This is a genomic window from Methylocystis sp. L43, from assembly GCF_015709525.1.
Taxonomy (GTDB): Bacteria; Pseudomonadota; Alphaproteobacteria; order Rhizobiales; family Beijerinckiaceae; genus Methylocystis.
This window is the reverse complement of sequence record NZ_JADNRA010000027.1, coordinates 75126-132796: the sequence shown is the minus strand read 5'-3', so window position 1 is coordinate 132796 and position 57671 is coordinate 75126. Positions and strand designations below refer to the sequence as shown.

Annotated in this window: 43 protein-coding genes; 9 read left to right on the top strand and 34 right to left on the bottom strand. The window is 61.4% G+C overall.

Features of this window, described 5'->3' with window-relative positions:
* Positions 1–837: 837 nt before the first annotated feature.
* Positions 838–1149: a hypothetical protein gene (locus tag IYX23_RS09190; protein ID WP_196393170.1), complete on the top strand. Its 312-nt coding sequence runs from the start codon at positions 838–840 to the stop codon at positions 1147–1149.
* Positions 1150–1669: 520 nt separating this feature from the next.
* Here IYX23_RS09190 and IYX23_RS09185 read toward each other — a convergent pair.
* The 13 genes from IYX23_RS09185 to IYX23_RS09125 all read right to left on the bottom strand — a co-directional run bounded on the left by IYX23_RS09185 (position 1670) and on the right by IYX23_RS09125 (position 15910).
* Complete coding sequence (locus tag IYX23_RS09185) at positions 1670–2029, bottom strand: HypC/HybG/HupF family hydrogenase formation chaperone (RefSeq protein WP_196393169.1); 360 nt, start codon at positions 2027–2029, stop codon at positions 1670–1672.
* A gap of 217 nt (positions 2030–2246) precedes the next feature.
* Positions 2247–2609 (bottom strand): response regulator, encoded by a 363-nt coding sequence (locus tag IYX23_RS09180; protein ID WP_196393168.1) that lies wholly within the window; start codon positions 2607–2609, stop codon positions 2247–2249.
* A gap of 10 nt (positions 2610–2619) precedes the next feature.
* A complete protein-coding gene (locus IYX23_RS09175; RefSeq protein ID WP_196393167.1) occupies positions 2620–3990 on the bottom strand; it encodes an HWE histidine kinase domain-containing protein in 1371 nt (456 codons plus the stop codon).
* Positions 3987–6107 carry an ATP-binding protein gene (locus IYX23_RS09170; protein ID WP_196393166.1) on the bottom strand — a complete coding sequence of 707 codons (2121 nt, stop codon included), beginning with the start codon at positions 6105–6107 and terminating at the stop codon, positions 3987–3989. Before IYX23_RS09170 ends, IYX23_RS09175 begins: the two co-directional genes overlap by 4 nt.
* Before the next feature lie 6 nt (positions 6108–6113).
* The gene (locus tag IYX23_RS09165; protein WP_196393165.1) at positions 6114–7100 is read right to left on the bottom strand and encodes an ATP-binding SpoIIE family protein phosphatase; all 987 of its coding nucleotides are present in this window, start codon (positions 7098–7100) and stop codon (positions 6114–6116) included.
* Between the two features lies 1 nt (position 7101).
* Positions 7102–7410 (bottom strand): ATP-binding protein, encoded by a 309-nt coding sequence (locus IYX23_RS09160; protein ID WP_246716597.1) that lies wholly within the window; start codon positions 7408–7410, stop codon positions 7102–7104.
* 76 nt (positions 7411–7486) lie between these two features.
* Positions 7487–7876 carry an STAS domain-containing protein gene (locus tag IYX23_RS09155; protein WP_196393163.1) on the bottom strand — a complete coding sequence of 130 codons (390 nt, stop codon included), beginning with the start codon at positions 7874–7876 and terminating at the stop codon, positions 7487–7489.
* A gap of 4 nt (positions 7877–7880) precedes the next feature.
* Positions 7881–8741, bottom strand: a complete 861-nt coding sequence (locus IYX23_RS09150) for an STAS domain-containing protein (RefSeq protein ID WP_196393162.1) — start codon at positions 8739–8741, stop codon at positions 7881–7883.
* Positions 8742–9076: 335 nt separating this feature from the next.
* Complete coding sequence (locus IYX23_RS09145; protein ID WP_196393161.1) at positions 9077–10477, bottom strand: ABC transporter ATP-binding protein; 1401 nt, start codon at positions 10475–10477, stop codon at positions 9077–9079.
* Entirely contained in the window at positions 10474–11781 is a 1308-nt protein-coding gene (locus IYX23_RS09140; RefSeq protein ID WP_196393160.1) for an ABC transporter permease, read from the bottom strand. The genes IYX23_RS09145 and IYX23_RS09140 overlap by 4 nt, the downstream gene beginning before the upstream one ends.
* 133 nt (positions 11782–11914) lie before the next feature.
* Positions 11915–13567, bottom strand: coding sequence for a hypothetical protein (locus IYX23_RS09135; protein ID WP_210330612.1), 1653 nt, complete (start codon positions 13565–13567; stop codon positions 11915–11917).
* 151 nt (positions 13568–13718) lie between these two features.
* A complete protein-coding gene (gene nagA, locus IYX23_RS09130) occupies positions 13719–14882 on the bottom strand; it encodes an N-acetylglucosamine-6-phosphate deacetylase (RefSeq protein WP_196393159.1) in 1164 nt (387 codons plus the stop codon).
* Positions 14879–15910: an SIS domain-containing protein gene (locus IYX23_RS09125; protein ID WP_196393158.1), complete on the bottom strand. Its 1032-nt coding sequence runs from the start codon at positions 15908–15910 to the stop codon at positions 14879–14881. Before IYX23_RS09125 ends, nagA begins: the two co-directional genes overlap by 4 nt.
* A 174-nt stretch (positions 15911–16084) precedes the next feature.
* On the opposite strand from IYX23_RS09125, the gene IYX23_RS09120 reads away from it, so the two are divergent.
* Complete coding sequence (locus tag IYX23_RS09120; protein WP_196393157.1) at positions 16085–17041, top strand: N-acetylmuramic acid 6-phosphate etherase; 957 nt, start codon at positions 16085–16087, stop codon at positions 17039–17041.
* A gap of 42 nt (positions 17042–17083) precedes the next feature.
* Here the strand turns inward: IYX23_RS09120 and IYX23_RS09115 are convergent, their stop codons facing one another.
* The 16 genes from IYX23_RS09115 to IYX23_RS09040 all read right to left on the bottom strand — a co-directional run bounded on the left by IYX23_RS09115 (position 17084) and on the right by IYX23_RS09040 (position 42615).
* Positions 17084–18079 (bottom strand): glycoside hydrolase family 3 protein, encoded by a 996-nt coding sequence (locus IYX23_RS09115; protein ID WP_196393156.1) that lies wholly within the window; start codon positions 18077–18079, stop codon positions 17084–17086.
* 272 nt (positions 18080–18351) lie between these two features.
* Positions 18352–18810, bottom strand: coding sequence for a MucR family transcriptional regulator (locus IYX23_RS09110; RefSeq protein WP_196393155.1), 459 nt, complete (start codon positions 18808–18810; stop codon positions 18352–18354).
* 602 nt (positions 18811–19412) lie between these two features.
* A complete protein-coding gene (locus tag IYX23_RS09105; RefSeq protein WP_196393154.1) occupies positions 19413–20525 on the bottom strand; it encodes a transporter substrate-binding domain-containing protein in 1113 nt (370 codons plus the stop codon).
* Between the two features lie 191 nt (positions 20526–20716).
* The gene (gene dhbA / locus IYX23_RS09100; protein WP_196393153.1) at positions 20717–21463 is read right to left on the bottom strand and encodes a 2,3-dihydro-2,3-dihydroxybenzoate dehydrogenase; all 747 of its coding nucleotides are present in this window, start codon (positions 21461–21463) and stop codon (positions 20717–20719) included.
* A 17-nt stretch (positions 21464–21480) separates the two neighbouring features.
* Positions 21481–22368 (bottom strand): isochorismatase family protein, encoded by an 888-nt coding sequence (locus IYX23_RS09095; RefSeq protein WP_196393152.1) that lies wholly within the window; start codon positions 22366–22368, stop codon positions 21481–21483.
* A 19-nt stretch (positions 22369–22387) separates the two neighbouring features.
* Entirely contained in the window at positions 22388–24010 is a 1623-nt protein-coding gene (locus IYX23_RS09090) for a (2,3-dihydroxybenzoyl)adenylate synthase (protein WP_196393151.1), read from the bottom strand.
* Entirely contained in the window at positions 24001–25191 is a 1191-nt protein-coding gene (locus IYX23_RS09085) for an isochorismate synthase MenF (protein WP_196393150.1), read from the bottom strand. The genes IYX23_RS09090 and IYX23_RS09085 overlap by 10 nt, the downstream gene beginning before the upstream one ends.
* A 68-nt stretch (positions 25192–25259) precedes the next feature.
* A complete protein-coding gene (entS, locus tag IYX23_RS09080; protein ID WP_196393149.1) occupies positions 25260–26663 on the bottom strand; it encodes an enterobactin transporter EntS in 1404 nt (467 codons plus the stop codon).
* 2 nt (positions 26664–26665) lie between these two features.
* Complete coding sequence (locus IYX23_RS09075; protein ID WP_196393148.1) at positions 26666–33865, bottom strand: non-ribosomal peptide synthetase; 7200 nt, start codon at positions 33863–33865, stop codon at positions 26666–26668.
* A 42-nt stretch (positions 33866–33907) separates the two neighbouring features.
* On the bottom strand, positions 33908–34132 hold the full coding sequence (locus IYX23_RS09070; RefSeq protein ID WP_196393147.1) for an MbtH family protein: 225 nt from the start codon (positions 34130–34132) through the stop codon (positions 33908–33910).
* Positions 34129–35502, bottom strand: coding sequence for an enterochelin esterase (gene fes, locus IYX23_RS09065; protein ID WP_196393146.1), 1374 nt, complete (start codon positions 35500–35502; stop codon positions 34129–34131). Before fes ends, IYX23_RS09070 begins: the two co-directional genes overlap by 4 nt.
* On the bottom strand, positions 35499–37100 hold the full coding sequence (locus IYX23_RS09060) for a PepSY-associated TM helix domain-containing protein (RefSeq protein ID WP_196393145.1): 1602 nt from the start codon (positions 37098–37100) through the stop codon (positions 35499–35501). Before IYX23_RS09060 ends, fes begins: the two co-directional genes overlap by 4 nt.
* 15 nt (positions 37101–37115) lie before the next feature.
* Positions 37116–37400, bottom strand: a complete 285-nt coding sequence (locus tag IYX23_RS09055) for a hypothetical protein (RefSeq protein WP_196393144.1) — start codon at positions 37398–37400, stop codon at positions 37116–37118.
* The gene (locus tag IYX23_RS09050) at positions 37397–37684 is read right to left on the bottom strand and encodes a hypothetical protein (protein WP_196393143.1); all 288 of its coding nucleotides are present in this window, start codon (positions 37682–37684) and stop codon (positions 37397–37399) included. Before IYX23_RS09050 ends, IYX23_RS09055 begins: the two co-directional genes overlap by 4 nt.
* Before the next feature lie 15 nt (positions 37685–37699).
* On the bottom strand, positions 37700–40132 hold the full coding sequence (locus tag IYX23_RS09045; protein ID WP_196393142.1) for a TonB-dependent siderophore receptor: 2433 nt from the start codon (positions 40130–40132) through the stop codon (positions 37700–37702).
* Between the two features lie 404 nt (positions 40133–40536).
* On the bottom strand, positions 40537–42615 hold the full coding sequence (locus IYX23_RS09040) for a heavy metal translocating P-type ATPase (RefSeq protein ID WP_246716594.1): 2079 nt from the start codon (positions 42613–42615) through the stop codon (positions 40537–40539).
* A 277-nt stretch (positions 42616–42892) separates the two neighbouring features.
* On the opposite strand from IYX23_RS09040, the gene IYX23_RS09035 reads away from it, so the two are divergent.
* Complete coding sequence (locus IYX23_RS09035; protein WP_196393141.1) at positions 42893–43234, top strand: antibiotic biosynthesis monooxygenase; 342 nt, start codon at positions 42893–42895, stop codon at positions 43232–43234.
* Between the two features lie 55 nt (positions 43235–43289).
* Here the strand turns inward: IYX23_RS09035 and IYX23_RS09030 are convergent, their stop codons facing one another.
* The 5 genes from IYX23_RS09030 to IYX23_RS09010 form a co-directional block, all read right to left on the bottom strand.
* Complete coding sequence (locus tag IYX23_RS09030; RefSeq protein WP_196393140.1) at positions 43290–46658, bottom strand: PAS domain S-box protein; 3369 nt, start codon at positions 46656–46658, stop codon at positions 43290–43292.
* A 369-nt stretch (positions 46659–47027) separates the two neighbouring features.
* Positions 47028–47471: a response regulator gene (locus tag IYX23_RS09025; RefSeq protein ID WP_196393139.1), complete on the bottom strand. Its 444-nt coding sequence runs from the start codon at positions 47469–47471 to the stop codon at positions 47028–47030.
* Between the two features lie 101 nt (positions 47472–47572).
* Positions 47573–48193 carry a response regulator FixJ gene (fixJ, locus tag IYX23_RS09020; RefSeq protein WP_196393138.1) on the bottom strand — a complete coding sequence of 207 codons (621 nt, stop codon included), beginning with the start codon at positions 48191–48193 and terminating at the stop codon, positions 47573–47575.
* Positions 48190–48933 (bottom strand): ATP-binding protein, encoded by a 744-nt coding sequence (locus tag IYX23_RS09015; protein ID WP_348643642.1) that lies wholly within the window; start codon positions 48931–48933, stop codon positions 48190–48192. Before IYX23_RS09015 ends, fixJ begins: the two co-directional genes overlap by 4 nt.
* A gap of 147 nt (positions 48934–49080) precedes the next feature.
* On the bottom strand, positions 49081–49473 hold the full coding sequence (locus tag IYX23_RS09010; protein WP_246716593.1) for a hypothetical protein: 393 nt from the start codon (positions 49471–49473) through the stop codon (positions 49081–49083).
* 542 nt (positions 49474–50015) lie between these two features.
* Here IYX23_RS09010 and IYX23_RS09005 point away from each other — a divergent pair.
* The 6 genes from IYX23_RS09005 to IYX23_RS08980 form a co-directional block, all read left to right on the top strand.
* A complete protein-coding gene (locus IYX23_RS09005) occupies positions 50016–50309 on the top strand; it encodes a general stress protein (protein ID WP_196393136.1) in 294 nt (97 codons plus the stop codon).
* A 758-nt stretch (positions 50310–51067) separates the two neighbouring features.
* Complete coding sequence (locus tag IYX23_RS09000; protein ID WP_196393270.1) at positions 51068–52249, top strand: MFS transporter; 1182 nt, start codon at positions 51068–51070, stop codon at positions 52247–52249.
* A 349-nt stretch (positions 52250–52598) separates the two neighbouring features.
* The gene (locus tag IYX23_RS08995) at positions 52599–53126 is read left to right on the top strand and encodes a cytochrome c3 family protein (protein ID WP_246716592.1); all 528 of its coding nucleotides are present in this window, start codon (positions 52599–52601) and stop codon (positions 53124–53126) included.
* Complete coding sequence (locus IYX23_RS08990) at positions 53114–55996, top strand: TAT-variant-translocated molybdopterin oxidoreductase (protein ID WP_210330608.1); 2883 nt, start codon at positions 53114–53116, stop codon at positions 55994–55996. The genes IYX23_RS08995 and IYX23_RS08990 overlap by 13 nt, the downstream gene beginning before the upstream one ends.
* Positions 55993–57396 carry an NrfD/PsrC family molybdoenzyme membrane anchor subunit gene (gene nrfD / locus IYX23_RS08985; RefSeq protein WP_196393134.1) on the top strand — a complete coding sequence of 468 codons (1404 nt, stop codon included), beginning with the start codon at positions 55993–55995 and terminating at the stop codon, positions 57394–57396. The genes IYX23_RS08990 and nrfD overlap by 4 nt, the downstream gene beginning before the upstream one ends.
* Positions 57393–57671: quinol:electron acceptor oxidoreductase subunit ActD (locus IYX23_RS08980; RefSeq protein WP_196393133.1), on the top strand; the 279-nt coding region annotated here is incomplete at its 3' end. The genes nrfD and IYX23_RS08980, both read left to right, overlap by 4 nt.

Sequence of the window (57671 nt, the reverse complement as noted above, 5' to 3'; positions counted from 1 at the left end):
CAGATGCGACATGAGAATACAACAGATCACGAATTCAATTAGATATCGCGAGAAATCACGGAATCATAATCCTTGTGTCGGGGGTTCGAGTCCCTCCTCCGCTACCACAGAAGTTTTTGTTATCACGGCACATTCTCGAACGCCTTTCGTCCGCATCGTCAAGGTTTGAGACTTTTTTCAGTCAGGTTTGACAGCTTTCGTTCGTCGCCTGTTCAACTCAGCATCAAATGACGCCGCGCATCTTCACGCGAAGATCCGCGCCCTTCACGTAGTGACGCGCCATCTCGATGTGCGTGGTCCGAGCGCGTCTGCGATCCTTCGCTCGTCATGTCCCGCCTCGCGCAAGATCGAACACGTGCCCTCCCACGTCGGGCCGATCCAAGTTCCTAGCGTGAGCAGGCCGACACCGGCGACGAGGGATAAGAATGGTGCCTCAGTGCGGCTCGGGCGCTCGGTCATAAGTCCTCTCCATCGCTGCAAATTGCCGAGATGTCGATTGGCGGCCTCCCCGATGTCGCTGTCGCAAATCCGCGCGGCGCTCCATTCTTGAAAAAGTCCGCGACCCTGCCGCGAGTCGCGAGCAGGTCAAGACTCCCACCGCGCAAATGAAAAGAAAGCGGAGGACGCAAGCTCACCTAGGACCTCATCCGAACGGAGCAAGCGTCGAAAAGGCGCGGCATGCTACTGAGACGATAGACAATCACAGTTCAAACCGCCTCGGCCGGGACGAACAGCGGCGCTCGCAAGAGCGACGAGCCGGCGGCGCATTGCTAACGCAGGTGCGAAGTTCGAAACGTCAACCTCAGTTTATTTCTTACAAAAAGGGAGTGATCAAAAATGGCTACTAGAACCATTCGCGTGTGGTGGAAGTCCGTCGCCACCGGCTGGCTGAATTTCAACTGGGATCCGATCACGTCGCAGTCCGTCGTTCACATCTCGGCCTGCGAGTGGAAGCCGAGCACCACTATTGGCGGCAAAAGCAAACATCGGGGCGCTGCGCCGATTTTCGTAAAGAACATTCGCCCTCATGGCAGCAACGTTGAAGCGAACGGCGTCGAATTTTTCGCACAAGTCGAATGGGGAACGCCGCTCGACGTTGTGTTCGACATCACCGTCCTCGACAAGCCCGAACAGGAGCACACCGTTTAGCCGTTTCCGATCTGCGGCGCCGTCGAATAAGTACACACAGGCGGCGCCGGTTCGCCATTAGCAACCGTCGTCAACCCGCAACCCGCAACCATCGTCAACCCTGACGAAAATTCCGATTACGACCCCACCCCCGCCCCCCGCCTTCTCCGTGTACACGTCGCGTAGGAAGGACCCGATCGACTGACGTTCCGACTCGCCTCGATTGATCCGAGTTGCCGGCCGCGCCTGTGCATCTGGTGGCCATTCGGTCGGCGGCGTTCCTTATCGATCGGCAGATCGCATATGCCGTGGAAGCTCCAAAAGCGCCTCAGACACATGAGCGCGCTCAAGCATGTGCGTCTCGGCCAGGTTTTCGATCGATGCACGCCAGTCCGGCGCGCGCGAGAGCAGTTCAAAAAGGATCGCGCGCTTTACACGACAAGCGTCTGCCGTTCCGCAAGAGGTCGTTATCGATCGCCGTGAAGCCATTGCGTTGGGGATCGGGGGAGGCCGACTGGGTCATCGCGCGCCCCCTGCAAACTTAGCTCGCCTGCGTCGACGATGATTCTGATAGGGGTTGTTTCGGTGCTGGGTCATCGGGTTCGTCGGGCAGCGCCAGATGGGCGGGCAATTGCGGCTCGCGGTCGATAAGATCGGCGAAATGCGCTTCAAAGGACCGTCCGGCGAGCGCCGCGTCAAGGCCCGCGAGCGCGGCCGCGATCAGAGCGGCTTCCTCTTCCTCGAGTACACGCATCGCCGTGCCGAGATGAACGAGCACATACGCGCCGGGAGGCTGCGCGCCGATAAGCAGCATGGAAATGCGCTCGGTGCAGCCGGCGCCTTCGCAGAGCGCCGACATGTCGTCGCCGTCGATCACGCGCATCGGAACGCCAAGGCACATGGGAATCCGTCCGTCCGACGCTTCAGTCGTGCGCGCGCAAAACCTTGCGGCTCGCATAGGCGACGCCAAGCGCGCCCATCGCGACGATGGAAATCCAGCCGAAAGCGAAACGGCAAGCGCAAGAAGGTGATCAGACTGGGTGACGATATGCGTGAGACTCTCGGCGAGCCCATACGGATGCGCGCCGGCGGTCGCTCACGTGCGACCTCTTTGAACTTCAAACAGAGCCGAGGGCGTTGCAGCTCAACGCGGCCCTAATCGCGCAGCCTAACGCGGCTTTATTAAATGGTTTTTGCACGCTGGGCGCGCCTTGGAATGGCTGTTGAAAATTTGACTGTTGGTATCCGGTTGCGAAAATAAGTGGAATCCTACGGTCTCGTACGATCTCGGCAGCCGGAAAGCTCGCCACGCCATTGAGATTAACGTCCAAAATCGCGAGTCCATAGTCGGCTTCCGCCGCCAGTTGCAGCGCTTCTTCAATGCACTGCGCATGCGCTGCGATTTCATATCCGAGTTCGCTCAGCATTTCTTCAAGAAGAAGCGCGACCAGCCCCTCGTCCTCAACCAACAATACGCGCATGTTTGGTCTCTCACTCGCAGACGGCGATAGGGGCGCTCATTGCGCAGGTAACGCCATCGGGAGAAAAGTCGAGGGATATCGTTCCTTTTAAGTCGCTGGCGAGCGACTTCTCGAGCAGCTTCGAACCAAATCCGCGATCAACCGGCGCTTCGACGCGCGGTCCTCCTGTTTCTTTCCATATCAAGCGCAACCGGGGCGGGCCGGTTTCGCCTTCGATGCTCCAGCAAACGTTTACCCGCCCCTCGCTGCTCAATAGAGCGCCGTATTTGAGCGCATTTGTACAAAGTTCATGCAATCCCATCGCGAGCGCTAAGGCCGCTTTGGGCTTGAGTTTCAGATCGGGACCTTCAACGCTGAATCGATCGGACGCTCCATGAAGCTCTGCGGCCTTGACCACGAGCTCTCTGAGGTCCGCAGCCCTCCAACTGCCGCGCGTCAAAACGTCATGCGCCGCCGAAAGCGCACAGAGCCTGTTCTCGAAAGCCTCGACTTTCGCGTCGACGCTGGCGCCTCTAAACGTCTGCGACGCGAGCGACTGCACGACCGTAAGGGTGTTTTTCACCCTGTGATCGAGTTCATGGATCAGCAGCTCTTTGTGTTCTTCCGCTCTCTTCCGGTCGGAAATATCGACCGCCCAACAGCCCGCCGCCGTGATGTCGCCCGAAGCGTCTCGTACGGGGAAAAACCCGGTCAACCAGTGCCGGCTGGCGGCGCTGGAGCCCTCCGAAAGCTCTATATTCCGCGAAGCGGTTCCCGTTGAGAAAACCTCGCCCAGAAGCATTTCGAGAGAACTGGCGCTGTTTGGAAATATTTCTTTGAATGTGCGGCCGATCTGGCCCTTCGCCGTGAGCGCGCTGACGCTAGCGATTTCATCGTTGATGCGCGTGCAGCGGCCCGCCTTGTCGAAAAACGCCAGCCCAATAGGCGCGCTACAGAGCAGCGCTTCCAACTCGAGAGTTCGAGCGAGGAGGCTTTCATTCGCGACGCGTAGCCGATCCTCAGCGCTTTTCGCGCGTAACAAGGCCCTGACCGTGGCGACGAGCACTGGCGCTTCGGCAGGCTCCACCAAATACGCATCGGCGCCCGCGTCGAGCGCCGTTACCTTGGCGTCAGGCCCAATAAAGGTGGCCGAAGTCTGCAGCACCATGATGTCGGGCCGCTTACGCTTGATCTCTCGACATACTTCGGTGCCCAGAATGTCGGGCAGCATCGTATCGAGAACGACGAGGTCCGTCGGGCGCGAGGCGACGAAGGCGAGCGTCTCCTCACCGCCGCTCGTTTCACTGACTGACCAGCCCGCTTTTTGCAGCGCCCGCACCTTGGCGTAGCGCGCCTCGGCAATGTCGTCGACGACCAATAGACGGGCGCTTTCGATGTTCATGGCTGGGCTCCCGCGCCGAGCGCCTCAGCCACTACAGGAGCGAGCGCCTCTTTCGAAAGCCCGCTTTTTGCGACGACTTGCTTGGCGCCGCCGAGACGCTCCAGGTCGTGCTCGTTCAGAGCTGTCGCCGTGACAACGACAATCGGAACCTGCGCTGTTTTTGGATTGTCCGTCAGCCGATCGAGCACATCGAAGCCGCTGATGCCGGGAAGTTTGAGGTCGAGCAACACCAGATCCGGGAGGTGTTCGGCGGCGCTCGCCAGACCCGCTTCGCCGGTCGCGGCTTCGCTGAGAACGTAGGGCTCGTCCGCGAGACATCGACGGATGATGTAGCGCGAGGCCTCGTCATCGTCGATCAAAAGGACGCGCTTCGCTTCTGTCTCGTCGATCAATTCATGCAGCTTGGCGAGGAGCCAGGCGCGTTCAATGGGCTTTACTCCATAGCCGTCAGCGCCGAGCCGCGCCGCTTTCGCGCGGTCCTCAATGGTCGAGACGACAATAACCGGGATTCCCTGCGATTCCGGCGCGCTCTTGAGATCAGCCAGCAGCGCCCAAGTGTCTGCGCCTTCCAGTAGGAGATCGAGAATAATCGCGCGGGGCTTGACCTCATGAACTTTCCGGCGCGCCTCCTTCAAGTTTCGCGCGCCGATCAGCCTGTAAGGAGAGTGACGCAGGGTGGCCTCATAGACCATCATGTCCGCAGGGTCGTCTTCGATCGCAAGAACCGGAATGCGCTCATCTTCCGGCGGCGGCTCGATCAAGGGCTCGGCAAGGTCCACCATGGCGCCCGCGTAGGCGGCTGGCAGCGTAAAGGAGAAGGTCGATCCCTTGCCGACCGCGCTGTCGACTTGGATATCGCCGCCCAAAAGCTTGCACAGCCGTTTCGACAAGGGAAGGCCCAGTCCCGTGCCCCTCACTCGGCGCTGGATGGGACTGTCGAGCTGTGAGAACTCCTGAAAAATGAGCTCATGATGCTCTGGGGCGATGCCGATGCCGTCGTCCTTCACCGTGAAAGTGAAGCACCCGTCCGACATCGACGCCTTGATATGAATTTCCCCGGCCTCAGTGAATTTTAGCGCATTCGAAATCAGGTTGCGCAGCACCTGTGAAATCTTGGCCTCATCGCTAAACATCGCCGGCAGCGACGAAGCGTCCTCGAACACGAGATTGACCTTGTCTCCAACCAGCAGCGGCCGCAGCATGCCGCGCAAGGCGCCGAAGAGATCGCCGATCCGAAATTCGACGGGCCTGATCTCGATTCTGCCGGCTTCGACTTTCGCGAGATCGAGAAGGTCGTTGACGAGTTCGGTCAGGCTCTCCGCCGACTTCCGGATGAACGAAATCTGTCGCTCCTGCTCAGGCATGAGTTCGCCGTCACACCGATCGAGCAGCAGGTGGGTCAGCGCCAATATCGAGTTGAGCGGCGTCCTGAACTCGTGAGTCATGTTGGAAAGAAAGCGAGATTTGAGGCTGTCCGCGCGCCGCAGATGCTCCGCCTTTTCGTCGAGATCGGAATAAAGAGCGACCACCCCGCGGTTCGTGTCGTGCAGTTCTTCGTTCAGTGAAGCCAGTTCCTTGCGCTGCCGTTCGACCTCCTCCAGACTGAAAATAAGCTCCTGATTCTGCCGGCGCAGCTCGATCATTGGGTCGTTGGCGTCTTCCCTCAGCAGGCGATCGGAAATTTCCGCAAGATCAGAATGGGAAAACACCTTGACCGTTCCAGGCAGCAGCTTTTTGAGAGCCACAACGGTGCCTGAACTGGTCGACTGGATGGAAAACTGATCCACAAGCCGACGCGCGCCGATCAGCCCGACGCCCATGCCCGTGGTGGAGCGATGGCGGCCGGCAAGGACGTCTTCAAGGTTGGCGATCCCGGCGCCTTCGTCCGAGATGGTCGCCTGGAACAGTTGCGGGGACGTAGAACCTGCCAGCGAAAACTTGACGCATCCGCCGCCGCCATATTCAACGGCGTTGCGTGCGATCTCGGACACCGCCGTCGCGATGCGGGTCTGATCCTGCCGGTCGAATCCAAGCAGTCCGGCAAGCTGGCGCGCGCGCTGGCGCGCAAAGACGATGTCCGGCTCGGCCTTCAAAGACACTGACAAAATGCGAAGCATCACGACTCACCCCAAGGCGCGCAACGCCACGATGGTGGCGTCGTCTCGGCCCCGACGATAATCCCGCGTCAGCACTCCTGCGATAAGCGCCGGATGCATCCCGCAAAGACCGGGATACTGCGCGATATCCCAGCGAGCGGACAAGCCGTCGCTGTGCAGAACGACCACACTACCTCTCGCGAGGCCATACTGAAAGGTCCGAATCTGCGGCGTCCCATGGCCAGCCATGCCATTGTAAGAGACCAGGCTCCGAGCTTCACCAGGGCTGACGACCGCGCCGGAGATGTTGCCCACGCCGCAGAATTCCACCTGGCCGCTCGCGACGGCCAAACGCGCAAGGCCTACCGCCGCGCCTCTGGTCGGCCGAAGGGCCTGATGGATCCGCTCGACATGCTGCGCGACCGGCAGGTCCTTGCTTGAGGAAAACGTCGAGATGGCGCGCTGCGCAGCTTCAGACGCAAACGGTCCATGCCCCGTTCCGTCCACCACGAGAAGGTCGATCGCGCCGCCTCTCTCGGCAGCCAGCCATGCGTCGCCGCAGATGGATTCCCCCGGACATGTCACCGCGACCGCGCCCGCCACGAACCGGGTGTTCGACGCCGCGCCGTTCCTGCGAAAACGCGCCAGCACCGCTGCGCCCTTCGAAGGCTTCGAGTAGATGCCGAAGGTGCTGGAGAGCCGCTGCGCCGCGCCCAGTCCGCCGCCACGACTGCCGAAGGTCGAATACCCATCGCCGAGACATTTTGCGACGTCGGCGAGCCCCGGCCCGCGATCGAGCGCCAGCAGTTCGACGCCCCGCCCGTCGGCGTCATCGAAGAGATCGATGGAAAACTCGCCCTTTTTCGCGTGTTTGAGGATGTTGGTCGCGAGTTCAGTGGCGACGATCGCTATTCTGCCGATCGCCTCCTCCGAAAAATCTTGTGACGACGCCAACTGCGTCGCCGCCCTGCGCACTTCCGCGACTCGCGAAGGATCATCCACCGGCAACAGCATGTCATTTCCAACGAATGAGCGAGATGCGCGTTCCCTCGCCAGGTCGAGATTCGATGTCGAACTCGTTGACGAGCCGCTTTGCGCCTCCCAAACCCAGCCCAAGCCCCCCGCCTGTCGTGAAGTGATCGCGCATCGCCTGTTCAATGTCCGCGATGCCAGGACCTTCGTCCAAAAACGTCAGTCGCAACCCTCGGCGCGCGCCGTCGCGAAGGGTTTCCATGACCAGTTCGCCGCCTCCGCCATATTCGAAGGTGTTACGCGCTATTTCGCTCGCGGCGGTGATGAATTTGGTTTGATCGATAAGGCTCATGCCCATTGCGCCAGCTTGAAAGCGGACTTTCTGCCGAACGCGAACGATGTCTTCCGAGCTTCGAATCGGAACGGTTTCAATCGTCTCCGTAAGCATCGGTCGACTCTGACTGCTCGATCAGCCTGCTGATCGTCTCCAGACCTTTATCGACGTTGCGGGCGGTCTGAATGCCGCTCAGCTGAACGCCCAGCTCGACGAGGGTGATCGCGACATGCGGCCGCATGCCCACGACGATGGTGACGGCGTCAAGCACCCGTGACGCGCTGGCTATGTTGCTAAGCATGCGGCCGATGAAGGAATCGACGATCTCGAGCGCGGAAACGTCGATCAACACGCCCTTCGCCCTGCTGGTGACGATCGCGTTGGTCAGATCGTCCTGCAGCGCCATGGCGAGGCGGTCATGCATGTCGATTTGAATCGTGACGAGAAGGCACTTGCCGACTTTGAGGATCGGGATCTTATCCACCGCATCAGCCCCGCGCCGCCAAGCGTTCCACCTTCTGACCCGTCTTTTTCAACGCCAGCGAGAGGGCGTCCGCCATCGTTGCTTTGGAGACGACCTGAAGATCGAGTCCCAGATGGACGATCGTCTGAGCGATTTGCGGACGGATGCCGCTGATGATGCAATCTGCGCCCATGAGCCGCGCCGCCGCCACCGTCTTGATCAAATGCTGCGCGACCAACGTATCGACGGCCGGCACGCCCGTGATGTCGATGATGGCGATTTCGGCCCCCGCGTCGACGATCGTTTGTAGAAGATTCTCCATCACGATCTGCGTGCGTGCGCTATCGAGCGTGCCAATGAGCGGCAGCGCGAGAATCTTGTCCCAAAGCTGGATGACCGGAGTCGACAGCTCCAATAATTCGTCCTGTTGACGCTTGATGACCTCTTCGCGGCTCTTCTGATAAACCTCGGTGGTAAATAAGCCGAGACGATCGAGAAGCGCCCCCGAGGCGACCAGCACGTCCGCCATGTGCTTTTCACGCGCCAGCGTTTGCCGCAGCAGATCAAAAAGCGGCTCTTTCAGCGAGAACACGAATAGCGCGGTCTCGACGGGGCTGTATCCGCGCAGCGCGCGGGCCGCCGAAATCTCTTCGAGCACGTCGCGCGCATCTTGCCACTGTTCGCTGGCGATATCTTCGCTGGCGCCATTCTGAAGAGCGCGGCGCAGCTCTTTCAGAAATCGCCCACAGGCGTCCTTCAAATCCTTGTCGGACGTCTGACCGCTTCGCGTGGCGCCCACCGCCGTCAGCGCCGCGATCCATCGGCTCAGCAGGTCCTTCTCGCTCTGTTCGATAGCATTCGCGAGCGCGTCAAAGTTTGCCGGCATGACTACTCCCCGAATGACCCGAACAACTGCCGAATACGCTCCGATAAAGCTGGTTGCTTAGATAGGGCACTCTGTAGCTCAAGGCAATGCTGCGATCGTCGCCGCCAGGGGTCACGTCAGCTGAATAAGCCCCGGCAAGCGGTGTACAGACCCAAACAATTCAGTAATTTAGCGACGCGCCTGAATTGATCGGGAGTGTTTTTATTTGATAGGATGAATAGTTTCTTGCACCTTATTTGACCATTGGAACCCGTTCGATGCGCCCGTTTGGTAGCGCGCCGTTGCGCCCATCGACTTGAGGGAGACACTGGAGAAGGGCGCCAAAGCTCGCGACTTCAGTGCGGCGGCATCCAGATCCAGAGCGGAGGCGGCCCGGGAAATCGGACATCTTTTGCGATCGTCGCGTCGTCGACATTGTCCGGTTTCAGATAGACATAATAATTGTCGACCCGCTGAAATAACTCATTGGTGGGCGTGCTCTCGGGACTGACAAGCATGTTGTTGCTGAAGCGCACATGCATGTAGTGGGGCAATAATTCGGTGAATTTCGCGAGGCGGGCCTCAAAAACGAAGCGGTAGAGCTGCCGGCCTGTGACTTTCAGCACTGCGGCGGTCGCGTCGTCGATCGGCGTGAGCGGCGCCTCCTGCCAGCCGACTCCAACCTGCACGAAACCCTGCACGCTCGGCGACATGACGTAAATGGGTTGTTCGGCTTTTGTGTTCTCCAGATAAATCGTCACCTCATAACGGCCGTCGCCGAGCTGCGTAATCGACGCGATGTCGCTCTGGAGGGTGGAGGTCGCAAGTTCTTCGAGGGCGGCGAGTCGCTGCCGACCGGCGTCGAGTTCATACTGCTGGTAGCGCGCCACGCCGTAATTCGCTGACGACGCGAGGACGAACAAAAGCGCTGCGGCGGCGAAGATGCGTCCTGCTGTCGCCCACAGCGTCTTGCCGAGTTTTTCGAAATCGCGCGCGCCGTCTGCCTCGGCGCCGATCGGCGCGGGCGTTTTTTGCGCGGTCGGTTCGGCATAGCGGATCGGCGCAGCGACGAAGGCGCGCGGCGCGCTGCTGGGAAGAAGAATTCCTTGCCGCATCTCAAACATGCGATCGGCGCGTTGCGCCAGCGCATGGTTGTGCGTGACGAGCGCCATGGCGAAATTTTCTTCTCGTCGCAAATCATCGAGCAGCGCGAAGATCTCTTCTTCCGTCTCCTCGTCGAGGTCGCTTGTGGGTTCGTCCCCGAGAAGCAATTGCGGTTCGTTGATCAGGGCCCGAGCGATGACGACGCGACGCTGCTCGCCGCCGGACATCTGTCCTGGGAAGGTTGTCACCCGATCGCTCAGGCCGACGCGGGCGAGAAGGCCTTGCGCGCGCGCATAGGCGCATTCTGGCGTCACGTTGTAACCGAGTAGCGCCGGCAAGGCGACGTTGTCGATGGCGCGAAGATTCGGAAGGAGACTCTGGAACTGAAAGACGAAGCCGATCCGCTCTCGCCGGATATCGGCAAGCTGCGCCTCGGGAAGATCCCAGATCTCGTCTCCTGCGAGTTGAACGTTGCCCGCCGTCGGCGGCGTCAGCCCGCCGACCATGGCGAGCAGCGTCGATTTACCGGAGCCAGATCGTCCGACGATCGAAACGAACTCGCCTGCGCCAACGATCAAATCGGCAGAGATCACCGCGTCCACGCCAGGATCGCCGCCGTAATGCTTCCGCAAACCCTTGGCGGAAAGGATCATCGCGCGCTTTCCATCTGGATCATCGCGTAGGGTTCGAAACGCCGTGTCCGCCAAGCGGCGACGAAAGCCCCTCCGACGCCGATCGCGACGCCGCAGAGCGTGGCCGCGCCCGCGGCGATCCATATGACCCCGGCAGGCGGGGCGTCGAAGGGGACGCCGAGTGACGAGAAATAAAAGCCGAGAGAACGGGCAAAAACGAAGATCAGCGAGAAACCCGCACCGATGCCTAACAGACCGCCAAAGCCTGTGATGAGCCCCGCCTCGATCAGGGTGATCGATATGATCTGCGCCGGCCGCGCGCCCATAGCCCGCAGCACGCCGATTTCGCGATAGCGCTCTTGGACGATGGCGGAAAACAGCAACGACACGAGAAAGAATATCGCCAGCATCAGCAAGCCTGCAAAAATCGCCACGCCCCAGAAGAGACTGCCAAGCGATTGGCGCGCGGCCGTGAAGATCGGATTGCCCGAGACAATTTTGATTGCCGGGATCTGGCCAATGGCGAAACGCGCTTGCTCCGCCGAGGCGCCGGGCGACAGTTGCAGGAGAAATGCAGAGACGCGATCCTGCTCGACTGATGGAAGACATTCCGCCGGTCCTGCGGCGTGATCATGATGCGTCGCACCGGCCCCTTCGGAAGGCGAAGACGCGGGCGGATGAACAGGGACGGTCGCGGGGCGCGCCCGGATCGCGGCGGCGATAAGTTCGTTGAGCGCGGAAAAGGTGATGAAATAAGATTCATCGAAGGGACCCACGCCCGTTCGGCCCAATCGTCCCATCACGACCAGCGACCGGCCACAAATCGTCAGGGCTTCGCCAGTTTTCAGCGCGACCCGCTCCCCACCAAGCAGGCCTCCCGTGGCCGCCACGGGTTTCTCCCCCGCGGGCAACCAGGATTCGACGGTGAAATCGGTCGCCTGATCATAGGCGATCAGATTGATCGCGCGCCCCTCGACGCTCGCGCGGATGAGATGCTGCGCGGCGACCTTCGCCACGCCGGGAACGGCTCTGAGCTTGTCGCCCAGACCAACATCCAGATCGAGATCCGTCGGCTGTATCGTGAGCAGCGTGCTGGTGATGTTCACCAAGGCGCCATGCGGCACGACAACGAGGTCGGCGCCCATTCGCGAAAAGGTCGTCAGGATTCCTTCCCGCAGCGACCAGCCGGTGACGAAGCCGGAGAAGACAACCCCGACGGCGATCATCACCGCCAAGCCGAGCAAGAGACTGCGCAGCAGCCGACGTCCGACGTTCTGAGCGCCGAGCCGCACCAGCAGGAAGCGCGAGCGATGGCGTTTCGTCATGGGTGGAACCGTTATCTGCAGGTCGATGCGGCCTGGCTTACGGGGCGAGGCCGCGTCGTTGTGTAGCCGCGATCGCTTGAGAGGCTCGTCGCCGGACGCAAGCGAGTCATCTTTGCGGGTTCCGCCAATCCCGTCAGACCGTGGTGCAGCGGCTGTGGATCAGTTCTTCGTTGTTCCGCGGGACAATGACGCAGTCGTGGTGACCGCCAAAGTTCGGAATATAACCAACGGGCTCCAGCGTATCCTGCGTGAAGATGAAGGTTCCTCCTTCGAGCCGCTGGAATCCGCTGAAGATCGCGAGCACATATTTGCCGTCATAGGTGACATGCATCGTCTGCAGGTCAACGCCGACATTCTCGAAGCGCTTGATTGTCGTCCACGTATTGGTGTCGACGACGACGATGGCGCTTTTCGCCGGCTTGCGATGCAGCTCGGAGACAAACATTTTCGAGCCGTCCATCGAATAGGTGATGTGGAACGGGCTCGGCGTCGATCCGACCCAGTGCGAATCCTTGAACTGGGCGACTCGCTTCCAGTTGCGCGGATCGCGGTCCGCACAATCGAACACGCCCATGCTGTTTTGGCGGGTGTTGTTCGTCATGGTGAACCATTTGCCGTGCGGTCCAAAACCGCATTCGTGTCCCGACGACACGACATTGTCCAGCTTGATGTCCCAGATGCCGTCGGCGATCTTTTTGACGGGAATGCTTTCCTTCGTCGTGCCGTCAGGGGAAGAAATGCACGCAACCGGCTCCATCGTCGTGCGGTCGATGACGACGCCGACGGCGAACATGCGAAGCGTCACCAGCGAGAGCGGATGGATCGGATGGTGGACGCAATTATCGGCGCCGGTGAGCGTCTTCACCGAGTCGCCCGGAAGCTGTCCCGAATAGGCGAGATACTCGCCCATGGGCACCATCTCCCAATCGAGCTTGTTTCCCTTAACGCCGCGATAATCATAGAGCCCGGTGTCAGACGCCTTTAAGAGACGGGAAACGCGAACGGTCCCTCCCTTGAACCAATTGTCCTCGAGCACGCCGTCCGGCTCGTTTCCACGCCAGTCGAAACGGAAGGCGTCGATCACCGTCGTCTTCTGGTTTCCGGTGGCGCGATTGAAGAAGGCGACCACATCCTTTTGCCCGTCCGCGACCGTGAAGCCAGACGCATCCGGGAAGATCACGGTGTGCACGCCAAGTCCGATCCCCGTGGTCTCGGCGACATTCTCGAGCAAATTCATCTGCTGCCCGTCGAAGCCGACGCGATAGATCTGATTGCCCTGGCCCCACAAAGGATCGAGCATTCCATGTTCCCGGATCTGCGTGGGGATGCCATAAATCAGGACGTTCTGCCCACCTTGGGTCGAGTTTACGAACTCGAAGCCTTTGCGCGGGTCGGCCGAAGGGAAGGCCGCGAGATGATGGGCGATCGGGCAGCTGTCGCCGTAATTCCAATATTCGATCCAGGCCATTGTCTTGCCGGTCGCAAGATCCTGCACCTGAGCGCCCCCGCCGAGCTTCGTCGGGGTGAGCCAGACGTAGTCGCCGAGCGTCGCAAGACGCGGCGCATTCACCTCCGCCGCCGACGCTGCGTCTCCCATCAGGCCTGAGAACAGCCCTGTCGCATTGGCGGATTTGCCGCCGAAAATGGTCCCGATGATTCCGGCGGCGCCGGCGCGCAGCACTTCTCTACGTTCCACCCGGCCACGCTGATCGAGAGGCCGCACAACTTGCGGCGCGACGAGTTCCGACACCACTTTTTCCGACGGGAAGTTTTGATCGGTAGACATCGGTCTCTCCCTAAGCGCGGCGGCTCAACCCAATCCAATGAATCGAGAAGTGAGAATTGTCTGCGATATAGTTCATCGCCCGGCAAGCACTTTTGTGGATGCTCAAGATTCGCTTGAGCGAGGTGGTCGCGCTTCTGACGCGGCCCACGAGCTACGCCCCCCGACAATAATCCGATCTTTCGCCGGCCACCCAGACGGCGGAGACCGAAATATCCTTCGGGTCGAACGCCGCCATGTCGGCGCGATACCCCGGCGCGAGGCGGCCGAGCGAGCGTCCGAGACCCAGAAACTCGGCAGGGTGGCGAGAGGCGCAGCGCAGCGCCCGCTCCAGAGGAAGTCCGAGAAGCCGCACGCAGTTGCGCACCGCGCTCGCCATCTCGATCGACGATCCGGCCAGCGCGCCCTCCTGCGTGCGGCAACTGCCGTCGCGCACAGCGATCGGCGCGCCAAGAAGATCGAACTCTCCCCTTTCGCCGCCGACTGGCGGCATGGCGTCGCTCACCAGCATGGGGCGCCCGACGCCGCGCATCGCCAATCCCAGCATGGCGGGGACGACGTGCGCGCCGTCGACGATGAGCCCGTAAGAGGCGTTGGGCGATTCGAGCGCAGCCGCGGCAGGTCCGGGCTCGCGGGCGGAAAGCGGACGCATCGCGTTGAACAAATGCGTGAAGCCCGTAAGGCCCTCGGCCATTGCGGCGCGGGTTTCCTCATAAGTCGCCATCGAATGACCGAGCGAGACCTTCGCGCCCGCAGCGACAAGTTCGGCGATGAAGCCGTCGGGCGCCTCCTCGGGCGCGAGCGTCACGAGCAATACGCCCGCGCGAAACGCGCCGAGCATCTGGCGATGATGCGCTTGCGGGCGGCGGATAAATTCTCGCCGATGAACGCCCGGCTTTTCCGGCGACAAGAACGGGCCCTCGAGATGAATTCCGAGAATGCCGGGCTCGCTCGGCATGATTGCGCTGACGGCGCGAAGCGCCGCCGCCATCGTCTCATCGCCGTCGGTGATGAGGGTCGGCAAAAGCGATGTCACGCCGAACTTGCGATGCGCCTGCGCCATCTTCGCCAAAGCGGAGGGCGTTGGATCGGCGTTGAAAAGGACGTCTCCTCCGCCGTTGACCTGAATGTCGATAAAGCCCGGCGCGAGCCAGGCGCCTTGAGGGACGTTATAAACTTCTACTGAGGATGGGAGGTCCGATCGCGGCGTCAGCGCCGCGATTCGCATATCGTCAATCACGACGGCGAAGTCGCCATGCTTTTTTTCGCCGTCGAAGACGACGTCCGCGGCCACTGCATATCGAGAGCAGCCGTTCATCGCGTGCGCGTGATCTTGCGCAGGTGGCGCGGCTGGTCGGCGTTCTTTCCGCGCATCGCGGCCAAGCGAACGACCATGGCGTAGAAGCTCTGGATGAGACAGATCGCGTCGGTTTCGGGATGTTCCGCGGGCAATGCTGGAAGCCGGTCCGGCGTCCGCTCCTCCGATGAGGTGATGAAGACCGCCGCGCCCTTGGCCTTAAGATCCGCGGCGAGCTGCGTCATCCCGGCGGCGGCGGCGTCGGTCGGCGCAAACATGAGCACGGGATAGTCAGGCGCCACCAGAGCGACCGGGCCGTGGAGGAATTCGGCCGACGAAAAGCATTCTGCATGCAGATCGGAGGTTTCCTTCAGTTTCAGTGCGGCCTCGCGCGCGATGGCGAGCGTCGGACCGCGTCCGATCGTGACGAGGCTTTCCGCGCCTGCGATCCTCTCGAGCACGCCGCTCCAGTCGAGATCGCCGGCGGCCGCGAGGCGATCCGGCAATGCCGTCAGCGCGCGCGCGAGCGCCTTGTCCTCAGCCCAAAAGGCGACCAGTCGGGCAAGCGCCGCCACCGACGCGACGAAGGTCTTCGTCGCGGGAATGCTCAGTTCCGGGCCCGCCGCCATCGGCAACACGAATTCGCAGGCCTGCGCCAGCCCGCTCACTGGGTCATTTGTAATGCAGGCCGTCACGGCGCCGCAGGCGCGCGCCGCAGCGGCCTGTTCGATGATGTCGCTGCTTTCGCCAGACTGTGAAATCGCGAGAAACAGCTGGTCAGCCAGGCGCAGAGGCTGATGATAGATCGTCGTGATGCTGGGCGCGGCAGGCGCCACCACGACGCCGAGGTATCGCTCGATCAGATGCTTGCCGAAGGTCGCGGCGTGCGCCGAACTGCCGCGCGCGCAGGTGACGACGACTTGAGGCGGCTTGCGCCGTAACCGATCCGCGAGCACTGGGAGAACCTCGGCGAGCCCGTCACCCTGCCGTCGCACGGCCGCCGGAGCCTCTCGCATGTCGGAAATCATCTGAGCGTCGAGGACGGTCATTGGTTTAGGCTTCCGTTCAAACCCATCAGCACAGAGATTGAGCCGGACGCGCGGGAAAGCAAGTTTCAGCGCAGCTCCCGCGTCGGAGCCGCCGTCATCAGCCTGCTACAGCAAGCTTAGCTTGAACTCTCTCCGTCATTGGCCATATGCGGCTTATCAGCTGGAATTGCGCCGATGTGCCCGACGGAGACCGAACGCCAAAGTCCGCGCTATGCCAAGATCGACGTCTGGGAGCCGGCCGAGATCCTGGACTCCATGATCGAAGGGCAATTTTCCGCCGTCGCCGCCGTTCGCGCCGCGCGCCCCGCGATTGAGCGGGCGGCGCTTGCCATTGAGCGCCGGCTGCGCGGGCCTGGACGGCTCGTTTACGTCGGCGCGGGCACATCCGGTCGTTTGGCCGCCCAGGATGGGGCGGAGCTCATGCCGACCTTCGGCTGGCCGCAAGATCGACTTCTGCTCCTCATGGCGGGCGGACAGACCGCTCTGCTACACGCTGTTGAGGGCGCCGAAGACCAGGACCATCAGGCGGTCGAACTCGTTCGGCGGCATGAGATTGGGGCGTCCGATGTGACCATCGCGGTGGCCGCAAGCGGCACAACGCCTTTTACGCTCGCCTGTTTACGCGAGGCGAAAAACAGAGGCTCCCTGACAATCGGCGTCGCGAATAATCGCGGGACGCCGCTTCTCCAGGAGGCCGATCATTCGATTTTTCTCGAAACCGGCGCCGAACCGATCGCCGGCTCGACGCGGATGAAGGCGGGGACCGCCCAGCGAATCACGCTTATTCTGCTCTCGTCGCTCGTCATGATCCTGCTCGGGCGCGTCTACGACGGCCTCATGGTGGATGTGCAGGCTTCGAACAAGAAACTGGTCCGACGGAGCGAAAAAATCCTGTCGCGTCTGACCGGCCGCGGCGACGAGGAGATCCATGAGGCCTTGCAGCGCGCCGGCGGGAGCGTGAAGCTCGCCTTTCTGTTGCTGCAGGGTTACGGGCTCGCCGAGGCGGCGGCGGCGCTGGATGAGGCCGAGGGCCATTTACGTCGCGCCATGAGCTTGATGGTCGAGCGGCGAAAGGCGGCTGACCTTCGAGAGACCCAGCCGTACATTCGGGAAGATGTGACGCACGAGTAAGGCTCAATCGCGCGCCAGTTCGTGGGCTCGCGCACTCCCGCTTCAGCCAAATTTCAGCGTCCGCACTCGTGTGATGGACGCCTCGGCGTGCGCCCGCATGGACGTATCCTGCGCGCAGGCCGAGAGCAGCCGATGGGCGAATTCCGCCGCCTGGTCCTGCTCGTCTTTCATGTTGTTGCCGATGAGGATCAAATCCGCGCCGGCGCGAACCGCCTTCGCGCAGGCCTCGCCCGTCGACATCAGCTTTTGCACGCCCTGCATTTGCAAATCGTCTGTCAGGATGCAGGCGTCCGGCGCCCAGACGCGCATTTTTTTCACCGCGACAGCCGAGAGGCAGACGGGTGTGTTTTTTTCCCATTGGTTGACGATGCCATGGCTGAACAGGACCATCGGCACGCGCGAGATCAGCTCCTTGAACACGTTGACTTGCGCGTCGGTGAGGCAATCGGAAAGATCCATGACGTGGTCGTGGGGGTTCACCTTCGCGCCGCCGGTTCCGGGAAAGTGCTTCAAGCAAAGTTTCAAATTCACCGAACCAGCGACTTCCGCCAGCGCCTCCACGCATGCCTCGACAACCTTCGGATCGCTCGAATAGCTGCGCTGGACCGACCCGACATCGGGGCTGTCGGGGTTGATGTCGAGATCGACGACAGGCGACAGGTTCACATCAATGCCGATCTGTCGCATCTGCGCATAGGACGGGCGTAGAACGTCGCGCCGCTCCGCAGGGGTCAATCGCCCGAACTGTCGGGCGCTGGGCAGCGGATTAAAGCCGCGTTCTTCCTTCAACCGGCGGACCTTGCCGCCTTCCTGATCGATGAAAATGAGGGGACGCGAAGGGAGAGCGTGAAGACTCTCGCAAAGCTCCTCAAGCTGAGCCGGCCCATAGACGTTCCGCTCGAATTTCTGATCAGTACAGTCGTAGTCGAAAAGGATGACGCCGCCCAAGCCGAAGCGCCGGGCAAAATCTCGCAGCCAGCCAGGTATGAGCGGGTCGCGAAAGCCCAAGATGAACAGTTCGCCGATCGGGAGATCCATGAGCGTAAAATGGTGATCGTGAGACGACTGTCAAAGCGCTCGCTCGACGCGATCCTCCAAGCGTGTCTCCCGCAATCTCCCCGAACGAGAACAGGCATTTCCCTGCCCTCGCGATCAAAGCAGCCAAAAGGCTGATTCGCGAGGCGTGGTGCAAAGACCCATGCGCCGAATGCCGCTGCTCGGAAGAAGCGGCTTCATAGCAGTCGACGGAAGATAAGGTCGATCAGGAGCGTTTGGGACTGGGAATGGCAAGCATTGCCTCCCGCTCCCTGTTAAGCGCTCGCCTTCGGCTTGCGCCCGCGCTTCGCCGGGGCAGCCTTGTCGCGCGATTGACCGAGCCCCATGCTCTTCGCCAGGTCCGAGCGCCGCGCCGCATAGTTCGCCGCGACCATGGGATAGTCTGCGGGCAAGCCCCACTTGGCGCGATACGCCTCAGGCGTCATCCCCAGCGTCGCGAGATGCCGCTTGAGCGATTTGAACCGCTTCCCGTCGTCCAGACAGATCAGATGGTCCGCAGTAATCGACTTGCGGATGGAGACTGCGGGCGTGGGTTGCTCGGCTGGCGAAGCCGGCGTCGCCGGCGCGCCCGTCGCGAGGCGGCGCAACGTCGCATCCACGGACAAGATCAGAGCGGGAAGCTCCGAAACGGGGAGCGAATTGCGCGAGACGAAGGCCGCCACGATTTCGGCGGCGAGCTCGGTCGTATTCGGCTGATCTGTATTTGATGTCACGGACAATCCTCGAAGCGGTCGTACCCGCCATCGATACGCGGACATTGGTTCCGCGTCGATAGGCGCCCTGCTACTTGCGCCGCAAATACCGCGGCGCCAAACTCTGGGCGACCAGGGTTTATCTGATCGTCACGGCCCAAGGCCCACTCCTAAAAACCCAAGACTAAGGGCGCAGCAGCCTGTGCCCTCCTTTAATTCACTCTTGAGAGCCCGTCTGAAGATCGCCGCCAGGTCTCAAGAGGGTCACCCGAGGAGCTAAGCCCTCGGGGTGCTGTATTGGCTAAAGAGAGATCACTTACCGGCGATAGCGCGATCCAGTAGCCTGCCCGCCAGCCCGGCAACCGCCATAGGGGCCACGGTGTCCGTAAACGCCACATCCCCCATAAACCTTCTCGATCGGAGCCTGAACCGCAGCATTTACCAAGGCTGCCGGCATGGCGTTCAATGCTGTAGGCGCCAAAGCAAAAGCAAAACCAAGACCAAGACCAAGACCAAGTGTAGCCGCAGTCACCAAAATCCGAAACTGTGCCATAAGTTCTCCTGTAGTTATGGGCGACACGCTATCTCTTAATTCGCAATTGCGCCACGCGTTTCGCGCGCTCTCAGCCGCCGAGATACTTTTTTCGCAAACGGTCGATCAGGCCGGTTTCCCAGGCGAGCATCACCTGTTTTGACAGCTTCAGACGGATTGGGCTCCCAGACTTCAGAGCGAACCCATATTTTTCGTGTCTTACGACCTTGCCTACGGCGATCACGGGTAAATCAGGGTGCTGATGTAGGTGATAAACGAGGGAAGGCTGGTCGGCTACAATCGCATCCACGCGATTTTCCGCGAGCGCCTTGACGAGAGTGCCGAGGGTGCTGAATCCCCGTCCGGACAGTCCCGCCTTCGCGACATACATGTTCGCGACGCTCCCGCTGAGCGTGCCAACAATCTTGCCTTTAAGATCCGTTAAATCCTCGATCCTGTCTTTGTCCGCGACCCATATCCGCCGTTCCAGAGAGTTCACAGTCATGACGCTGGTGATCGAAGACGTTATGTAAGCCACAACGCCCGCGCCCATGACGAGCCAGATGCCAGCGATCATCGTCCCGTAACTTCCGAACACCAGCTTGTGATTTGTTTTCCCAGACGTCAAAACCGAGAGGACGTGATAAAAACTCTCGGAAAAGCCCTGTTTCCACTCCGCTGGAAACTCGGGGTCCAGGCGCCTATCCAGCGCCGTAAGGAGAAAAGAAGCGACGATCACGCCAAGCCCCATCCAAAGATACACTCTAAGATGGCCATTCTCCTCAAGCTGCTCGAAAAAACTCCAGAAACCAGCCGGGGGCGCTTGATGAATCATCATCTGCAAGCCCGCATCGAACCAGGGCTGGGAAAAATCCATTCGCTCCATCCGCTCGGCGTTTATCGTCAACTCGGTGACCGCAACGTCGGATTTTCCCGTGGTTACTGAATCGAGAAGCTCTTGGAGGGTTGATGCTTCCCGATATTCGTAATCCAAGCCCATGCGCTTGGCGCTCTCCTCCCACAGGTCGATCGCAAATCCAGTAAATCCTTGGTCAGTCTTCATGACGAACGGAGGGCTTTCCAACACCACGACCTGCATCTTTTTCGCCGAAGGGAAGCTGGTTTCCGGGCATGCGGGCGTTGACGCAACAATGGCCAAGCAGGCTAAGGTCGCGGACAGTAATAGGCTGATTTTGATCATCATTCAGGCCGGGGCGGGCTCTCTGAAGCTTCAGTGTCGCAATCGCGCTTGGTGATCTATAACGTGTCGAAGCGGTCTCGCCAAAGACCGACGCTCGAGCGCAGATGTCGGCTATGCGAGCCCTGCCGCGGCCGCGGGGCGGGGCACGACGGCGGGGGGACACCTGGCAGGCATGTAGGCGCGCCGATCAGCCTTTAAGCTGCAAGCGTCGCGCCGCCGTCCACGACAAGGTCCTGAAGCGTGATGTGGCTGGCGAGATCCGACGCAAGAAACACGATGGCGCTTGCGATCTCCTCCGGAGCGGCGATCTTTCCCAGCGGAATTCCCAGTTTGAACGATTCGAGGTCTCCGGCGATCACTTGCTTCTCTGCGTCTGCCGAACGCCACATGGACCGCTGCATGGCGGTGTCCGTGGAGCCTGGGGAAACGAGATTGCACCTCACGCCGTAAGGCGCGAGCTCCAAGCCCACGCAGTGCGTCAGACTGGTCAGCGCCGCCTTCGAGGCGCAATAGGCGCTCATCAGCATGCGCGGCGTATGCGCGGCGTTGGAGCCGACGCTGACGATGGCGCCCGAGCGTTGCCGTTTGAACTGCGGGATGGTCTGCTGAAACAGGTGGAAGGGGCCGGACGCGTTGACGTTCATACACGCGGCCCAGTCATCCAGGCTCAGCTCTTCCGTCAAACCAAGACGCAGCACGCCCGCGGTGCTGACCAGCACATCCAATCTCGGACGCTCTTTCAGCAAGGCTCGGCAGGTCTCTTGTACCTGATCGCGCGCGCTGACGTCGAGGCGCATTGTCGCGAAAGGATAGCTCGAGGCCGGGAACGTCTTGTCCAGCCCGACAACGTCGCCGCCGAGCGCGGCGAATTGGGCGGCCGTCGCATAGCCAATTCCCTGGCCGGCGCCCGTGACCCAGATCCGCTTTCCTGAAAAATCCATTCGCAACCGCCGAGACGTCACGCGGAGACGACCGCGGCGAGCCGGCGATCGATGATGTCCCACCAGCCATTCAAGGTCGGCTTTTTCGCCAACTCGTCAAAACCCACATCGATGCCGAGCTTGCGCCATTCGGTGACCAGCATCATGACTCGCACCGAATCGAGGCCGTAATCGATAAGGTTTTCGTCGGGGTCGAATTCTGATTCCTCGACATCGAGCGCCGACAAGAGCTGTTTCTTGAGGACTTCTCTGGTCAGCGGCGCAGAATGTGTGTTTCGCGCGGCGAGCACGTCGTCGACGCCGACCACCATGCCGCAGCGTCCCGCGACATAGTTCAGGGTCATGAGATGATCTTCGAGCGAAAAATCGCCGATGGCGTCGGCGATCATGAAAGGCTTGATGTCATGCATGAACGCGTCGAGCGCCGTCGTCAGACAACCGATGTGGCCGTAGACGCCGCAGATCGCCAGTTGATCTCTGCCCATCTCCTTCATCATCTCGGCCAATCGCGAGCGCTTGAACGCGCTGTAACGCCACTTCGTCAGCACTGTCTCCCCGGCGTCCGGCAATAAAGGCTCAACAATTTTGCGTCTGTGCGGTTGGGCGTTCAGACCAGATCCCCACATATCATTCAGCAAGCCCCGATCTTCATCGCTCTGTTCAATGGGCTGGGCCGTATAGATCACCGGGGCGCCGTGGGCCCTGAAAAAGGCGCGCAGCCTTCGAATATTTGAGATGAGCTGATCGACGAGCGGACTTTCCTCGCCGTAGAAGCCGACGAAATAGTCTTGCATGTCGTGGATCAGCAGCGCCGCGCGCTCGGGCGCAAAACTCCAATTGACCTTGTTTATTCGAAAGGAGTCCGGGCCCGGCATTGCGTAGGATGCAAGGGATTGTATGGCCATGGTCAATTCCTGTCTGCGTTTAGACGTTGAGCTTTGCCTGGATGTCGTCGCGCAGCGTTTGCTTGTCGACCTTACCGAAGGCGGTAAGCGGCATCTGATCGATGAATTCAAAACGATCGGGGAGCTTGAATTCCGCAACTCCCTGGCTGCGCAGATGCTTGCGCAAAGCGATCGGCCTTAACGCGGCGTCGCTCGCGACAATGTAAGCGCAACTTTTCTCCCCCATAACAGCGTCAGGCATGGAAATAAGAGCCGCGTGGACCACAGCATCGTGCTGAAGCAGCACATTCTCGATCTCTTCAGCGGGAATCTTCTCGCCGCCGCGGTTGATCTGATCCTTCTTGCGGCCCACCACTTTCACATCGCCGTCCGCTGTCATCACGACGAGATCGCCTGTGCGATAGAAACCGTCTTCATCGAATGCGCGGGCGTTGTATTCGGGACAGCGATAGTACCCCCGGATCGTGTAGGGACCGCGAGTCAGCAGCTCTCCGACTTCGCCCGCGGCGACCTCTTCGCCATCCGGATCGACGACTTTCAGCTCATCATCGGGACTCATCGGCCGGCCTTGAGTCGTGAAAATGCGCTCGGTCGCATCATCGAGACGCGTGTAGTTGACGAGCCCCTCCGCCATGCCGAAAACCTGCTGGAGCCGACAGCCGAAGACGGCGACAATTCGGTGGGCGACCGTCTCGCTCAGTCGCGCGCCGCCGACTTGCACCACGCTCAAGGTCGGCGCTTTCAGAGAGGCGTCAACAGTCGCGTCGAGCCATAGCGAAGCAACCGTCGGCACAATCGCTGTGATATTGACCTCGTGACGGCGCATGAGATCAAAGCAGAGGTCCGCGCTCGGATTTCGCGCCATCACCACTGTTCCGCCGACGTGAAAAACGCCAAGCGCGCCGGGCGAACTGAGCGGATAATTATGCGGCGCGGGTAGCGCGCACAGGTAGCGGCTCTCAGCCGTCAGACCGCAGATTTCCGCGCTCCGCCGCACGCTGTAGTAATAATCGTCATGGGTGCGCGGAATGAGCTTTGGAATGCCGGTGCTGCCTCCCGACAATTGGAAAAACGCCACCTGATCGGCCGCGGAAGGGCGCGGTTTGTCCTCCGCGCCGTCTGAGTCACCTTGCCACAGCGCCTCAAGATTTTCCGCATATTCAGTTCGTCCGTGGATGGCCACGACGCTTAACGTCGGCGCGAAGCTGCGCAAGCCTGTGACATAGACTCTGTCCGCGAAGAGATGATGTTCGGCGGACGCGATGAGAAGCTTGGGCTGGAACTGCTGCGCATAGGCGGTCATCTCCAGCCTGTCGTGGCTGAACAGCGCGTTGACCGGCGCCACTCCCATTTTGAGCAGCGCAAAAAAGACGATGTAAAACTCGGCGACGTTGGGAAGTTGAACGAGCGCCGTATCGCCCTGCTCTATTCCGCGCCGCATGAGGCTAGACGCAAGTCGCGAGGACTTAGCGTCGAGCTCCGCGTAAGTAAACGAGCGATCGCCGCAAATCAGCGCGATGCTGTCGGGACGATGCCGGCATGCATATCGCAAAATTTCGGTCAGCGGCTCGCCGCGCCAATAGCCCTTGTCGCGGTATCTACGGGCGAAGGCGTCGGGCCAGAGCGTGAACTCTATCGGCATGCGGGGCGCTCCCCCGTTTCTATTCCGAAAGCGCGCAGCATCGTGCCTAACTTGGCTTCAGTTTCCGCCCATTCGGATTCCGGATCAGAAGCTTCGACGATGCCGGCGCCGGCAAAGAGTCGGATGGCTTTGTCGTGAACCGTTCCGCACCTTATCGCCACCGCCCATTCGCCATTGCCCTCTGAATCGCACCATCCGACGGCGCCGCTGAAAACGCCGCGGTCGAATGGCTCCAGAGCGCCAATCAACGACCGCGACTCAGCGGTTGGATAGCCGCAGACCGCTGGCGTCGGATGCAGCCGGCAGGCAAGTTGAAGCGCCGACGTGTGGTGGTTCGCCAGCTCGCCGGTGATCAATGTCGAGAGATGCCACATCGTCGACGTGTTCATGAGCGCTGGCTCAGTGGGCGTCGTTAGAGCTTTGCATACGGGCTCCAGCGCTTCCTGTATTTCATCCACAACAAGCCTGTGCTCGAAATTGTCCTTGTTCGACTGCAACAGCGTGCGGCTCGCCCGCCGATCCTCTTCCGGGTCCGATCTGCGTTTGGCCGAACCGGCCAAGGGATTAGAGCGAATGGCGGCGCCGTCCTTTCGGATCAGGAGCTCTGGACTTGCGCCAAGCAATATCGCGCCATCGCTCAAAGGCGCCTTGAAATGATAGCCGCTGGGATTTTGCTTCACCAAAGCGTTCAAGATCGCTGCAACGTCCACCGGTTGCGCGAGTTCGATTTCGAGGATGCGGGATAGAACCGCTTTCGACATTTTACCGGCGCGAAAGCTTGCGATCGCGCGCGTGACGGCGTCTTTGAATGCGTCCTTGTCCGGGAGGCTACGCATGCCGAGCACCGTCGGCGCCCGCTTCGAGCGTCGCTCCTCGACCATCAGCGACTCTCTTGCGAAATCCGTATAACTCGTTGGCACGAACAGTGAGCAGGGCTGCCGTATGTCGAAAGGAATGGCGCCCGCGACGATGGGATTCGCCTGCCCGGACTGCCGCGCCCGATTGATTGCGCCCCGCACGGCCGTCTGCAGGAAACTATCCGAATGCGCCGCGCCGCACGCCGAAAGACAAATTCTCTCGGCGACGCCGAATGCTTTGATGCTTCGATGCGGCGACGTGAACACAAAGCTGGGATTGGCTTCAATGGTCAAAACTGAAGGAGCAAGATTAATCGCATTCATGTCGTACCTCTCTTGCTATCGATTTCATTCTTCATCAAAAAGCGTCGCCTACATGCACGGCGTGCACTTCAAGCTTTCTCGGTCTTCGTGAGTTGAGGCTGCGGCCGTTCGCTCTTTTCGGCGCTCGTCGAAGGCAAATCCTCGCTCCTCTTTGACGAGGCGAAACGAAGTGAACGAAATCCGATCGCCATCGCCCCGCTTGAAAGAAGCGCGACAAGGCTGAAAATGAGAATGGCTGACGTCAGCGGAAAAACGCGAGTCAGGCCTCCAAGCGCAAGCGCGCCAAATGCATCGCCGGTGACCGCCTGGGAGGCCCATAGACCATTGACCCGGCCCAACAAATGTTCCGGCGTGTGGCGTTGGACAAGAGTGAACTGCAGAAGCGAGGCGATCGAGCTCAAATAGCCAAAGCCCGCGAGCGCCATAAAGGCGACGACTGGATCGCTGACAAATCCGAGCGACCCGAGCGCGACGAAAGCCGCCGCGCCGCTTGCGAGCAGCAGCGCTCCGGAACGAGCAAAGCCGCCGAGCCAGCCGCCCGTTAAGGCCGCGACCGTCGCGCCAAGCGGCGCAGCGGCATACATCATCCCCACCGCCGACGGCCCGACGCGGTACACGTCCTCGGCAAGGGCGGGCAAGAGAATGCGAACGCCGCCGCCGAGACTAACAAGCGCGCCCACTGCGACGACGGCGCCGACGAGCCTGTTAACGAAAAGATAGCCTACGCCCGCACCAAGCGCGCGCAGGGGGTGCTGCGGTTCGCGTCTGGCGGGAGGCATCGGCGGAAGCCGCATGAGCTGAGCGACGGTCAGCAGCGCGCCGATCGCGGCTGCGAGGTAATTCCAGCCGACGCCGAAAGACGCGATCACCATGCCGCCGATCGCCGGAGAGAGGATTCCGCCCATGCGAACCGTCAGCATGTTGAACTGGCCGGCAGCGCCAAGATTTTCGCGGCCGACGAGAAAAGGCGTTGCGGCGAGCAGCGCAGTAACGCCAAGCGCGCTGAAAAATCCGTCCCACAACGCCAACGCATAAATCGCCAGCACTGAAGGCGACGCGCTGAAGCCATTGATGGCGAGCGCCGCGAAGCCGAGGCCGCAAACAGATCGCGCAAAGAGGATGAGCTTGCGTCTATCCCACCGGTCCGCAAGCACCCCGCCCGCCAACAGCCCGGCGAAGGCGCCGCCGCCGCCGAGCGCCATGGAAATTCCGACTTGCATGGGCGAGCCGGTCAATTCCTGGATTTGAACTGGGACCGCCACTGTCAGCATGCCCAGCGAAAACACCGAAAGGGTTCGCGCAATGACGACGGTGCGAAATGCTGCATTGTCGCGCAGCAGGCTGAGGTCCAACAGCAGAGTTGATTTGTTCTTGACGACGACGCACGCCGGATCAGGAGATGAACCCGACGACACGGCATCGCCTTCGTTACGCGTCTCTTGCGACGCTTCTGGGGAGAGCTGAGTGTCCATCCCTAGCTCCTCGCCTCTCTGTCGCGCAGCAAGCCATTGAGGATTGGGCCCAAAGCCTGCAAGGAGCGCGGAGAGACAATGTCCGTGTGGGCGCAGTCCAGGTCGACGACGTTGAGCTGGCCCACATAGGGACGCCAGGTCTCCTGGACGTCCATTCCCGGCGGCAAGGTCCGCCTCGCTACGAATAGCGTTGCCGCTCCGGGATAGCGCGCCGTCCTCGCAGTGGAGAGTAGACGCACTGAATCTTCGTAATTCCGCATGATATTGTTGAACATCTCGGCCTTCTCCTTCGCCAGGGCCGAGTCGAGAGCGTCTTTGGAGGCGTTCATGAACAGCGCGCGCTCCTTCTCGATCTCGTTCTCTTCGTCTTCCGTCGGCGGTCTGCTCCAGTCCTGGATTTCTGGCGGATAGGTGTCGAGCAGTCCGAGAAAGTCGATTACGTCGCCTTCTTCGACGAGTCGCACAGCGATCGCCTGCGCCACTACGCCGCCGAGCGAATAGCCGAGCAGCCGGTAAGGTCCACGAGGCTGAATATTGCGGATCGTTTCGAGATGTCTCTTGCAGACCTCATCCATCGTATCGCAGACGGCGATGACTCCGTTCGGCCGCGGCGACTGGAGTCCGATCACGGGACAGTCGCTTTGGAGATAGCGGGTGAGGACGCTGAACTGCCACGAAAAGCCGGAAGCTGGATGAATGCAGATCAGCGGCGCATCGGCGCCCGAGCGCAGATGCAGCACTTCGCCGAAGCCCGCCTTGCGCTCTTCGCCCGCCTGTTCGTCGAAAAGCGCGCGCGCAAGCCGCTCAACGCTCGAATTGACGATGACTTCGCCGACGGAGACAGGCGTCTTGAATTCAGTCTCCAACGCCGCGGCAAGTTGCATGGCGAGCAAGGAATGTCCGCCGAGCGCGAAGAAGTCATCGTCGGCGTTGACCTCGTCGATCCCAAGAACACGCGCGAATATTTCTGAAAGAGTCGTTTCAATTCCCGGAAGCGGCTTGCGGCCTTGGCGTTGAAGCCCATTTCCCGGCGCCGGCAACGCCTTTCTGTCAAGTTTGCCGCTGGCGTTCAGCGGGAATTCCTTGAGGCAGATGACCGAAGTCGGAGTCATATGGCCTGGGAGACGACGCAAAAGCGCGCTGCGCAACGCCTCGCCATCGAGTTCCGCATCCTTTGATGGAACGACATAGCCGATCAACTGACGCTCATCGGCGCCGCCGCCGACTCGTTCGCCCGTCGCTCTTGCTATAACTACGGCCTGCGCGACGCCGGGCTGCTCCAGCAGCACGCTTTCGATTTCGCCGAGTTCGATCCGCTGACCGCGGATCTTGATCTGGTCGTCGCCTCGACCAAGATATTCGACGGTTCCGTTCGCGAGCCAGCGGACGATATCGCCTGTGCGATACATTCTCTCGCCGTCCGCAAAAGGATCGGCGACGAAGCGACTGGCCGTGAGCGACGGGCGGCCGAGGTAACCATCGGCAAGTTGCACGCCAGAAAGATAAAGTTCGCCAGCGACTCCGACCGGTGTCGGCCGCAGCCAGCCATCGAGAACCCGCAGGGCTGTGTTCCACACAGGTCTCCCGATGGGAACGCTGGCCGCCTCAGCAGCGTCCTCTGCGCCGACCCCGCAGGCCTGTTGATAGGTGACGTCGACCGCCGCCTCTGTCGGACCGTAGAGATTATGTAGCGGCGCGCTGAACAGTGTCTGGTATGACCGCACCAATTCCCTTGACAGTGCTTCGCCGCTGCAGAAGACGAGACGCAGACTGCTAGAGTCCGCCGCATGGCCGGATTCAGATTTTGCCGTCGCGACGAAGGTCGCGAGCATTGACGGAACGAAATGGATCACGCTGACCCGGTGGTCCTGTATGAGCCGAAGTAGCTCACGTGGATCGCGATGCGCTTCGGGCGGCGCGACGACGAGACGCGCGCCCGTAATCAGCGGCCAAAAGAACTCCCATACCGAAACATCGAAGCTGCTTGGCGTCTTCTGCAAAATGACGTCGTGGGCGCTCAATCGGTACTCATGCTGCATCCAGCGCAAACGATTGACGATCGCCCTGTGAGAGACCGTCACGCCCTTGGGGCGGCCTGTCGAGCCGGAGGTATAGATGACATAGGCCGCATCGTCGGGGCTTGGGCGAATGACGCTCTTTAAGCTTTCTTCGTTCGGACCATCCAGCAGCCGATCATAGACGAGCAATGCGCCCAATCGCTCGAAGCGATCCTGCAGCTCAGACGTGGTGACGATGAGGAGAGGTCGGGCGTCTTGCACCATGTACGCAAAACGTTCTTCCGGATAGCTGGTGTCGAGCGGCAGATAGGCGGCGCCTGCTTCTTGTGCGGCCATCAGCGCGATGACGAGTCGGACAGAACGCGGCAGCGCAATCGCGACGATGTCGCCGGCCGTGACGCCGGTGGCCGCGAAGTTGCGCGCGAGCGCCGCCACTTGCCGCCGAACCTCGCGATAGGACAGCGCATGATCGACGTCGACCAGCGCTATAGCCTCCGGCGTGCACTGCGCCTGGTCCGCGAGCAGCTCACATAGAGTGCTCGGATAATTCTCCACCTTCGTCGCGTTGACGCGCGCGAGCAGATCTCGCTCTTCGGTGAGCAAAACGTCCATCGCAGAGAGCGGCGCATCGGGTCGGTCGACGATCTGTTCCAGCAGTTTCGTCACACGGTGGGCAATGCGCTCCGGGTCCTTGACGCCTTCACGATATTCGAGCCGCAGCTCCAATTGTCGGCCCGGCAGAACCATCAGCGTCAAAGGATAATGCGTATAGCCGCGATTGCGCGCGCCGACGCATCGCAGACCGCCGAAGTCCGCCGCGAACAGATTCGCCTCTTCCGGATAATTCTCCACCACGAGCAATGTGTCGAACAGGTTCGCGACGCCGCACAGCCTTTGGATTTCGCCAAGCCCAACGCCGTCATGCTCAAGCAGCCGAATTTGTCGTTGCTGGACATTGGCAAGCTGCTCGAGCAGCGGCTCATCCGGGCGCAGCCGCAAGCGGACCGGCAGCGTGTTGGTGAAAAGTCCGATATGCGCTTCGACGCCTTCGATCGCCTCGGACCGGCCTGACATCGGCGACCCGAACACGACGTCGCTGCGACCCGTCACTATTGAAAGGAAAGCGCCCCAAACGCCTTGCATCAGCGTGTTGAGCGTCAGGCCACGGCTGCGGCGCAGCGCCTCAAGTTCTGCCAGGAGCCCGGGCTGAAGACGAAGCGGCAGCTCATGAATGGCGCCGAAGCGCTTCGTGTCTTCAAACAGCAATGTCGGCGCAACGCCCTGCAGCGCTTCTCGCCAGGCGAGACGCGCCGGGGCCGGGTCGAGGCTTGTGAAGCGACGCACGACCGTTGGATAATCGGGCGTGAGCGGCGGCAGCGCATGACCCGCATAGGCGCCGAGCAACTCTCGCAGCATGATTGTTGAAGACCAGCCATCGCCGATCAAATGATGCGAGCAGATGAGCAGAACATGCCTGTCGGCGGCAAGGCGCACCAGCGTCGCCTGCGCCATCATCCGCTCCTGCGCCTCGGCGCCAAGAAAGTCCTGGTCGAGTTCCGCCCGCTCGAGGCGATCGAGTTCGCCGACCTGCTGCTCTTCATCGCATGCGTCGAGATTGCAACGCTTCCATGGCCAGTGACGTAGACTGGAACCCTCATCGAGCAGCGGAAGGATTTGCAGCGCCGCGCCCTGTTGAACGTCGAAGATGGCGGCCAGCTGGGGGTGACGGCGGAGCAGCGTCTCCAGCGCATCCTTCAGTCTTTCGACATCAAGCGGACCTTCGACATCAAAGCGGGAAATTGCGTTGTAGCGGCTGGCTTGCTCGCCAAGCCGGGCATGGAACAGCAGTCCTTCTTGTAACGGCAATGCAGGCAATACGGCGGCGATCGGACCGAAACGCTCGCGCAAGGCTTCCAGCTCCGCCTCGCTGATTACGTTGGTCTCGAGAGCTTCGCCGGGATCGACGTCAGACTTCGACTCGAGCGCCTTCGCCATACGCGCGACGCTGCGGCACTCGAAGATGTCTCGCGGGCGCAACAAGGCGCCACGCCGACGCAGCGCCGCGCAAAGGCATATCGCGGAAATGCTGTCGCCGCCGAGAAAGAAGAAATCGTCATCGGCGCCGACGCGGTCCACGCGCAAGATGCCCCCGATAAGTTCGGCCAGCATCGCTTCGGGTCCAGGAAGCGGCTGACGACTTTGTGATTGAGCCGATTCGGACGGATCGGGCAAAACCTTCCGATCGAGCTTGCCGTTGGCGCTCAGTGGAAATTCTTTCAAAACCACGATCGCAACAGGCGTCATATAGGCAGGAAGGCGCTTGCTCAGCGCCGCGCGCAGCGCTTCGCCGTCGAGTTCGTCGCGGCGCGTCGCGGGCGTGACATAGCCGATCAATTGGCGCGCATCGGAGGCAAGCGCCGACGCATGCCCGCAGCCGAAAATGCGCGCGATAACCGCCGCCTGCCCGACGCCAGGCTGCTCGCGCAAAGCGCTTTCGATTTCGCTGAGCTCGATCCGCTGGCCGCGAATCTTCAGCTGATCGTCGCTACGACCAAGATAATCGACGGTTCCGTCAGGCAACCAGCGCGCGATGTCGCCGGTGCGATACATGCGTTCGCCATCGGCTTCCGGGTCGGCGATGAACCGGCTGGCGGTCAGCGAAGCGCGGCGCCAATAGCCTTGCGCAAGCTGCGTCCCCGTCAGATAGAGATCGCCGGCGACGCCGATCGGCGCAGGACGCAGACGCGCGTCCAATATGCGCAAGCCCGTGTTCCACAAAGGCCGCCCGATCGGCACGCCCGGTCCCCGCGCCGACGCGAGCGCCCGTCCAAATGCAGGTTGATAGGTCACCTCGACCGTCGCTTCGGTCGGTCCGTAAACATTATGCAGCGGGGCGTGAAACAGGTTTTCGAAAGCTTCAGCGAGTTCCTTCGACAAGGCCTCGCCAATGCAAAACACTGCGCGCAGGCTTGCTGCGTCGCGCGCGGCGTTCGCCGTCGTCCGAACGCCGGCGACAAAGGCGGCAAGCAGCGACGGGACGAAATTCATCGTCGTGACCCGATAGTCGCGGATGACCTGAAGCAGCGCTTCCGGATCACGGTCCACGTCTTCCGGCGCCATCACGAGACGCGCACCGCATGTCAGGGGCCAGAAGAATTCGCCGACCGAGACATCGAAGCTGCAGGGCGTCTTCTGCAACACAACGTCATCGGCAGTCAGTGAATATTCGTCTTGAAGCCAGTACAGGAGATTAACGACCGCGCCGTGAGAGACAACGACGCCCTTCGGCTTCCCGGTGCTGCCTGACGTGTAGATGATATAGGCCGGATGGTCGGGCGTGAGCGCCGCCTTGGGCACGAACGAATGTTCTTCGACGCCGGGTGCAAGCGCATCGAAGATCAGAACCGGTCCCATATTTTCGAACCGGCTTCGCAGAGTCTCGCTGGTGATGATCACGCGCGGCGCTGCGTCCTCGGCCATATAAGCCAGTCGCTCGTGGGGATAATTGATGTCGAGGGGCAGGTAGGCGGCGCCCGTCTCCAGCACCGCCATGATCGCAATACTTAAGTGAACAGTCCGGGGAAGCGCGATCGCGACATGGTCCTCGGCGACTACGCCCGCATCTGCAAGCATTTGCGCAAGTCGAGAGACCTGGCGCCGAACCTCTCGATAAGTCAACGTGTGGTCTGCATCAACGAGCGCTATAGCGTCCGGCGTCTTTGCCGCCTGGGCGGCGAGCATGTCGCATAATGTCAGCCGTGGAACATCTTTCGCTGTGTCGTTCGCCGCCGCGATCAGCGCGCGCTCGTCTTCGGTCAGGAGCGGAGCGGCGCCCATTGCGAGCTTGGGATCTTCCGCGAGGCGCTCCACGAGACAGGCGAGCCTGTTCGCGTGCAGTTCCAGATCCTGCTCGTCGTAGCGATCGCAATTCGCCACGAGATCAATCGTCAACCTGCCGTCGTCGACATAAAGATCGACTTCCACATCTTCGACCGGCCCCGACGCCAGCTGATGCGTCACGCCCGCGACGCCATCGAAATGGAGCCTATAGTCGAACATCTTGAGATTGAGCATCGGCCCGTAGAGAGAGCGATCCGAACCGACCAACCCAAGATCTCGCCGCAGCTGTTCGGCTTCGTAGCGTTGGCGTCGGCGCACCGCCTTCAATTCGCAGGCAAGCGCTGTCGCCGCCTCCGACAGCAACATCGATGGCGCCATGCTCAGCTGTACAGGAAGGACGTTGACGACAGGGCCTGCGGCGAAGAGCGCAATGGATCCCATGCGTCGCATGAAGGGCATGCCGACCGTCAATCGCGTCGCGCCGCTCATCCGATGCAGATACGCGAAAACGGCCGCCATCGCCATTTCGACGCCGGAGACGCGAATCGTGGCGCCGTGCGTCTCGAACGCCGTCACAACATCTGGCGGAAGAGAGATTCTCCGCCGCAGCGGCAAGGATACAGCCCCGGCCTGGGAACTCTTCGCGCTCGGCTGCGACAATGCGATCGGAGTGGGCAAATTTTTGGCGTGATCCAGCCAAAAACCTCGGTCTGCTTCCTGCGCTTTCGAGCCCTCGTAGGACTGATATTCTTCGACAACCTCGGCGAAGGAGGTGAAAGGCGAATCCCCTAGAGGCTTTCGGCGCCTTAGCGCCGTATAGATCTCAGCGATGCGCCGCGCGATGGCGGCAAAACTGAAACCGTCGACCATCAAATGGTGGTATCGCTGATACCAGAACCAACGCGCGCCGTTCGATGTTTCACCGAGACGAATCAGCGCGTGCCGATAGAGCAACGCGTCGCCATCCAGCGGCAGGTGCGCCGCCAGATCGGCGCGCATGAAGGCGAGCGCTGCAGCCTCCGGATCGTGTTCTTCGCTGACGTCAACGACATCCGGATCGGGCGACTCTCCAGCATTTCGGCGTTGAGGAATGATTTGCGCGAGCCGGCCCTCGGACTCAGTAAATCGGGCGTGAATTGTATCAGCCTCGGAAAGTCCGATGCGAATGGCGCGGCGTAGAGATTCAAGATCGACGTGGCCATTCAGCTCCACATATTGCGCAACGATGAAAGCGTTTCGAGTCGGTGCAATCTGATCGCCCATCCAGATGCCCGGCTGGGCGGCAATGAGCGGGAGTTCAAGCTCACTAGGCGCTGAAGGTCGCAAAGGCGGAGCAAGAAGCACTTGTGGTCCCTTCGAATGCAAGGCTGTTTACGAAATCATTGGTTAGCGCGGACGAGAAGCCTCACGAAGAGACTTCGGGCGCATGTCGGTCCAATGCTCGTCGACGAATTTTACGCAGTCGTTCCGATCGCTCGGACCGAATAGTCGTCGCCAGCCCGCGGGCTCTGGTGCGAAAGTTGGCCAGAGACTGTGTTGTCCCTGGGAATTGATGAGAACGAGAAACGTAAGGCTTTCGTCGTCGAATGTATTTGTCTGCGTGTCGTTCACACCTTCACTCCGTCGCGTTTTGAAATCGCCAGTCTTGAGGCGTCTGAGCGAGACGCCGTAACGCCCGCAGGAGCCGCACGATGATCGGCGAGCAGAAGGGACAGTCCGTCGATCAATCCGCCACGCCAGCAGAGCGGATCGTGCCCGCCCGAAAAGACGCGGTAGTGGGCGTCGTGCCCTGCGTCGATGAGAGTCCGGTGAACGCGGTCGCTGGCGACGCGAATGGCTTTCTCAAAGCTTCCAGCCTCAAGAAAGACGCGAAGACGGGAAACGCGGCTCTTGCTGCTCTCGATCAAATCCACGACGACGTCTCGCGCATGGCTGCGCGTGTCAGGAACATGCGGGCGCAGCTCCTCCCCCACATAACTTCCCGGCCACCAAAACGAGCCAGATTGACTGAGCACGCAACCGAAACACTCTGGCAAGCGAAGTCCGGCGAAAAGCGCCGCGAGTCCGCCAAAGCTCTGTCCCGCTATGACGGTCGTGCTCGGATCGTGGCCGTACGGCGCGAGGCTTGCCACGATTGGCAAAAGCTCCTGCTGAACGGCCTCCAGAAAGGCTTCGTCACACGCGAGTTCGCGACGACGCATGTCTGCATTGAGCGAGTCGATGAGCACATAGACGCATGGCGGGAGCAAGGCGGCTTGTGTGGCGTGATCCAGGGCCGAGAAGACCGGCATAGCTTCGGCCCAATATTGTCCGTCCAGGAGCACGACGAGAGGAAGCTTGCCTTCTTTAGGCGCCGCGCCCGTTCGATAAATCCAAACACGGCGGCTGTTGCGCAACCGAGCGCTGTGCCATTGCATTCGATGCAGGCGGCTCTGATCGGCGGCGGCGCGGTTGTTGCGGTCGACGTCTCGCCATGCCGTTTGCAATGGCGCCTGTGGAAGGTGTGCGGCGGACAACGTCTGTCCACGCAGGCCGAGATGGCAAAGGTAGGGGTTCAACGGATCGGGCTGCGCGAACTTCAGCGCCGCACGCCACCACTCCTTCGGCGACATTTCGCCGTCAGCGCCGCGGGCGCCATGGAGATGGTTGTCATCGAGAGGAATGAAGCAATAGCTTCCGCGCCATTCAGCCTCTACCTCGAAGGACCAATGCCAGACATCCGTTCCGGCGATCCGCTCCAAAGAGGCGGGTTCATTGCTATGATGATTAGTGACCGAGCAGATATCGATATAGACGCATCGAGTCTTTGAGGCCGTCGCGTCGCCTTCGGGGTCTCGCCACAAGAACAAGACGCGCGCACGGTCCCCGCCTATCGCCTGGACAATTGGACAGCCTTCGATGGAGACCCGACGCCACCAGCGAACGGAACCCACGTCTCGGCCGAAGCGGCCTTTCAACAATTGCAGACAAGGCGTCGTCATCGCGCCGCCTCCTGCAATTGCCGGTGAGACGCGGCCCAAACGCTGTCGGCGGGCCCACATTGCACGCGATGCGCTGCCGAGCGCGCCATCCACACGAAACATAGTGCGGCGGAAAGCGCGACGAGGTCGACGCCGAGCGCGGCCATGCTCGCCGAACCTTGCATGCCGAGAGCAGGCAAAGCCCAACTGAACAGCGAAGTGAAAGGAATTGCAGCGGCGGCTATCGCGGCAAGCCAGAGAAGTTCAACGCTGGCCGCGGCCGCTCCCCTGAGAAACGACCAAAGGACGCTCGCAAGGAACACGGCGTAATATACGCCATTGTGCCACACATCGATGTTCGCGACGCGGCCGTTCAACCATTTCGCCGCCACGATCGTGATAGAGATCGCGCAGATCGCGCCGAGACAAACGCCGACCGTAGCGGCGGACATCAGCCGCGTCGATGTCTTCTGAATGACAGGCCCGCCGTTTCGCCGTTCAGTTCGCCGGCGAGACTCAATCCAAAGCAAATTGCCGGAGTAGAAGAGGAAGGCGCCCGCGATGCCAAGTAGGAAGTAGCAGACGCGCACGACATCGCCGCCGAAGGTGGCGAAATGCAGGGCGAAGAACGTCGCCACGACGCCCGTCCAAGTTCCCTCTCTGCCCGGCAGATAGTCCGTGTTGGCGATCTCGCCGGTGACGGGACTGATGACCGCAAACCCCTTTCCTCTCGTCATATAGCGGGTGTCGTATCCCCAAACTTGAACGGACGCGCCGCGAGATCCAGCGTTTCGGTAGCGCATTTCGGCGGGGACGAAACTCGGCGAGGCAGCCTTCACCCGCTCAAGGAGCGCGTTGACGGGCAGCATGGGCGCGGGTCGTTCGTCCTTCTTGATTGAGTTGAAGGGGTTGCTCGCGGCCATGATCGACTTCAGACGGCCGTCATAGACGACGTAGTCGAGCGCGTCGTACAGCTGGTCGTGCAGGCAGAAAACAACAGCGCTCAGCGCGATGACGATGTGGAACGGCAGGCTGACGACGCCCACGACGTTATGCGCGTCGAGCCACATGCGCTTGAGATTGGCGCCGATTCGCAGCGCGAAGAGATCCTTTACGAGCGAAGGCAGAACGATGATCAAGCCCGACACAAGCGCGACGGCATAGACGGCGCTCACGACGCCCATGATGGTCTCGCCGATGTCATTGGCGCCTGGAATGCCGGCGGTTCGATGAATGTTGTCGACGAAGTCGGCAAGACTCGAGCGATATGACTGCGCCAGGCGCACCTCGCCTGCGGGAGAGAGCTCCGCCGACCACGGCGTCCTGTCGTCCTTGCCTTTTCGCCATGTGAGGCGCGCCCAAAGATCTTCGGTATCGGTCAGATAAAGTGTGAATTCCTTCGCTGCGTCAGGGCGAACGGCAAGCGTGCGCGCGATCAATTCATCCGATCGGGCAAGGGCGGTGAGGCGGACTGGAGCGGGGGATGAAACCCAGCGCGCGAGGGGCTCGGCGAACACCGTGATGGAGCCGGCGTAGAAGGCGATAAACAGAAACATACCGGCGGTGATGCCAGTCCAGGTATGAACAACCTTATAGAGTCGAACAACGTCGCTGCGCATCGTGCGTTGTCCCAATTAGCGAAGGAAGAAGCGGCAGGCGAATAGGCCGGCGTATGCCAGTAGATTTGCGCCGCCCAGCCAGAGCCAGGCGCGCATACCGCTCGAAAAGAAGAAACAGAGACTCAGCGTCGTCAGCCAGATCGGCGCGGTCAGCCACATCACGAGCTGAAATTTATTTGGGGTCGCGAGTCCGCCGGGAGTGAGCCACGCAAAGAGACCCGCAAGCCCGATCGCGAGGCTAAAGCCCAGAATGGCGCCGGCCGAGGTTTTGCTGGCCCAATCGCGTCGAATCTGATTCATGGCGCGTTCCTGGTGAAGGTTCGCAGCGCTCCTAGGGCTGGGAAAACGATGAACAGAAGCATGATCAAAACGAGCGCCGCGAAAATCGCGGTCGAAAGCTGAACCACCTGACTCCACAGAAGAACGCCGAGAAGCAGCAGCGCCGCCCCCGCGACGCCGCTCCACAACCCAGGCAACGGCCGCGACAGCCAGCGCTGGTTCCGCGCCCCGAGATAGAGGCCGGCGGCGCCCATCGTGATGGCCGTGCAGGCGGCCAATTGCATAGCTGCGGGCGAGAGGTTCATCGTCCGCTCCCATCCTTAGAAGTTGAAGGTTGCCGACAGTAGGACGGTACGCGGCGCATCGAGCGTGGCGAAACCGTCGTTAAACGCTCCAGACCAGTAGCTGCGATTGAACAGATTGTTCACATTCGCCCGCAGCGTCATGTCCGTGCCGTAGATCTTCGTAGTGTAGCGAGCGCCTGCGTCGAAGCGCGTCCATTCAGGAATTCGGTAATAGTTCAACGAGTCGACATAGAGGGCGCTCGTATAGATGACGCGACCTTCTACGGTCACCCCGACCAGATAGGGAAGATCCCATTCGCCATAGAAGTTGGCCTGCCATCTTGGTATGCCGAAGGCGTTCTTTCCGGTGGTCTTTCCGTCCGCGCTCTGCGTGATGACGCCGACCGTATAGGAGACGCCGCCCAGCACGCGGACGCCGGGGATCGGCTCGCCAAAGACGTTCCACTCTATGCCCTGGTTGCGTTGCTGGACGGGCCTTTGGGTCTGCGCGGCTCCCGTGCCCACCGTCGACATGGTTGGCTGCGTGATCTCATAGAGGCTGAGCGTATTCGCGAGAATCCCCAAATCCAGCTTTGCGCCGGTCTCGATCTGCTTGGAGACGAAGGGCGGGAACGTCTCGTTGTAATTAGCTGCGAGGACGTTCGTGACGCGCAAACCCTGACTGAGGCCTTCAATGTAGTTGGCGTAAAGCGACAGGCGGTTGTCGAATGGCTTGACGATCAGGGCGAAGGCCGGCGAGAGGCGATGGCTGTCGTAGGAGCTGGTCTCAAAGCCTGTATTGGCCTGGAAGTTCTTGGTCATCACGCGCTGGCTGCGCAGGCCGCCGATGAACTGGATGCGTTCGTCGAAGGCCGAAATGGTGTCGGCGAAAGCGAGGCTCGCCAGATAGGTTTCTCCCGTCTTTCGCGGATCGGTCGCGAAATAGGGTTGGCCGAGACGGAACGGCGTGTTCGGAACGACCGGCGGCGGCGGCGCCTGAGGCGGCACGACGGGGAGATAAATGTTCGATCTGTAAGGGCCAATGAATCCAAACTCGGAACTTTGGCTGAATTTCAGCGCCGAGGCGCTCACCACGAATTTGTGGCGAAGCGGTCCCGTGTCCAACTCGCCGCGCAATCCGCCCTGCGTCGAAAGCGTATTGGTGTAGCCGCGCAGATTGACGATGCGCGTTCCGGTGAAGTTGCCGAGCAAGTTTACGCCGGGCGCCTGAGTTCCGTTGGTAAAGCCGAAGTTTCGGCTGTCCAAGAAGCCGATGCCGGCGAAAACAGTGACGTTCTCTGCGACATCCAGCTCGCCGCGCGCCATGACCGCCTTGTTCTCGAACCGTGCGTTCGAACCAACGAAGAGATTCGTGCTTGCGCTTGGCGCCGCGGCCACGCCAATGCCGCTGAAGCTTGCGAAGAATGCGCTGCCGTTCTTGAAGATTTCCTGGCTGTGATAGGCGTCGATCGACAGCCTGACGCGCTCTTCCCGGAAATCGAGCGCCAGCGCGTTCAGCCCCCGCACTTTCCACTGCTCGTCGAGCGTCGTCCCGCCGCTGCGATAAACGCCGTTGTAGCGAACGCCGAATTGATTGTGGTCGCCGCCGCGTCGCCCGACATCGATATGCGTGCCGAACTGAGAACTGGATGTGTAATCCGTGCTGACGCTGGTGATCGGCGCATCGCCCGCATGTTTGGTGACAAGATTGATCGAGCCGCCGACCGCGCCGAAAGGCGCCATGCCGTTGAGCAGCGCGCCCGGCCCCTTGAGCACTTCGACGCGCTCCAGGAATTCGGTCGGCACATGGCCGTCCGGCGCCAAGCCATACATGCCATTGAGCGCAAGCTCGCTGCCAAGCACGGGGAAGCCGCGAATTCTGAAATTCTCGCGAATGTGCCCGGCCGACGTGGTCATGCGGACCGACGGATCGTTCTCCAAGACCTGCTGCAAGGTGCGCGCCTGCTGGTTCTCGATCAGCGCCGACGTGTAGCTTGTCACATTGAACGGCGTATCCATGAAATCGCGATTGCCGAGCATGCCGAGCCGGGCGCCGCGAGCGACCTCGCCTCCGGCGTAGGCCGGCGGAAGATTGCCGATTTCACCCGTTGGCGGAGACGGCGCAACGCCGTTTGCGCCGGAGAGCAGCGGAGGACCGACCTGCGGGGCGGCGGACGTGGCGCCACGCGACGTCGAAGCCACATGCGGCCTCGGGCCGCTCGGATGAACGCTGCTCGCCCGTGCGCTCGATGCGACGGGACGTTGCGTTTGTTGCCGCGGTTTGGCTTGCGGCTTTTCGCGCGGGGCGTCCACGGTCACCGGAGGCAATGTTTGCGCGGCGTCCTGCGCCGAAGCCGATGCGATTTCGAGCGCGATCACAACCGGCGCGCCGAAACTACATACAAACCGGGATTTTTTCCCGATCTCCCAAGACTCGAGGCAGGAAAATATGGAATGTTTCTTAGTCATTCGTCCGCCTCTACTATTGTGCAGTGCGACGCCTCGCGTTGTATGCTGCACATAGCGCGGATATTTTTTCTTCGTCAATTATGCAGTCGTTATTTCGGAAGTATTTTAAGCGCGATGTGACATATGTACCATATATTACTTATATTTATTCTCATTCCAAAGAAGATAGTTCTTTGTTGCTTAAGTTGTAAACAAAACGACTCGCACGCAGTCACCGCGCAGCGCCGAAGCCAACTGAATCCGATTACGCGGCGGACTGTCGAGGCGATCAAGGGCAGTGGTCTCTTACTTGCGTGCGACCTTGCAGACACATCGAGCTTCAGATCGCGTGGTTGGGCGCAACGCTTGCAGCTAATCGTGATTCACCCGGCGCGCGCTTACGCCGCCGAGCGGAAGGAGCTCTGCTATTGTTCGTGCGCCCGGCTTTGCTCGAGTGCGACTGAATCGCGTGAGACTTTCTCTGTGACGGGACTGCGCCCTCGTCCGCTCAGCAGCGCGCGCAGCAGGACGGCGATCGTTGTCCCATTGTGCAGCGTGGCGGCGGCGAGAGGAGAAAGGCGGCCGAACGCCGCAGCGCCCAGAATCGCCGAATTCACGCCTACCGCGATCTTAAAGTTCGAATGGATCAGACCCATTGCCTCCCGGGCGATGGTGAGCATCGTGGCGACGGAATCGAGTCTGTCTTCCAGCAAGACAATGTCGGCGGTGGCTCGCGCAATATCGGCGGCGCGCGGCATCGAGATGCCGACGTCCGCCGCCATCAATGCGGGCCCGTCGTTCACGCCATCGCCGATATAAGCGACGCGGCGGCCCTCCTGTTTGAGCGCCGCTATGATGTCGGCCTTGTCCTCCGGCTGCTGTTCGTAATGTACCGCATCTATGCCGAGCGCCTCCGCGAAAGCCAGCGCCGGCGCCTGGCGGTCGCCCGTGATCATCACGAGGCGCTTGACTCCTAACGCGCGCAACTGCGCAAGCGTGCGCGCGCTCTCCGGCCGCAATCGATCGCGCAATGCAAAGACCGCAATCGGGCGCTCATCGGCGGCGACATAGAGAAGCGATTTGCCTTGCTCTTGAAGCGCTCGCACGGTCTTGCGGGCGTCCGCAAATGAAATGTGCTCGTCGTCTTCGAGATAATGCCGGCTGCCAAACCGAATGCGACGTCCATCAACATTCGCTTCCACGCCATGGCCGACGATGAAATTCACCGCCTCATGCGGAACATGGGCGAGCCGGCGCTGCTGCGCGAGCCCGACGACGGCGCGCGCGATGGGGTGGCTCGTGTGTTCGCCGAGCGACGCGACTATGGCGGCCGCCCGTTCTTCGTCGATCTCCGGGTCCAGCGGACAAATGTCCGTGACCTCGAGCGTGTTGTGGGTCAGCGTGCCGGTCTTGTCGAAGACGATCGTGTCCACTCCGGCGAGCGTTTCGATCGCCGTTCCGCTCTTGACCAGACAGCCTTCTTGCGCCGCCCGATACATTGCCGATTTTATGGCGATCGGCGTGCCGAGCTTCACGGCGCAGGAATAGTCGACCATGAAGACGGATTCGATCCGGCGCCAGTCGCGCGTGAGCGCGAACACCACTGCAGCCGTGGCCAGCGTAATGCCGACGCGCCGATCCGCAAAGACGCTGGACACAGTCTGGATCTCCGCCGGACGGTCGAGCGCTTCCTGAATATAGCGCGCGATACGCCCGGTCGTCGTCGCCTCGCCCACGCGCTCAGCGTGGACCACGAGCCGTCCGTCGGTGACAACGCCGCCCGCGAGCGCATGCTCTCCGACCGCGCGCGGCAGGGGAAGGCTTTCGCCGGTCACCGACGACTGATCGACATAAGCGTCGCCGGCCACCACCGGGCCGTCAACCGGAATGGTTTCGCCGGCGCCGATAACGACGCGCTCGCCGCCTTTCAGCTGCATGAACGGCACGCGCGCGAGTTCGCCGTCGCGGCGTTCCACCCAGACATCGCCAGGCGCCTGTCGCAGGAGCGAACGCAGCAATTCGTCGGACTGCTGGACGGTGGTGGCCTCGATATGCTCCGCCAGCGCGAGAAGAAAGCGGGTCACGCTGGCGGTGGCATATTCCTGGCGCGCCGCCGGCACGCCGATGGCGAGCGCATCAAGAACGTCGGTCTTCAGCCTGCCGCGCGCCGCCGCAAAGATTCCGCGCGCGAGGACGTCCGAGATGTTGAGCCAAGTGATCGCTGCGGCGAGCGGCGCGGGAAGCACGAGCGCGGCGACGATCGCGCCGGCTGCGAGAGTCACGCGCCTGGCGTTGGCGGCTGGCGGAGGCCGCCAGATATCCGCCGCCGCTGATGGCGTTCGACGTGCGGTCGCGAGAATGGCGTCGCGGACCTCAGGCTGTCCGTCATACGCCAGCGTCAACGAAAGGCAGGCGCGATTGGCGCGCACGGACGCGACGCCCGGAAGCTGTCGCAGCGCAACTTCCGTTTGCGCAAAATCGTCCGCATCGGACAAAATCCGCAACCGCAGTCGCTTGTCCAACTCATGCACAATTTCTACACACGCAATGGTCAGCGAGGGGGCTCCCTTCCTCAAGAGCGTTTCTCGGAAATGCTTGCGAGGCTCACGCAGCCGCTAGATTCGCTCCTAACGTAGTTTGGCGCCCCGGTCCACAAAAGCGTTGTGGACTTAGCGGAGTCGCTACCGCGCCCTTTCAACCATGTTCTTTGCCTTTCGCCTTAAGGACGATTAGCTAAGATCGCTGGCGCGACCCGCCGAAACCACTGACAGGAGCCGAGTCATGTTTGTCGCAATGAACCGCTTCAAAATCGTCAAGGGAAAGGAACAGGCGTTCGAGGACGTCTGGCGCTCGCGTCAGTCGCGGCTTCAGGAAAGGCCCGGCTTCATCGTCTTCCATCTGCTCAAAGGGCCAGAGCGGGAGGACCATATTCTCTATGCGTCGCATGCGCTGTGGGAAACTCGGCAGCACTTCATCGATTGGACGCATTCCGAACATTTTCGCGAGGCTCACAAAAACGCTGGTCAGAACCGCGATCTCTATCTGGGCGGTCCCGAGTTCGAAGGCTTCGACGCGGTTCTCACCGAAGCCAATCCAAACTATGCGCCGACTGCCGCAGAATAGGGTTGATGCTGCACGAGCACGGGCGTCAGCCTCCCGAGGAGGGTGACGCAGCTGGTTAGGCGCGATCCGCGAGCGGCAAACTGACGATGAATTCGCTGCCCCGGCCGGCGCCCTCGCTGCGCGCTTCCACCCGGCCGCCGTGGATCTCGACAAGGCTGCGCACAAGCGCGAGCCCAATGCCGAGCCCACCTTCGGAAAGCCGAATCTGGTCGTCCGTCTGCGCGAAGAGATCGAAGACGCGCGGCATCATGTCGGCGCTGATGCCGACGCCATTGTCGCGAACCCGCAAAACGACCTCGTCGTCCCGCCGCGCGGCGTCGATTTCGATGCGCCCGCCCGGCGGCGTGTATTTCGCCGCGTTGTTGATGATGTTGGCCGCAATCTGCGCCAGACGAACGGAGTCGCCGAAAACCAGAAGCGACTCATCCGCGATATTCACGGTTACGCGGTGGCTCTTGTTGTCGATGAGCGGCTGACAGGCCTCCAAGGCATGCCGCAAGAAATCCGACACGGCGACATTTTCCTTGCGCAACTCGATTTTGCCACGGCTGATCCGGGAGATTTCGAGAAGGTCGTCGACGAGGCGAACAAGATGATCGACCTGGCGCTCAACCATGGCGAGCAGCGGAGTGTCGGGGAATTCGGGACCATACTTCTTCTTCAGAATATTCACGGCGTTCCGGATCGGGGCGAGCGGGTTGCGTAACTCATGCGCCAGGGTGGCGAGGAACTCGTCCTTGCGGCGGTCGGCCTCTTGCAGCGCGCTTTCGGCCTCATGTCGCGCGGTCACATCGGCATGGGTGCCGATCGCCCTTAGCGGCCGGCCATCAGCGTCCCGCTCCACGACCCGTCCGTGGTCCAGGATCCAGCGCCACGAACCATCCTTGTGACGCAGGCGGTGCTCGCATTCGTAGAAATCCGAGCGACCCTCCAGATGGTCAGATAATCTGGCGGCGACCTCTTGCTTTTCGTCGGGATGAATCAGGCTTTCCCAGGCTCCGACATCGGGTTCAATCTCGCTGAGATCGTAGCCGAGCATCGACGCCCAATGGCCGCCGAACTGGACTCGGCCGCTGGGCACGTGCCAGTCCCAGAATCCCAGCTGGCCGGCTTCCAGCGCCAGCGCGAGCTGCTGCTGGCTTTCCCGTAGCGCCAGTTCGGCCTGCTTGAGATCGTTGATGTCGGTATTGCTGCCGAACCACTCGACGATCTCGCCGGCTGCGTCGCGAATGGGCGCGGCCTGAACGCGCATCCAGCGCCACTCGCCATCATGTCGGCGGATGCGATGCTCGCTCCAAAACGGCTCGCCGCGACCGATCGCTGCTCGCCACTGCGCCGCTGTGGCCTCGAGGTCATCAGGGTGAACGACCTTGGTCCAGCCGTCGCCCAACATTTCCTCGGCGGTCTGACCGGTGAAGGCCATCCACTCCTGTTGCGGCTTTTGATGCAGTCCGGATGGCGGACAGCTCCATGTGATGGCGCTCGCCGCTTCGACGAGAGAGCGATAGCGAAGTTCGCTTTCGCGCAGCGCCTCCTCGACGCGCTTGCGCTCGGAAATGTCGATGTTCACGCCTGTGAGGCGCACCGGCTTGCCGGCCGCGTCCTTGAAACCTTGAAACCGCCCGGCAATCCAATGCACGCTGCCGTCGGGCCAGACGACTCGCCACTCATGCTCGACGGGCTCGCCCGTCGCCAGCGTTTCGTTGGCCTTGGCGACCGCGCCCGCGCGGTCGTCTTGGTGCACCAACTGTTCCCAGGCCGACCGCCTCCGGCCGAACTCGCCCGGCGACAGCCCATACATCGCCTCCAATTCCGGCGTCCAGATGTTCACGTCCGTCAGGATGCGCCAGTCGAAGGCGCCGATCTTCGCGGCCTCGGTCGCGAGCCGCAGCCGCGCCTCGCTCTCGCGGAGCGCCTCCTCCGCCTGCTTTCGATCGGTGATGTCCTGCGTAACGCCGAAGCCGCCAAGAAGCGCGCCCGCCGCGTCAAATTCCAGATAGGCCTTCTCACGGACCCATTTGACCTCTTCCCCGGACACGATGCGGTGTTCGATGTCGTAGGGTTCGCCGCGAAGGCCGGCCTGCCACTTTGCGTCAACGTCGGCCTGGTCGTCGGGGTGCACGATGGAAAGAAAACTGTCGTAGGTCAGCGGCGTCCCCTTCGGCACGCCGAAGATCCGATGGTTCTCGTCCGACCAGGTCAAAACGTTCCGACGCACGTCGAGCCGCCACCAGCCGATCTTTCCAACCTCCTGTGCGCGGTCGAGATCGTTGCGGCTTTGCTGCAGCGCCTCTTCGGCCAGCTTGCGCTCGGTGACATCCTCGACGAGAGTGATGATCCACCTTGGTTCCCCGTCGGCCGCGCGAATGAGCGAAACGCTCTTGCGGACCCAAATGTTTTCGCCGTTCTTTCGAACATAGCGGTTTTCGATGACGAAGCCCGGGATCTCGCCCGCAAGCATCCGTTCGGCCAAGGCCCTGTTGGCTGGCCAATCATCCGGATGGATCAGCTCCAAACCCTTGAGGGCAAGAAGTTCCTCGCGCGTGTAGCCGGTGATCACGCAATAAGCGCGGTTGGCGTCCAGGTGCGTATCGTCCGGCCCGTTCATCGCGAAGCCAATTGAGGCGTTTGCGAAGGAGACACGGAACCGTTCCTCACTGTCGCGCAGCGCCGCCTCGGCCTGCTTGCGTTCGGTGATGTCGCGCACGAAGGCGCGCATGCCGACAACATGGCCTCTTTCGTCGACAACGGTCCACGTTCGCAGACTTATCGGAAATACGGTTCCATCCTTGCGGATATATTCCTTCTCATATTCGGCAGATTCGCCGCGCGGAACAATGTGCTCCCGCACGATCGCCGCTTCCATGTCATGCCAGACGTCTGGAGTCAGTTCTTGATACGTCAGACGCTTCAGCTCTTCGAGAGTGTAGCCGAGCATCTTCTGGTAAGCAGGGTTGGCTTCGAGAATATGGCCGCTCATATCGACGGTGACGATGCCGTCGCGACTCGTCTCGAAAAGCGGACGATAGCTCTCTTCGCTTGCCGGCAACGCATCCAAGCGCTCTTTGCGCTCGGTTATTTCTATCCGATCATGGAAATCGATGATGGAGCCGCCGTAGCCAATGAATACGTCTTGCGCATCATAGCGCGGCGCGCCGACCGCTAACGCCCAGCGAAACTGGCCATCCTGGCGCTTAAGCCTGGCGACGACCTGAAACGGGCGCTCTGATTCTCTCGCCAGAGCTAGCTGGACCTTCACCTGTTCGATATCGTCCTGGTGGATGGTTTTCAGCCAGCCTCCGCCCATCGCAGCTGCGGCTGTTTGACCGGTGATTGTCGGCCATTGCGCGCCGATGAAATTGCATTGTCCGTCGACGTCCGTCGACCAGTTTACAACCCAGAACGTGTCCATATTCGAGGTCATTGGCTTTCCGATGGACAGGGTAAAGCGCCGAGCGGAACACTTCGGGGCGAGGGCTCGCTCAAAGGACGTCCGCCGACGGCTTGAGCAGCCGCGCGCGGCGCTCAGTCCTCATGATGTTCCCGCCAAAAATTGTGTCAGGACCGCCCCTCGCCGCGACATTCCTACTAACGCTGGCGTCTAGGAAAAATCTAGCTAAGACGTAGCATTAAGGGCGCACTCAAGATGCGGCCCACGACGCTATGGGCAGGCCGCCGCGCACCTGGTGAGAGCGCGCCAAACAAGGCGGCCAAAGCGGTTGATCAGGGGCGGTCCGGAAGAAAAGGCTTTGGCAACAGGCGTCGTTCCAAAATGCCTGCGCCGAAATGTCGCCTACTTCTGCTGTGATTCGTCCCCGCACGCGGCGAGGATTTCTTCCAAAACGTCGATATCGGCCGGCTTGACCAGATGGCGGTCGAAGCCCGCCTCGCGGGTGCGCATCTTGTCAACATCCTGCGCCCAGCCGGAGAGCGCAATAAGCTGCGCCTGCTGACCGGCCGGCGCGCTGCGAATGCGCCGCGCGGTTTCGTAGCCGTTCATCTCGGGCATGCCGAGGTCCAGAAACACGATTTTTGGGTGGAAATCGGATACGAGCGACACGCCTACTGCTCCGCAATAGGCGGTTCTCACGTCGCAACCCAGTACGTTCAGCAACATCGCCAGGCTGTCGGCGACATCCCTATCGTCGTCGATGACGAGAACACGCGGCGCCGAGGGCGTTGTTACGGAGCACTCGTTCAGCTGGACAGCGTCTGCCGCAGAGAGTGGCGCTCGCATAACTATTCGTTCCTCTTGCGCTCGGCGTTTTCACTTGAATACTTAGTGCGCCCATTTTCGCAAGGGCGTCCTCAGCGCCCCCAACAAGACGCTTGGCGACATCACGCGCCGAAGCTCATATTCCGGCCGTTGAGAAACATTCGGACCAGCTCCGCGAGGTTCTTGACGCGCATTTTCGCCATGACGTTGGCGCGATGCGCTTCCACCGTGCGCACGCTGATGCCGAGATCATGGGCAATGACCTTGTTCGAGCGGCCTTCCGCGAGCCTTTCGAGAATCTCGCGCTCCCGCTTGGTCAACGACTCAAATCTTTCGGAGATCTGCCGCTCTTCCGCATAACGCGACTGCACGGCGTCGTGCTTTGATAGCGCCCGCTTGACGGCTGCGAAGAGCGCATCGTCATCGAACGGCTTCTCGAGAAAATCGACAGCGCCGCGCTTCATGGCCTCGACGGCCAGAGGCACGTCGCCATGGCCGGTGATGATGATGATCGGCAGACGAAGATTTCGGTTCTTCATCTCGAGAATCAGGTCGAGTCCGCTCACCTCCGGCATGCGAACGTCGGCGATGACGCACCCGGCGCTCTCCGGCCCGATGGACGAAAGCATGGCTGGCGCCGACGGAAAACTCGATACAGCGAATCCTTCAGATTCGAGAAGAAGCTGAAGGGCGTCGCGCACCGCCGCATCGTCGTCCACGACAAATACTGTTCCCGAGTTCATCCGCTGAATTCTCGTCCTCGCAACGGAAGGTCACAGGAGAATATAGCGCCGCCTTCGGGATTGACCTTAGCCCACAGCCGGCCATCGTGCGCTTCGACGATCGCGCGGGAAATCGACAGCCCAATGCCCATACCCTCTTTCCGCATTGCAAAAAGATCAAGCGGATCGGCGTTGTCCCGTCCGCCAGGTCCGCAGCCGGTGTCTTGAACTTCCACGCGTATGGCCTTTGCAGCCTGCGTCTGTGTGGAAACCACCAGTTCGCGTCGCGGCAAATCCTGCATCGCTTCAATCGCGTTTCGTATAAGATTCGCCAGCACATGGCTGATCTGGACACGGTCGGCGACGATGCAATCATCGTCTTTGGTCAGCCGCTTGCTGATCGAGACGCCGGCCTCGGCGGCCTCGGCGTCAAAAAGGGAAAGCGTCTCCTCAATCAGCGAATTAACGCTCACAAGCGTCTTGTCTGGCTCGCCCTGCGCAACAAGCTCGCTCAGACTGCGGACGACCTGCCCGGCGCGCATGATCTGCATGACGGCCTTGTCGAGCGCTCCAACGATCGGCGCGACCGACTCCTTCGGCAGCCCGCCTGTGAGGCGCTGCGCCGCCCTGAGATAGGCGCTCGCCGCCGTCAGCGGCTGGTTGATGTTATGGGCGAAAGTCGCAGCCAGTCCGCTAATGGCTCTCAGGCGTTCGAGCTCTTTACGACTAACGCCGAATACATTGGGACCAGCATCATCCACCGGAGCGACCCTATTGGCCTGAATCAACCCAAACGTAGCAGCGCCCCACCCGCGTCGCCATTCTTTTTGCGGCGCGTCCGCTCTCCAGTTGGGGTTCGCTGTTCTGGATTGAGCAAGACGCGCCAGGGTCTGGGGTCGCGGCACAGCTCACGCCAGAGTTTGTTTATCCCTCTGAGCGCGGATTTTAGGCTGAGTTTGCCTCACGCCGTTCGCCGCAAAAAACGAATCGAGCGTCCGCCGCGTCGATCGGTTTCCGGACAAGCCTTTGAGCGCGCGGTTTCGTCGCACATGGGCGTCGAAGTGCGGACGGTCCCGCATGAAAATACCAAGGACGACGGACACGTCTGTGGCAAGCGATGGCGCGCCGAGCTCCACAAGTCCCTGAATATCCGAGACCATCATCTCGAATACGAACCATTCGCCCTTTTCCAAGTTCAGCAGGTAGCTTGCAAGCAACTGTTTCTGCTTCGGAGAAGGCGTTAAAACCGCTTCGCGCGGGCCAACGCCCGACTGCTCCCCACGCCGCGACACCGACAACATTGGACGCTCCCGTCGTGCTTTCGTGCTCTGCTCAAGGCGCTGTTGCCGCTCTTGCGGCGGCATTTACTTGGAGAGATCGACACCCGCGTCATAAGAGCACGCTCGCGCGCGAGGCAAAATTGGTAGACATACGTAAGGAGGAATATTGGGTCAGCCCGTGTTGTATTCGGGTATAGTGCGCTGCGCGCGACGAACGAAAGCAAGAGAACAGATAGCGCTGGGATGGAAGAGATTCCGGGGTGCAACGTCCGCCGACCAGAGCAACTTCTTAACGAAGTCTTACCGTCAAAGGCAACTTTTGCTCATGAAGCCCGGAACAACAGGCGGCGCGAACGGACCTGGGACACTGATCGACTCTGATGGGTCGAAGAATCCAGTTTCTACGTAAGATTACCAGCTTGGCAGCGGCTTAGTCTCAGCGAAAAATGAACATCGCTCAGCCGCCTTTTCGAAAAGGTTACAAGCCGGCGTTTGCTTGGTGCTGAGCGGCGTCTGCGGCTTCGGTGTCGCGGAGGAATTTTTGCACAATTGGAGCGCGACTGATGGATACGGTTTCGGCGGTCACCAAGTCCCGGAGGGGTTTCGCGTCAATGACACCGGAGCGGCAACGTGAGATTGCGCGCAAGGGCGGCAAGAGCGTGCCAGGCGAACAACGCAGTTTCGCCAAAAACCCGGATCTTGCGTCGACGGCGGGACGCAAAGGCGGACTTGCGGTCAGCGCGGCGAAGCGCAGTTTTTCAGTCGATCGACAGCTTGCGTCGCAAGCGGGCAGAAAAGGGGGGCATGCGACGCGCAACACGCGCACAGAGGATGACGTCATATCAGAAGGCGCATGACGAATCGCCGCGCCGGCGCCACCTCGCGTTTGGCTCGGACCGCAAGAGATTTTCAGAGAGCCGCGCGTCCCGCAATTTGCCATGAGCGTGCTGCAGTGGCTCACTGCAGCGCCTCAACACATGTCGCCGCGGCCCACTTCCATCAACTTCTGGAGAATACGGTCGCGGGCAAGAAGCTGCGATCGTGAACATAGCGCGTCGCGCAACCCTCGCACAGCAGTTACGATAAGCGCCTTGAACGCAACGCCGACGGGCAGAGTTCCTTAAGGCCGTCTCATCCATCAAGAAGACGCGAGCGCCGCAGCCTCGAAGCGAAGCCGCAATGAACCGGCTAGGGCGCGCGCCGGTAGGTCATCCTCACCAGCACCGTCGCCACACACGGCATCGACGGCCGCCATGAGGGCCGCCAGCACCGTCGCCACACGCGGCGCCTCGCCTCCTCGACAAAAGAAGTGGTTGTCGCCGCATCGCTCGATGTGCGCTGGCTCCAGCCCAAGACAACGACTTAATGTACATCCCAGCGCGGAGATGAAAACCCTAGGGACGGACGAAAAGCCGTATTATCGAGGGCTGACGGCTCAACTCATACGCAAAACCTGCCTCGATACACCCACGCGCCGACGCGAAATGGCCGGAGCCCCCACACACGCAACCAAGGAAAGATGACGCAAAAACCCACCCATCAGGCGCCCCATAGAGGACTGGCGATCGCGGCGCTGATTGTCGCCGGGGAAGCCGTTTTTCTGCTGCCTTTCGTCTTGGCTCGCGTATTCCGGCCGACGCTTCTCGATGTGTTCGGCGTCACCAATCTCGAACTCGGCGCCGCCTATTCGGTTTATGGCGTTGTCGCAATGGCCGCGTATTTGTTCGGCGGCCCGCTCGCCGACAGATTCTCCGCACGCGCGATGTTGGCTGTCGCGTTGACGTCCACTGCGGTCGGCGGCCTTGTGATGACGGCGATTCCGTCCCCGTCGACGCTGGCGATCTTATACGGCTACTGGGGAATCACCACGATCGCGCTGTTCTGGGCGCCGTTGATTCGCGCCACGCGTGAGTGGGGAATCAATTTTTCCCAAAGCCGCGCGTTCGGATTGCTCGAAGGCGGCAGAGGCGCGCTGGCGGCGGTCATGGCGTCGATCATGGTGGTCCTGTTCGCCGCGCTGCTGCCAGAAGACAGCGAGACGGCCAGTCTCGCCCAGCGCACCGAATCTTTGCGATGGATCATACTGCTGTTATCCGCCATGACCTGCGGAGCCGCCTTGCTCATCTGGCTGGCGCTGCCGGAGCGTAAAACGTCGGCGCAAGGGACGGCGTCGATAAGCGACGTCGCCCGCGTGTTCGCCATGCCCTCAGTCTGGCTGCAGGCTGCGGTGATCCTGTGCGCTTATGTGGGCTTTAAGGCGATCGACGACTTTTCGCTGTATGCGAACCAGGTCATTGGCCTGAATCAGGTCGACGCGGCGCGGACCGGCGTCGCATCGCTCTGGATACGGCCGGTTGCTGCGATTGGCGCCGGCTACCTGGCGGAGCGGGTTGGCGCGCCCCTCATGATCGTCAGCTGTTTCGCGCTGCTCGCAGCCGGGAGCTCCATGCTGGCCTCCGGCGCTATTGGCGCGGGCATGGTATGGACGTTTGTTTTAACGATCATCTTCACCAGCATCGGCATCTTCGCGCTGCGCGGCCTGTATTTCGCGATCATGCAAGATGGCAACATTCCTTTGGAGCACACAGGGAGCGCAGTTGGCTTGTTATCGGTGATCGGCTACGCGCCGGATGTTTTTATGGGGCCGCTCATGGGCTATCTGCTCGACCAGTGGCCGGGGCCCGCCGGGCACAGGCGCCTGTTCTGGATTGTCACGCTATTCGCGGTGCTCGGCCTGTTCGCCAGCTACGTTTTCGCGCGGCGCGCCCAACCTCGAACCCACCCCGTGAGCCCCTAAATCTCCCGATGCACACAACAGGTGCCCCGACGAGGTCGTCGCACGAATGACTCGGGCCGCGTCGATGATTTGACACGACTCCCTGCGAAGCAGCGCGCTGCTCCATTGACGCCCCTTGAGGCGGTCGCTTGCCGCAGGCGCGTGCTGAACCACCTGTAGGCTTGGATCTAGCCGCGCCGCCAGAGCGCGTTTGGCGAAAGCGGAGCGGTTCACGGGGCGATTCATGGGCTCAGTCTTTCGACCCGCCGCGAATTTCTGGGCTTCGCTGGCGCTCCTCCTGTTGGCGCTCGCTCTTGTGGCGTTTTCGCTCGTCGTTTGGCTTTGGCCGCAAAGCGATTCTGCGCGACGCATGAATTGGGCTCCCGCGCAGCCGGTCCCCTTCAGCCATCAACATCACGTCAGCGGATTGGGAATCGACTGCCGATACTGTCATACCGCCGTCGAAGTTTCCGCCAATGCAGGCATGCCGCCCACTTATACCTGCATGACCTGCCATTCGCAGATCTGGACTAACGCCGCCCTGCTAGAGCCGGTGCGCAACAGTCTGAAGGCCGAGCGGCCGTTGGTCTGGCGCCGTGTGAGCGATGTTCCAGATTTCGTCTACTTCGATCACAGCATCCATATCGCCAAAGGCGTCGGCTGTTCGAGTTGCCACGGCGACGTGGCCAACATGGCGCTGACCTACAAAGCCAAGTCGCTCACGATGCAGTTTTGCCTTGACTGTCATCGCAATCCCGGCCCCCGCCTGCAGCCAAAAGACAAGATCTACGACACGGACTGGACGCGCGACGCGACGACGCCGGCGCCTGAGGTTCTGCTCGCGCAATACGGCGTGCCGCAGAGAAACCTGACGGACTGTTCGATATGTCACAGGTGAAGAAGCAGTGGCGTAGCCTGGAGGAGCTGACGCAGGACGCGGACTTCCTGTCGCGGGTCGAGCAGGAGTTTCCCCTGCTCGGCGCAGCGCTAGCGGCGCCGCGCGACCGCCGCCAGGCATTGGCGCTCATGGCCGCCTCGTTGGCGCTTGCCGGCGCGGGACTTGGCGGGTGCGACGGCGCGCCGGAAGGAGATTTGATTCCTGCCGTTCGAATGCCGCCCGGCATCGTTCCGGGCATGCCCGATTACTACAGCAGCGCGCATATTGAAGGCGGCTACGCCGCCGGAACCGTCATCAAACATTTCATGGGACGGCCGATCAAAGTCGAAGGCAATCCCTTTCATCCGGCGAGTCTTGGCGCGACGAGCCCGATAGCTCAGGCTGAACTCCTCAACTTCTACGATCCGCGCCGCTCCTGGGGCGTGACGCAAGCCAATCTCCCGCGAAGCCGATCGGCGCTTGAGCAAGCGCTTGGCGAGCAGCGCGACAAGTTGGCGGCGACGGGCGGCGCGGGCTTCGTCATTCTGACAGGCGCGTCGACGTCGTCGACGCTCGCGGCCCAATTGGGCGCGCTACGACGATCCTATCCGCAGATTCGTTGGCTGCACTGGGAGCCGATCGGGCGCGACAACGTCGACAAGGGAATTGCGCTGGCCTATGGCGCCCGCCTCGAACTCAAGCCGCAAATTCAAAACGCCGACGTCATTCTCGCCATCGACAGCGATCTCTTGAGCGCCGCGCCGGGGCATCTGCGCATCGCGCGCGAATTCGCGGCGCGACGGAACCCGACCCGGGCGAAAATGAATCGCCTCTACGCCATCGAGGCCACGCCGTCGCTCACCGGCGCCGTCGCCGACGAGCGCTTTATCGCAGGACCACGAGAGACGCATCGTGTGCTGCTTGCGCTCGCCGCAGCGCTGCTCGGCGGAGCGTCCGTGGAAGGTCCGCCGTGGCTCGACAGGGTCATATCGGATCTCAAGGCCAATCGCGGGCGCGCCTTCATCCATCTTGGACCGGATCACGCGCCGGAAGCTCATGCGCTCGTGCTGGCGATGAACGAGACCCTCGGCGGCCGCGGCGCTGTCTACACGCTGCTCGACGCCGTTACGCACGCCTCGTCCGACGACTCGCTCTCCCTCGCGACGCTCGTCGCCGACATGCGCGCAGGTCGCGTGAACGCGCTGCTCATCATCGACAGCAATCCTGTCTATGCCGCTCCAGGCGCCCTCAATTTCGTGGAAGCTCTAGGCCGCGTGGACTTTACCCTCTGTCTCAGCGCGACGCCGAACGAGACGACCGCCGCCTCGCTCTGGGTCGCGCCGATGGTTCATCCTTGGGAGGGGTGGAGCGACGGGCGCGCCTTCGACGGAACGGCAAGTCTAATGCAGCCGCAAGCCCTGCCCTTATATCAGGGGGTCGAGCCGTATCATCTGCTGGGGCTGCTGCTTCGGCCTGACCCGCCGAAGAACCTCGATCTCGTGCGGCAGACCTGGAAGGATCAGCTTGGCGCGACCGTCGACGACGCATGGATCAATGCGCTGGCTCAGGGCGTCATCCCCAACAGCGCCAGTCCCGCGAGCAATCGGCCGCTGCGCGACGACGCCGCGCGCACTCGACTTCCAGAGCCGTCATCGGCCGCGACAGTCCTCTTGTTTCGCCCGGACCCCTATCTTCTCGACGGCCGCTACGCCGACAATCCCTGGCTCCAGGAATTGCCGCGGCCGCTCAGCAAAATAAGCTGGGGCAATCCGCTCCTAATATCGCCCGCGCGCGCTCGTGAGCTGTCGCTGACGAATGGCGACGTCGTCCGGATCACGGTCGATGGCGTGCGCATGACCACACCGATCGCCATCGCCCCGGGCCAGTCGGATGATTGCTTCGTCGCGCTTCTTGGATTCGGCAGACGCCGCGCGGGCCCCGCGGGGCAGAATGTCGGCGTGGATTTCTTCGAGCTTACGGGACGCTCATGTGGCGCGCCGGACATTCAAAAAACCGGCGCGACAGAAGAGCTGGCGAGCACGCAGCGCCACGCCACGATGTTCGACGAAGGGGGCGTATATGCACGAAGCGGCGCGCTGTCGCAGTTCCTCGCAGATCCTGAATTCCTTCGTCGAAGCGATGAGCCGCTGCCGTCTTTTTATGAATGGAAGCCTGAGGGGCCGGCCGCCTGGGGCATGAGCATCGACCTCAACGCCTGCATCGGTTGCAACGCCTGCGTGGTCGCCTGCCAGGCGGAAAATAATATTCCCGTCGTCGGCAAGACAGAGATGCTGCGCGAGCGCGAGATGTACTGGCTGCGCATCGACCGCTATTACGACGGCCCGCCAGAGTCCCCGAGAGTCAACTTCCAGCCCGTTCTCTGCATGCATTGCGAGGAAGCGCCTTGCGAGCCGGTCTGCCCCGTCGGCGCGACGATGCACGACGCCGAAGGGCTCAATGTGATGGTCTACAATCGCTGCATCGGCACGCGCTTCTGCTCGAACAATTGCCCCTACAAAGTTCGTCGCTTCAATTATTTCGACTTCGCGGACGAAGAGCGCCGCGCAATCCAATCACGAAATCCCGAGGTCACCGTGCGCGCCCGCGGCGTCATGGAGAAGTGCACCTTCTGCCTGCAACGCATCGCCGCCGCGCGCATCGTCGCCGATCGCGAGGGCGAGAAGGCGTCTGCGGTCGTGACCGCCTGCGAAGCCGCCTGTCCGACCCGGGCCTTCACCTTCGGCGATCTTGCCGCCAAGGGGAGCGAAGTCGCCGCGCGTCGCGCCGGACCACTGTCTTACGCGCTACTGGCGGAACAGAATACGAGGCCGCGCGTCACCTATGAGGCGCATATTTTCAATGTCGATAAACCTAAAGAGACGCAGAAATGACGTTGTTCCAGGCCCGTTCGGCGCTCGGAGTTTCCGCGGACGACAGACGTCCGCGAGCGAACGATCCGATCGTTGCGCCGGAGCAGACCATATCGACGATGACGGCGATGATATGCGCGCCGCCGCTGCGTGAAAAATGGCCGCTATGGTGGAAGCTCAGTCTGGCCGCGGCGCTGCTCTTGGTCGTTATCCTCGTCATCGCCATCGTCTGGTTGTTTTATGCGGGCGTCGGCGTCTGGGGCATCGCCTGGCCGGTGGTCTGGGGCTTCGCGATCATCAATTACGTGTGGTGGATCGCCATTGCTTCCGGCGGAACCTTTATTTCGGCGCTCTTCTATCTCGCCGAAGTCGAATGGCGCAACGCGCTTAACAGAATCGCCGAGACGATCACCATCTTCGCCGCCGCCTGCGCCGCCATCTATCCGGTTTTGCACCTCGGCCGGCCTTGGCTGTTCTACTGGCTGTTTCCCTATCCCAATGTCATGACCGTCTGGCCGCAGTTCCGCAGCCCTCTGCTTTGGGACTTTGTGGCGATCCTCACCTATGTCGTCTCTTCGATTCTCTTCTGGTATTTCGGCCTCGTTCCCGACCTTGCGACGATGCGCGACAAGGCCGACGCGCCGCATAAGCGCCGCTTCTATGGCGTCCTCGCCTTGGGATTCCGAGGCTCGGAAAACGCGTGGCGCTATTATCGTGTCGGTTATGGTTTGCTGGCCGCGCTGATGGCGCCGCTCGTCATTTCGGTGCACAGCATTGTGGGCCTCGACTTCGCCGGCGCTGCGACGGTCGGGTGGCATTCGACACAGTTCCCGCCCTTCTTCGTGTTCGGGGCGTTGCTGTCAGGTTTTGCGGCGGTGATGCTGCTCGCTATCCCGGTGCGCCGGCTGCTTGGCCTCGAGGCTTTCATCACGGGACGACATTTTGACATCCTCGGCAAGCTGCTGCTGACAAGCAGCCTTTGCGTGGGCTACGCCTATCTGATGGAGGCGTTCACGACCTTCTATGGGCCCGATCCAGCGGAGAAGCGGCTTTTCATCAATAAGATCGCCGGCGAATTGTCGCCGATCTACTGGGCGACGATTCTCTTCAACGTCTTGACGCCGCAATTGATGTGGTGGCGGCGCGTTCGACTTAACGAAATTCTCGTCGTTCTCATCAGCCTCGCCGTGATCGCGGGCATGTGGTGCGAGCGCTACGTCATCGTCGTGATGAGCTTGCGGCGCACGCATCTTCCTTCCGCTTGGGGCGGCTATACGCCAACCATCTGGGATTGGCTCACGCTTTTCGGCACCGTCGGTCTTTTCATCGCTGGCCTTCTGATCGCCATTCGCCTGCTGCCAGCGGTTTCGATGTTCGAAATGCGCGAAGTGATTCTTCGCAACGCGAGGCGAGACCGATGAGCCGCGAGCCCGAAACGCTGGTGGCGCCGAATGGTCTAGCGGCGACCTTCCTATCGGAAGAAGCGTCACTCGCAGCGCTCGCACGCCTGAACGAGGCGAATGTTGGCGAGACGCAGCTCTTCAGCCCCCTCGCGCCGCAGCGGACGCTCAGACCGACGCGACTGCCCGCCGCCGCGCTCGCTTTCGGTCTGCTCGGCGCCGGCGTCGCCTTCGGTCTGCAAACTTATGCAAATGTCGTCGCTTACCCGCTGGATATCGGCGGGCGCCCGCCGTTT

Coding starts and splice junctions, on each gene's coding strand:
- IYX23_RS09190 (WP_196393170.1), top strand. CDS start 838: ATGGCTACTAGAACCATTCGCGTGTGGTGGAAGTCCGTCGCCACCGGC.
- IYX23_RS09185 (WP_196393169.1), bottom strand. CDS start 2,029: ATGTGCCTTGGCGTTCCGATGCGCGTGATCGACGGCGACGACATGTCG.
- IYX23_RS09180 (WP_196393168.1), bottom strand. CDS start 2,609: ATGCGCGTATTGTTGGTTGAGGACGAGGGGCTGGTCGCGCTTCTTCTT.
- IYX23_RS09175 (WP_196393167.1), bottom strand. CDS start 3,990: ATGAACATCGAAAGCGCCCGTCTATTGGTCGTCGACGACATTGCCGAG.
- IYX23_RS09170 (WP_196393166.1), bottom strand. CDS start 6,107: ATGCTTCGCATTTTGTCAGTGTCTTTGAAGGCCGAGCCGGACATCGTC.
- IYX23_RS09165 (WP_196393165.1), bottom strand. CDS start 7,100: ATGCTGTTGCCGGTGGATGATCCTTCGCGAGTCGCGGAAGTGCGCAGG.
- IYX23_RS09160 (WP_246716597.1), bottom strand. CDS start 7,410: ATGAGCCTTATCGATCAAACCAAATTCATCACCGCCGCGAGCGAAATA.
- IYX23_RS09150 (WP_196393162.1), bottom strand. CDS start 8,741: ATGCCGGCAAACTTTGACGCGCTCGCGAATGCTATCGAACAGAGCGAG.
- IYX23_RS09145 (WP_196393161.1), bottom strand. CDS start 10,477: ATGATCCTTTCCGCCAAGGGTTTGCGGAAGCATTACGGCGGCGATCCT.
- IYX23_RS09140 (WP_196393160.1), bottom strand. CDS start 11,781: ATGACGAAACGCCATCGCTCGCGCTTCCTGCTGGTGCGGCTCGGCGCT.
- IYX23_RS09135 (WP_210330612.1), bottom strand. CDS start 13,567: ATGTCTACCGATCAAAACTTCCCGTCGGAAAAAGTGGTGTCGGAACTC.
- nagA (WP_196393159.1), bottom strand. CDS start 14,882: ATGAACGGCTGCTCTCGATATGCAGTGGCCGCGGACGTCGTCTTCGAC.
- IYX23_RS09125 (WP_196393158.1), bottom strand. CDS start 15,910: ATGACCGTCCTCGACGCTCAGATGATTTCCGACATGCGAGAGGCTCCG.
- IYX23_RS09120 (WP_196393157.1), top strand. CDS start 16,085: ATGTGCCCGACGGAGACCGAACGCCAAAGTCCGCGCTATGCCAAGATC.
- IYX23_RS09115 (WP_196393156.1), bottom strand. CDS start 18,079: ATGGATCTCCCGATCGGCGAACTGTTCATCTTGGGCTTTCGCGACCCG.
- IYX23_RS09105 (WP_196393154.1), bottom strand. CDS start 20,525: ATGATGATCAAAATCAGCCTATTACTGTCCGCGACCTTAGCCTGCTTG.
- dhbA (WP_196393153.1), bottom strand. CDS start 21,463: ATGGATTTTTCAGGAAAGCGGATCTGGGTCACGGGCGCCGGCCAGGGA.
- IYX23_RS09095 (WP_196393152.1), bottom strand. CDS start 22,368: ATGGCCATACAATCCCTTGCATCCTACGCAATGCCGGGCCCGGACTCC.
- IYX23_RS09090 (WP_196393151.1), bottom strand. CDS start 24,010: ATGCCGATAGAGTTCACGCTCTGGCCCGACGCCTTCGCCCGTAGATAC.
- IYX23_RS09085 (WP_196393150.1), bottom strand. CDS start 25,191: ATGAATGCGATTAATCTTGCTCCTTCAGTTTTGACCATTGAAGCCAAT.
- entS (WP_196393149.1), bottom strand. CDS start 26,663: ATGGACACTCAGCTCTCCCCAGAAGCGTCGCAAGAGACGCGTAACGAA.
- fes (WP_196393146.1), bottom strand. CDS start 35,502: ATGACGACGCCTTGTCTGCAATTGTTGAAAGGCCGCTTCGGCCGAGAC.
- IYX23_RS09060 (WP_196393145.1), bottom strand. CDS start 37,100: ATGCGCAGCGACGTTGTTCGACTCTATAAGGTTGTTCATACCTGGACT.
- IYX23_RS09055 (WP_196393144.1), bottom strand. CDS start 37,400: ATGAATCAGATTCGACGCGATTGGGCCAGCAAAACCTCGGCCGGCGCC.
- IYX23_RS09050 (WP_196393143.1), bottom strand. CDS start 37,684: ATGAACCTCTCGCCCGCAGCTATGCAATTGGCCGCCTGCACGGCCATC.
- IYX23_RS09045 (WP_196393142.1), bottom strand. CDS start 40,132: ATGACTAAGAAACATTCCATATTTTCCTGCCTCGAGTCTTGGGAGATC.
- IYX23_RS09035 (WP_196393141.1), top strand. CDS start 42,893: ATGTTTGTCGCAATGAACCGCTTCAAAATCGTCAAGGGAAAGGAACAG.
- IYX23_RS09030 (WP_196393140.1), bottom strand. CDS start 46,658: ATGACCTCGAATATGGACACGTTCTGGGTTGTAAACTGGTCGACGGAC.
- IYX23_RS09025 (WP_196393139.1), bottom strand. CDS start 47,471: ATGCGAGCGCCACTCTCTGCGGCAGACGCTGTCCAGCTGAACGAGTGC.
- fixJ (WP_196393138.1), bottom strand. CDS start 48,193: ATGAACTCGGGAACAGTATTTGTCGTGGACGACGATGCGGCGGTGCGC.
- IYX23_RS09010 (WP_246716593.1), bottom strand. CDS start 49,473: ATGTTGTCGGTGTCGCGGCGTGGGGAGCAGTCGGGCGTTGGCCCGCGC.
- IYX23_RS09005 (WP_196393136.1), top strand. CDS start 50,016: ATGGATACGGTTTCGGCGGTCACCAAGTCCCGGAGGGGTTTCGCGTCA.
- IYX23_RS08995 (WP_246716592.1), top strand. CDS start 52,599: ATGAATTGGGCTCCCGCGCAGCCGGTCCCCTTCAGCCATCAACATCAC.
- IYX23_RS08990 (WP_210330608.1), top strand. CDS start 53,114: ATGTCACAGGTGAAGAAGCAGTGGCGTAGCCTGGAGGAGCTGACGCAG.
- nrfD (WP_196393134.1), top strand. CDS start 55,993: ATGACGTTGTTCCAGGCCCGTTCGGCGCTCGGAGTTTCCGCGGACGAC.